This is a genomic window from Enterobacter sp. CPE_E863 (genome assembly GCF_046521465.1).
In the GTDB taxonomy this organism is placed as follows: domain Bacteria; phylum Pseudomonadota; class Gammaproteobacteria; order Enterobacterales; family Enterobacteriaceae; genus Enterobacter; species Enterobacter adelaidei.
Window position 1 is genome coordinate 166613 of record NZ_JBKFZX010000003.1, and the last position, 57183, is coordinate 223795.

At 53.6% G+C, this 57183-nt stretch carries 57 protein-coding genes (2 of these 57 only partly in view); 35 read left to right on the plus strand and 22 right to left on the minus strand.

Going from position 1 to position 57183, the window contains the following annotated elements:
- The 8 genes from phoB to ACLHV8_RS24940 form a co-directional block, all read left to right on the plus strand.
- Positions 1–249, plus strand: partial view of a phosphate response regulator transcription factor PhoB gene (gene phoB / locus ACLHV8_RS24905; protein WP_003859122.1) — the final stretch only. It extends 441 nt beyond the left edge of the window; the window shows 249 of its 690 coding nt (coding positions 442–690); its start codon lies off the left edge, out of view; the stop codon is at positions 247–249.
- Positions 250–270: 21 nt separating this feature from the next.
- On the plus strand, positions 271–1566 hold the full coding sequence (gene phoR, locus ACLHV8_RS24910; protein WP_208594379.1) for a phosphate regulon sensor histidine kinase PhoR: 1296 nt from the start codon (positions 271–273) through the stop codon (positions 1564–1566).
- Positions 1567–1975: 409 nt separating this feature from the next.
- Positions 1976–3295, plus strand: a complete 1320-nt coding sequence (gene brnQ, locus ACLHV8_RS24915; protein WP_008503262.1) for a branched-chain amino acid transporter carrier protein BrnQ — start codon at positions 1976–1978, stop codon at positions 3293–3295.
- Positions 3296–3376: 81 nt separating this feature from the next.
- The gene (proY, locus tag ACLHV8_RS24920) at positions 3377–4750 is read left to right on the plus strand and encodes a proline-specific permease ProY (RefSeq protein ID WP_028017673.1); all 1374 of its coding nucleotides are present in this window, start codon (positions 3377–3379) and stop codon (positions 4748–4750) included.
- Positions 4751–4881: 131 nt separating this feature from the next.
- Complete coding sequence (malZ, locus tag ACLHV8_RS24925; protein ID WP_208594378.1) at positions 4882–6699, plus strand: maltodextrin glucosidase; 1818 nt, start codon at positions 4882–4884, stop codon at positions 6697–6699.
- A gap of 200 nt (positions 6700–6899) precedes the next feature.
- Entirely contained in the window at positions 6900–7541 is a 642-nt protein-coding gene (locus ACLHV8_RS24930) for a hydrolase (protein ID WP_014069092.1), read from the plus strand.
- A 48-nt stretch (positions 7542–7589) separates the two neighbouring features.
- Entirely contained in the window at positions 7590–8135 is a 546-nt protein-coding gene (locus ACLHV8_RS24935; protein WP_208594377.1) for an antibiotic biosynthesis monooxygenase, read from the plus strand.
- A gap of 21 nt (positions 8136–8156) precedes the next feature.
- Entirely contained in the window at positions 8157–10025 is a 1869-nt protein-coding gene (locus ACLHV8_RS24940) for an amidohydrolase (RefSeq protein ID WP_208594376.1), read from the plus strand.
- Positions 10026–10070: 45 nt separating this feature from the next.
- On the opposite strand, the gene ACLHV8_RS24945 is transcribed toward ACLHV8_RS24940, so the two are convergent.
- Both ACLHV8_RS24945 and acpH read right to left on the minus strand, forming a co-directional pair.
- Positions 10071–10673, minus strand: coding sequence for a peroxiredoxin (locus ACLHV8_RS24945; protein WP_008503347.1), 603 nt, complete (start codon positions 10671–10673; stop codon positions 10071–10073).
- Between the two features lie 127 nt (positions 10674–10800).
- Entirely contained in the window at positions 10801–11382 is a 582-nt protein-coding gene (gene acpH / locus ACLHV8_RS24950; RefSeq protein ID WP_128348506.1) for an ACP phosphodiesterase, read from the minus strand.
- A 92-nt stretch (positions 11383–11474) separates the two neighbouring features.
- On the opposite strand from acpH, the gene queA reads away from it, so the two are divergent.
- From queA to ACLHV8_RS24985, 7 genes are all read left to right on the plus strand, one after another.
- Positions 11475–12545 carry a tRNA preQ1(34) S-adenosylmethionine ribosyltransferase-isomerase QueA gene (gene queA, locus ACLHV8_RS24955; RefSeq protein WP_208594375.1) on the plus strand — a complete coding sequence of 357 codons (1071 nt, stop codon included), beginning with the start codon at positions 11475–11477 and terminating at the stop codon, positions 12543–12545.
- A gap of 53 nt (positions 12546–12598) precedes the next feature.
- Complete coding sequence (tgt, locus tag ACLHV8_RS24960) at positions 12599–13726, plus strand: tRNA guanosine(34) transglycosylase Tgt (RefSeq protein WP_028017667.1); 1128 nt, start codon at positions 12599–12601, stop codon at positions 13724–13726.
- Positions 13727–13748: 22 nt separating this feature from the next.
- Positions 13749–14081, plus strand: a complete 333-nt coding sequence (gene yajC / locus ACLHV8_RS24965; RefSeq protein WP_000007630.1) for a preprotein translocase subunit YajC — start codon at positions 13749–13751, stop codon at positions 14079–14081.
- A gap of 27 nt (positions 14082–14108) precedes the next feature.
- A complete protein-coding gene (secD, locus tag ACLHV8_RS24970; RefSeq protein ID WP_072032696.1) occupies positions 14109–15956 on the plus strand; it encodes a protein translocase subunit SecD in 1848 nt (615 codons plus the stop codon).
- A 10-nt stretch (positions 15957–15966) separates the two neighbouring features.
- A complete protein-coding gene (secF, locus tag ACLHV8_RS24975) occupies positions 15967–16938 on the plus strand; it encodes a protein translocase subunit SecF (RefSeq protein ID WP_028017665.1) in 972 nt (323 codons plus the stop codon).
- Positions 16939–17078: 140 nt separating this feature from the next.
- Positions 17079–17444, plus strand: coding sequence for a VOC family protein (locus ACLHV8_RS24980; protein ID WP_108090709.1), 366 nt, complete (start codon positions 17079–17081; stop codon positions 17442–17444).
- 14 nt (positions 17445–17458) lie between these two features.
- Positions 17459–18139 (plus strand): helix-turn-helix transcriptional regulator, encoded by a 681-nt coding sequence (locus ACLHV8_RS24985; protein ID WP_208594374.1) that lies wholly within the window; start codon positions 17459–17461, stop codon positions 18137–18139.
- Between the two features lie 46 nt (positions 18140–18185).
- On the opposite strand, the gene ACLHV8_RS24990 is transcribed toward ACLHV8_RS24985, so the two are convergent.
- Together ACLHV8_RS24990 and ACLHV8_RS24995 are read right to left on the minus strand one after the other, a co-directional pair.
- Entirely contained in the window at positions 18186–19070 is an 885-nt protein-coding gene (locus ACLHV8_RS24990) for a nucleoside-specific channel-forming protein Tsx (RefSeq protein WP_028017662.1), read from the minus strand.
- A gap of 267 nt (positions 19071–19337) precedes the next feature.
- Complete coding sequence (locus ACLHV8_RS24995) at positions 19338–19877, minus strand: DUF3251 domain-containing protein (RefSeq protein ID WP_028017661.1); 540 nt, start codon at positions 19875–19877, stop codon at positions 19338–19340.
- 152 nt (positions 19878–20029) lie between these two features.
- Between ACLHV8_RS24995 and nrdR the strand changes: the two genes are divergently transcribed.
- The 5 genes from nrdR to thiL all read left to right on the plus strand — a co-directional run bounded on the left by nrdR (position 20030) and on the right by thiL (position 23635).
- Complete coding sequence (nrdR, locus tag ACLHV8_RS25000; RefSeq protein ID WP_008503337.1) at positions 20030–20479, plus strand: transcriptional regulator NrdR; 450 nt, start codon at positions 20030–20032, stop codon at positions 20477–20479.
- A 4-nt stretch (positions 20480–20483) separates the two neighbouring features.
- Positions 20484–21587, plus strand: coding sequence for a bifunctional diaminohydroxyphosphoribosylaminopyrimidine deaminase/5-amino-6-(5-phosphoribosylamino)uracil reductase RibD (gene ribD / locus ACLHV8_RS25005; RefSeq protein ID WP_108090708.1), 1104 nt, complete (start codon positions 20484–20486; stop codon positions 21585–21587).
- Between the two features lie 87 nt (positions 21588–21674).
- A complete protein-coding gene (gene ribE / locus ACLHV8_RS25010; protein ID WP_006176874.1) occupies positions 21675–22145 on the plus strand; it encodes a 6,7-dimethyl-8-ribityllumazine synthase in 471 nt (156 codons plus the stop codon).
- A 21-nt stretch (positions 22146–22166) separates the two neighbouring features.
- Entirely contained in the window at positions 22167–22586 is a 420-nt protein-coding gene (gene nusB, locus ACLHV8_RS25015) for a transcription antitermination factor NusB (RefSeq protein ID WP_006809908.1), read from the plus strand.
- A 77-nt stretch (positions 22587–22663) separates the two neighbouring features.
- The gene (gene thiL, locus ACLHV8_RS25020; protein WP_208594372.1) at positions 22664–23635 is read left to right on the plus strand and encodes a thiamine-phosphate kinase; all 972 of its coding nucleotides are present in this window, start codon (positions 22664–22666) and stop codon (positions 23633–23635) included.
- A gap of 263 nt (positions 23636–23898) precedes the next feature.
- Here thiL and ACLHV8_RS25025 read toward each other — a convergent pair whose 3' ends face one another.
- From ACLHV8_RS25025 to xseB, 5 genes are all read right to left on the minus strand, one after another.
- Positions 23899–24030 carry a hypothetical protein gene (locus tag ACLHV8_RS25025; RefSeq protein ID WP_255659901.1) on the minus strand — a complete coding sequence of 44 codons (132 nt, stop codon included), beginning with the start codon at positions 24028–24030 and terminating at the stop codon, positions 23899–23901.
- 89 nt (positions 24031–24119) lie between these two features.
- Positions 24120–25094 carry an aldo/keto reductase gene (locus ACLHV8_RS25030; RefSeq protein ID WP_208594371.1) on the minus strand — a complete coding sequence of 325 codons (975 nt, stop codon included), beginning with the start codon at positions 25092–25094 and terminating at the stop codon, positions 24120–24122.
- A gap of 64 nt (positions 25095–25158) precedes the next feature.
- Complete coding sequence (dxs, locus tag ACLHV8_RS25035; protein WP_208594370.1) at positions 25159–27021, minus strand: 1-deoxy-D-xylulose-5-phosphate synthase; 1863 nt, start codon at positions 27019–27021, stop codon at positions 25159–25161.
- Positions 27022–27045: 24 nt separating this feature from the next.
- Positions 27046–27945, minus strand: coding sequence for a (2E,6E)-farnesyl diphosphate synthase (gene ispA, locus ACLHV8_RS25040; protein ID WP_208594369.1), 900 nt, complete (start codon positions 27943–27945; stop codon positions 27046–27048).
- On the minus strand, positions 27946–28188 hold the full coding sequence (gene xseB, locus ACLHV8_RS25045; protein ID WP_008503331.1) for an exodeoxyribonuclease VII small subunit: 243 nt from the start codon (positions 28186–28188) through the stop codon (positions 27946–27948).
- A gap of 191 nt (positions 28189–28379) precedes the next feature.
- Here xseB and thiI point away from each other — a divergent pair, with 191 nt between their 5' ends.
- Complete coding sequence (gene thiI, locus ACLHV8_RS25050) at positions 28380–29828, plus strand: tRNA uracil 4-sulfurtransferase ThiI (RefSeq protein ID WP_108090703.1); 1449 nt, start codon at positions 28380–28382, stop codon at positions 29826–29828.
- 63 nt (positions 29829–29891) lie between these two features.
- Here thiI and yajL read toward each other — a convergent pair whose 3' ends face one another.
- Together yajL and panE are read right to left on the minus strand one after the other, a co-directional pair.
- Positions 29892–30482, minus strand: coding sequence for a protein deglycase YajL (gene yajL / locus ACLHV8_RS25055; RefSeq protein WP_208594368.1), 591 nt, complete (start codon positions 30480–30482; stop codon positions 29892–29894).
- Positions 30445–31356, minus strand: a complete 912-nt coding sequence (panE, locus tag ACLHV8_RS25060; protein ID WP_208594367.1) for a 2-dehydropantoate 2-reductase — start codon at positions 31354–31356, stop codon at positions 30445–30447. Before panE ends, yajL begins: the two co-directional genes overlap by 38 nt.
- A 121-nt stretch (positions 31357–31477) precedes the next feature.
- On the opposite strand from panE, the gene ACLHV8_RS25065 reads away from it, so the two are divergent.
- A complete protein-coding gene (locus ACLHV8_RS25065; protein WP_028017651.1) occupies positions 31478–31969 on the plus strand; it encodes a YajQ family cyclic di-GMP-binding protein in 492 nt (163 codons plus the stop codon).
- Between the two features lie 32 nt (positions 31970–32001).
- On the opposite strand, the gene ACLHV8_RS25070 is transcribed toward ACLHV8_RS25065, so the two are convergent.
- From ACLHV8_RS25070 to cyoA, 6 genes are all read right to left on the minus strand, one after another.
- Positions 32002–33363, minus strand: coding sequence for an MFS transporter (locus ACLHV8_RS25070; RefSeq protein WP_108090700.1), 1362 nt, complete (start codon positions 33361–33363; stop codon positions 32002–32004).
- 149 nt (positions 33364–33512) lie between these two features.
- On the minus strand, positions 33513–34400 hold the full coding sequence (cyoE, locus tag ACLHV8_RS25075) for a heme o synthase (RefSeq protein WP_028017649.1): 888 nt from the start codon (positions 34398–34400) through the stop codon (positions 33513–33515).
- Between the two features lie 11 nt (positions 34401–34411).
- A complete protein-coding gene (locus tag ACLHV8_RS25080; protein ID WP_028017648.1) occupies positions 34412–34738 on the minus strand; it encodes a cytochrome o ubiquinol oxidase subunit IV in 327 nt (108 codons plus the stop codon).
- Complete coding sequence (locus ACLHV8_RS25085) at positions 34738–35352, minus strand: cytochrome o ubiquinol oxidase subunit III (RefSeq protein ID WP_028017647.1); 615 nt, start codon at positions 35350–35352, stop codon at positions 34738–34740. The genes ACLHV8_RS25080 and ACLHV8_RS25085 overlap by 1 nt, the downstream gene beginning before the upstream one ends.
- Positions 35342–37333: a cytochrome o ubiquinol oxidase subunit I gene (gene cyoB / locus ACLHV8_RS25090; protein ID WP_028017646.1), complete on the minus strand. Its 1992-nt coding sequence runs from the start codon at positions 37331–37333 to the stop codon at positions 35342–35344. Before cyoB ends, ACLHV8_RS25085 begins: the two co-directional genes overlap by 11 nt.
- A 16-nt stretch (positions 37334–37349) precedes the next feature.
- Positions 37350–38297 (minus strand): cytochrome o ubiquinol oxidase subunit II, encoded by a 948-nt coding sequence (gene cyoA, locus ACLHV8_RS25095; RefSeq protein ID WP_049007496.1) that lies wholly within the window; start codon positions 38295–38297, stop codon positions 37350–37352.
- Between the two features lie 133 nt (positions 38298–38430).
- Between cyoA and ACLHV8_RS25100 the strand changes: the two genes are divergently transcribed.
- Complete coding sequence (locus tag ACLHV8_RS25100; RefSeq protein WP_410376787.1) at positions 38431–38730, plus strand: hypothetical protein; 300 nt, start codon at positions 38431–38433, stop codon at positions 38728–38730.
- 45 nt (positions 38731–38775) lie between these two features.
- Here the strand turns inward: ACLHV8_RS25100 and ampG are convergent, their stop codons facing one another.
- On the minus strand, positions 38776–40251 hold the full coding sequence (ampG, locus tag ACLHV8_RS25105) for a muropeptide MFS transporter AmpG (RefSeq protein WP_028017644.1): 1476 nt from the start codon (positions 40249–40251) through the stop codon (positions 38776–38778).
- Between the two features lie 45 nt (positions 40252–40296).
- Entirely contained in the window at positions 40297–40875 is a 579-nt protein-coding gene (locus ACLHV8_RS25110) for a lipoprotein (RefSeq protein ID WP_028017643.1), read from the minus strand.
- Positions 40876–41180: 305 nt separating this feature from the next.
- On the opposite strand from ACLHV8_RS25110, the gene bolA reads away from it, so the two are divergent.
- From bolA to ACLHV8_RS25155, 9 genes are all read left to right on the plus strand, one after another.
- On the plus strand, positions 41181–41498 hold the full coding sequence (bolA, locus tag ACLHV8_RS25115) for a transcriptional regulator BolA (protein ID WP_013095855.1): 318 nt from the start codon (positions 41181–41183) through the stop codon (positions 41496–41498).
- A 330-nt stretch (positions 41499–41828) separates the two neighbouring features.
- The gene (gene tig, locus ACLHV8_RS25120; protein WP_028017642.1) at positions 41829–43127 is read left to right on the plus strand and encodes a trigger factor; all 1299 of its coding nucleotides are present in this window, start codon (positions 41829–41831) and stop codon (positions 43125–43127) included.
- A gap of 260 nt (positions 43128–43387) precedes the next feature.
- A complete protein-coding gene (clpP, locus tag ACLHV8_RS25125; protein ID WP_020885210.1) occupies positions 43388–44011 on the plus strand; it encodes an ATP-dependent Clp endopeptidase proteolytic subunit ClpP in 624 nt (207 codons plus the stop codon).
- A gap of 127 nt (positions 44012–44138) precedes the next feature.
- Entirely contained in the window at positions 44139–45413 is a 1275-nt protein-coding gene (gene clpX / locus ACLHV8_RS25130) for an ATP-dependent protease ATP-binding subunit ClpX (RefSeq protein WP_028017641.1), read from the plus strand.
- Positions 45414–45596: 183 nt separating this feature from the next.
- Positions 45597–47951: an endopeptidase La gene (lon, locus tag ACLHV8_RS25135; protein WP_049007494.1), complete on the plus strand. Its 2355-nt coding sequence runs from the start codon at positions 45597–45599 to the stop codon at positions 47949–47951.
- Between the two features lie 210 nt (positions 47952–48161).
- Positions 48162–48434, plus strand: a complete 273-nt coding sequence (gene hupB, locus ACLHV8_RS25140) for a nucleoid-associated protein HU-beta (protein ID WP_002444653.1) — start codon at positions 48162–48164, stop codon at positions 48432–48434.
- 212 nt (positions 48435–48646) lie between these two features.
- Positions 48647–50518, plus strand: a complete 1872-nt coding sequence (gene ppiD, locus ACLHV8_RS25145; protein ID WP_049007493.1) for a peptidylprolyl isomerase — start codon at positions 48647–48649, stop codon at positions 50516–50518.
- A gap of 148 nt (positions 50519–50666) precedes the next feature.
- Positions 50667–51035: a helix-hairpin-helix domain-containing protein gene (locus ACLHV8_RS25150; protein WP_028017638.1), complete on the plus strand. Its 369-nt coding sequence runs from the start codon at positions 50667–50669 to the stop codon at positions 51033–51035.
- Positions 51036–51134: 99 nt separating this feature from the next.
- Positions 51135–51533 (plus strand): YbgC/FadM family acyl-CoA thioesterase, encoded by a 399-nt coding sequence (locus ACLHV8_RS25155; protein ID WP_028017637.1) that lies wholly within the window; start codon positions 51135–51137, stop codon positions 51531–51533.
- A 62-nt stretch (positions 51534–51595) separates the two neighbouring features.
- On the opposite strand, the gene queC is transcribed toward ACLHV8_RS25155, so the two are convergent.
- The gene (gene queC / locus ACLHV8_RS25160) at positions 51596–52291 is read right to left on the minus strand and encodes a 7-cyano-7-deazaguanine synthase QueC (RefSeq protein WP_129323825.1); all 696 of its coding nucleotides are present in this window, start codon (positions 52289–52291) and stop codon (positions 51596–51598) included.
- A 65-nt stretch (positions 52292–52356) separates the two neighbouring features.
- Positions 52357–54057, minus strand: coding sequence for an SgrR family transcriptional regulator (locus tag ACLHV8_RS25165; protein ID WP_208594365.1), 1701 nt, complete (start codon positions 54055–54057; stop codon positions 52357–52359).
- A gap of 101 nt (positions 54058–54158) precedes the next feature.
- Here ACLHV8_RS25165 and cof point away from each other — a divergent pair, with 101 nt between their 5' ends.
- Positions 54159–54977: an HMP-PP phosphatase gene (cof, locus tag ACLHV8_RS25170; RefSeq protein ID WP_049007489.1), complete on the plus strand. Its 819-nt coding sequence runs from the start codon at positions 54159–54161 to the stop codon at positions 54975–54977.
- 40 nt (positions 54978–55017) lie between these two features.
- Here the strand turns inward: cof and ACLHV8_RS25175 are convergent, their stop codons facing one another.
- A complete protein-coding gene (locus ACLHV8_RS25175) occupies positions 55018–56064 on the minus strand; it encodes a PLP-dependent cysteine synthase family protein (RefSeq protein WP_049007488.1) in 1047 nt (348 codons plus the stop codon).
- 115 nt (positions 56065–56179) lie between these two features.
- On the opposite strand from ACLHV8_RS25175, the gene ACLHV8_RS25180 reads away from it, so the two are divergent.
- Positions 56180–56638 (plus strand): Lrp/AsnC family transcriptional regulator, encoded by a 459-nt coding sequence (locus tag ACLHV8_RS25180; RefSeq protein ID WP_015571267.1) that lies wholly within the window; start codon positions 56180–56182, stop codon positions 56636–56638.
- Between the two features lie 30 nt (positions 56639–56668).
- Positions 56669–57183, plus strand: partial view of a SmdA family multidrug ABC transporter permease/ATP-binding protein gene (locus ACLHV8_RS25185; protein WP_028017632.1) — the beginning only. Its footprint extends 1258 nt past the window's final position; 515 of the gene's 1773 nt are visible here — the first part of the coding sequence; the start codon lies at positions 56669–56671; its stop codon lies beyond the right edge, outside the window.

The window sequence follows — 57183 nt, forward strand, 5'->3', positions numbered from 1 at the left end:
ACGGGCGAAAACCCGCTCGACATGGGGCCTACCGAATTTAAACTTCTGCACTTCTTTATGACTCATCCGGAACGCGTCTACAGCCGCGAACAGTTGCTGAATAACGTCTGGGGAACTAACGTGTATGTCGAAGACCGGACGGTTGACGTCCATATCCGCCGCCTGCGAAAAGCGCTGGAACTGAGCGGCCACGATCGCATGGTGCAGACGGTCCGCGGCACGGGTTATCGTTTTTCTACCCGTTTCTGAACAATGACAGGAGTGTGACGCGTGCTGGAACGTCTGTCATGGAAAAGGCTCGTCTTTGAACTGATCTTATGTTGTATTCCGGCCTTCATTCTGGGGGCCTTTCTTGGACATCTGCCGTGGTTTCTGCTGGCCTCGGTCACCGGGCTGCTGATCTGGCATTTCTGGAACCTGTTACGCCTCTCCTGGTGGCTATGGGTTGACCGAAGTATGACACCGCCGCCGGGAAGCGGCAGTTGGGAGCCGCTGCTTTACGGTTTGCATCAGATGCAGATGCGTAATAAAAAGCGCCGCCGCGAACTGGGAAGCCTGATCAAGCGTTTTCGCAGCGGGGCGGAGTCGCTACCGGATGCGGTCATTCTGACGACCGAAGAAGGGACAATCTTCTGGTGTAATGGTCTTGCGCAACAGTTGCTGGGGTTGCGCTGGCCGGATGATAATGGCCAGAATATCCTCAACCTTCTGCGTTATCCTGAGTTTGCGCAGTATCTAAAAAAGCGTGATTTTACCGGTCCGCATAATCTGAAACTCAATAATGGTCGCCATCTGGAAATCCGCGTGATGCCCTACAGCGATCGGCAGTGGCTGATGGTGGCGCGCGATGTCACCCAGATGCACCAGCTGGAAGGCGCGCGACGCAACTTCTTCGCGAACGTGAGCCACGAATTACGCACCCCGTTGACCGTACTGCAGGGTTACCTGGAGATGATGCAGGAGCAAACGCTTGAAGGTGCGCCACGTGAAAAAGCGCTGCACACCATGCGCGAGCAAACGCACCGTATGGAAGGTCTGGTGAAACAGCTGTTGACGCTCTCAAAGATCGAAGCGGCGCCAACGCTTGCGCTGAATGACACCATTGATGTCCCCATGATGCTGCGGGTGGTGGAGCGTGAAGCACAGACGTTAAGCCATAAGAAGCACCACCTGACTTTTGAGGTCGACAATACGCTGAAGGTTTTGGGCAGTGAAGATGAGTTGCGCAGCGCCATTTCCAACCTGGTGTATAACGCGGTGAATCATACACCGGAAGGGACGGAGATCGTGGTGCGATGGCAGCATACCCCTACGGGCGCTGAATTTAGCGTCGAGGATAATGGTCCGGGGATTGCTCCGGAGCACATCCCGCGTCTGACCGAACGCTTCTATCGCGTGGATAAGGCGCGATCGCGACAGACAGGGGGAAGCGGTCTGGGGCTGGCGATTGTAAAACATGCCGTCAATCACCATGAAAGCCGCCTCGATATTCAGAGTACCCAGGGTAAGGGAACCCGCTTTAGTTTCGTGATCCCGGAACGATTAATTGCCAAAAAGATCGCCTGATAACGGGTGTGTCATTTTACCTTTCCACGGGTCAGCGTTTGCTGGCCCGTTTGCTTTGCAGTCAAACGAAACGCGAATGAATTTTATACGGCTGACTGTTTTTTGTTCGCATGATTAGCCATGGGTTTTTCTGATAATTAGCGTATTGTGCTGGTATGTTTTTTCATGGTGGCATATTGTTCTGGTTTTGCGATCCCACCTTGCCTTTAAACGTTATAAGCGTTTAAATTGCGCCCCAGATACTGTCAGACCGACTGTATTTGCGTGGTAAATCGAAAAACTATTCTTCTCCACGCCAGGACGGGAGCATTTCCCGCTGAAATTGAGCAATTTTTCGGCTGTATCTTCCCACCAGGGAAATCGAAAAGCTCAATGTTTTCAACACCACATCCACAGGCAGTAAGGTTTTATGACCCATCACTTAAAATCGCGTGACATCATCGCGCTGGGCTTTATGACATTTGCGCTGTTCGTTGGCGCAGGCAACATCATTTTCCCTCCAATGGTTGGTTTACAGGCGGGTGAACACGTCTGGACTGCCGCATTTGGTTTCCTGATTACTGCTGTGGGTTTACCGGTACTGACCGTTATCGCCCTGGCGAAAGTGGGTGGCGGTGTTGATAGCCTCAGCACCCCGATCGGCAAAGTGGCGGGTGTTCTGCTGGCAACCGTCTGCTATCTGGCAGTGGGCCCACTGTTTGCGACCCCGCGCACGGCGACCGTTTCCTTCGAAGTGGGCATTGCTCCTCTGACCGGTGACGGCGCGATGCCGCTGTTTATCTACAGCCTGATCTACTTCGCGATTGTGATTCTGGTTTCTCTCTATCCGGGCAAGCTGCTGGATACCGTAGGTAACTTCCTGGCTCCGCTGAAAATTGTGGCGTTGATTGTGCTGGCGGTTGCGGCGATTGTCTGGCCGGCAGGTCCGATTAGCGACGCCATGGATGCCTACAAAAATGCCGCATTCTCCAACGGCTTTGTGAACGGCTACCTGACGATGGATACGCTGGGCGCAATGGTGTTTGGTATCGTCATCGTTAACGCCGCGCGTTCCCGTGGTGTGACCGAAGCACGTCTGCTGACCCGCTACACCATCTGGGCTGGCCTGATGGCCGGCGTGGGCCTGACGCTGCTCTATCTGGCGCTGTTCCGTCTGGGTTCCGATAGCGCCATGCTGGTTGATCAAAACGCGAATGGCGCGGCTATTCTGCATGCTTATGTTCAGCACACCTTCGGCGGTGCGGGCAGTATGCTGCTGGCAGCGCTCATCTTCCTGGCATGTCTGGTGACCGCCGTTGGCCTGACCTGCGCCTGTGCTGAGTTCTTTGCGCAGTATCTGCCGCTCTCTTACCGCACTCTGGTGTTTATTCTCGGCATTTTCTCCATGGCGGTGTCCAACCTCGGTCTGAGCCACCTGATTCAGGTCTCTATTCCGGTGCTGACGGCTATCTACCCGCCGTGTATCGTGCTGGTGGTACTGAGCTTTACTCGCCCGTGGTGGAATAACTCCTCACGAATTATTGCGCCAGCCATGTTTATCAGCCTGATTTTTGGTATCCTTGACGGGATTAAAGCATCAGCTTTCGCAGAAATTTTGCCAGCCTGGACACAGCGTCTGCCGCTGTCCGAACAAGGCCTGGCCTGGCTGATGCCTACCGTTGTTGCACTGGTTCTGGCGGTTATCTGGGATCGTGCTGCAGGGCGTCAGGTCGCATCGAACGCCCATTAATCAACGGCAACAAACTGTTTAACCACGGGGCTTAAGGCCCCGTGGTTTTTTGTTTTTTTCGTGTTGAATGGCAAGATTTAAATGGAAAGCACTAACAAACTTAAACGTGGACTCAGCACGCGCCACATCCGCTTTATGGCGCTGGGCTCCGCTATCGGTACCGGTCTTTTTTATGGCTCGGCAGATGCCATTAAAATGGCCGGTCCAAGCGTTCTGTTGGCCTACATCATCGGCGGTGTGGCGGCCTATATCATCATGCGTGCCCTCGGGGAGATGTCGGTTCACAATCCGTCAGCCAGTTCGTTCTCCCGTTACGCGCAGGAAAACTTAGGTCCGCTGGCCGGGTTTATTACCGGCTGGACCTATTGCTTTGAAATCCTGATTGTGGCGATTGCCGATGTGACCGCGTTTGGTATCTATATGGGGGTCTGGTTCCCGGCGGTACCGCACTGGATTTGGGTGCTGAGCGTGGTGCTGATCATCTGCGCGGTTAACCTGATGAGCGTGAAAGTCTTCGGTGAACTGGAGTTCTGGTTCTCTTTCTTTAAGGTCGCCACCATCATCATCATGATTGTCGCCGGTTTCGGGATCATCATCTGGGGGATTGGTAACGGCGGTCAGCCGACCGGTATCCATAACCTCTGGAGCAACGGCGGCTTCTTCAGTAATGGCTGGCTCGGCATGGTGATGTCGCTCCAGATGGTGATGTTTGCCTACGGCGGTATTGAGATTATCGGTATCACCGCCGGGGAAGCGAAAGACCCGGAGAAGTCGATTCCGCGCGCCATCAACTCGGTGCCGATGCGTATTCTGGTGTTCTATGTGGGTACGCTGTTCGTGATCATGTCCATCTACCCGTGGAACCAGGTGGGCACTAACGGTAGCCCGTTTGTACTGACTTTCCAGCATATGGGCATTGCGTTTGCTGCCAGTATTCTGAACTTTGTCGTGCTGACAGCGTCGCTTTCCGCGATCAACAGTGACGTCTTTGGCGTGGGGCGTATGCTGCACGGCATGGCGGAGCAGGGCAGTGCGCCAAAGGTATTTGCCAAAACTTCACGCCGCGGTACGCCGTGGGTCACCGTGGTGGTGATGACCGTCGCACTGCTGTTCTCGGTTTACCTGAATTACATCATGCCGGAAAACGTCTTCCTGGTGATTGCATCGCTGGCGACCTTCGCGACGGTGTGGGTGTGGATTATGATCCTGCTGTCACAGATTGCATTCCGCCGTCGTCTGTCTCCGGATGAGGTGAAAGCGCTGAAGTTCAAAGTGCCGGGCGGTGTGGCAACGACCGTGGTTGGCCTGCTCTTCCTGGTCTTTATCATCGCCCTGATTGGCTACCACCCGGATACCCGTATTTCCTTATACGTCGGCTTCGCGTGGATCGTCCTGCTACTGGTTGGCTGGATGTTTAAATGCCGCCGTGACCGTCAGCTGGCGGAAGCACAGTAATGTTAATGCCCGACGATGTCGGGCATTTTTTCTCCTCCCCCATCCTCCTCCCCCAATAAACCGCATCATGATGAGCTAACCTTAACCACCCTGTGGCAAGGTGACGTCAATTTCATCAAAGGGGATTCGTGATGTTAAACGCCTGGCACCTTCCGGTTGCCCCATTTGTTAAGCAAAACAAAGACAACCTTGTGATTACGCTCTGGCTGACGGGGGAAAATCAGCCTGAACGCGTGACGCTCCGCGCCGAAATTGATAACGAAGAGACCGCGCTGAAAATGCACAAACAGCGTAGCCAGCCGCAGCCGGGTATCACAGCCTGGCGGGCAAATATCGACTTGCGCAGCGGGCAGCCACGCCGGCGCTACAGTTTCAAACTGCTGTGGAACAACCGTCAGCTGTGGTTTACCCCGCAGGGGTTTAGCCGTTTCCCTCCGGCCCGTCTTGAGCAGTTTGCCGTTGATTACCCGGATAACGGACCGCAATGGGTTAACGATCAGGTCTTTTACCAGATTTTCCCGGACCGCTTTGCCCGCAGTGAAAAACGCACTGCTGACCAGGATAAGATCTATCACCACCATGCCGCGGGCCATGACATTATCCTGAAAGCGTGGGATGAACCACTAACCGCGCAGGCGGGCGGTTCGACGTTCTACGGCGGCGATCTCGACGGTATCAGCGAAAAGTTGCCGTACCTGAAAAAGCTCGGCGTGACGGCGCTGTATCTCAACCCGGTGTTTAAAGCTCCGAGCGTACACAAATACGATACCGAAGATTATCGCCACGTTGACGCGCAGTTTGGCGGCGATGAGGCGTTATTGCGCCTGCGGCAGAACACCAGAAATGAAGGCATGCGCCTGATTCTGGACGGTGTGTTTAACCACAGCGGAGATTCACACGCGTGGTTTGACCGTCATAATCAGTCGATGAGCGGAGCATGCCATAACCCGGATTCACCGCAGAGAAGCTGGTATAGCTTTAATGAGGAGGGACGAGCGCTGGACTGGCTGGGTTATCCGAGCCTGCCAAAGCTGGATTTCCAGTCTCCTTCTCTGATCGATGAAATCTACGGCGGTGAAGACAGCATTGTGCGCCACTGGCTGAAAGCACCGTGGAATATGGATGGCTGGCGCCTGGATGTGGTGCACATGCTGGGCGAAGCGGGCGGGGCGCGGAACAATATTCAACACGTCACGGGTATTACCCGCTCGGCAAAAGTGGCTCAGCCAGAGGCATTTGTATTTGGCGAACATTTTGGCGATGCGCGCCAGTGGCTGCAGGCCGATGCGGAAGATGCGGCGATGAACTATCGTGGCTTTACCTTCCCGCTGTGGGGATTCCTCGCGAATACCGATATCTCCTACGATCCGAATCACATTGATGCCGAAACCTGTATGGCGTGGATGGATAATTACCGCGCTGGTCTGTCGCATCAGCAGCAACTGAGAATGTTTAATCAGCTGGATAGCCACGATACGGCGCGCTTTAAATCCCTGCTTGGCAAGGATGTGGCGCGTCTGCCGCTGGCGGTCACCTGGCTCTTCACATGGCCAGGCGTACCCTGTATTTACTACGGTGATGAAGTAGGGTTGGACGGTAACAATGATCCCTTCTGCCGCAAAACCTTCCCGTGGCAGCCAGCGAAACAGGACAAGGTGCTGTTCAGCCTTTATCAGCGGTTGGCGAAGTTACGTAAACAGCACCAGGCATTACGCTATGGCGGATGCCAGGTGCTGTACGCCCACAACAACGTGGTGGTGTTTGTCCGTGTTTATAACCAGCAGCGCGTGCTGGTGGCGATTAACCGGGGTGAGGCCTGTGAAGTGGTGCTGGATGACTCCCCATTGCTGCACGTGAAGGCGTGGCAATGTAAGGAGGGTAAAGGGACTCTTCAGGAAGGCATACTCTCATTACCTGCAATTTCTGCTTCCATCTGGTTCGGTAATTAATCTCTGTCTGCAACCGGTACGGTGTACGGGTTGCAGAATATTTCCCTGTGTTGTTCGGTTTTATTCAACAGAGGGGACAAATATCTTTACTATTCGCTCAGTCAATTCTCGCTATACTCAATTTGCTTTATCAGTCAGGGCCCTTTCTCATATAGCACACCGAATGTTTACTTTTAACCCATTGTTTAAAAGGTACTTTTATGTCTATTCGTGAACTGATTGACCCATCCAATTCCGCACTGATTTTTATCGATCACCAACCGCAAATGTCCTTTGGTGTCGCTAATATTGACCGTCAATTGCTGAAGAATAATACGGTAGCACTGGCGAAAGCCGGCAAAATTTTTGATGTTCCTGTTATCTACACGTCGGTCGAAACGAAAAGCTTCAGCGGCTATATCTGGCCAGAATTGCTGGCGGTTCATCCGGATGTCAAACCCATTGAACGTACCTCGATGAACTCCTGGGAAGACGATGCGTTTGTTGCGGCAGTTAAAGCAACGGGCCGTAAGAAACTTATCATCTCAGCCCTGTGGACCGAGGTTTGCCTGACTTTCCCGGCGCTGATGGCGCTCGACGAAGGCTTCGAAGTGTACGTGGTAACCGATACGTCCGGCGGTACATCCGTTGATGCGCACGAACGAGCGATTGACCGTATGGTTCAGGCCGGGGCCGTACCGGTGACCTGGCAGCAGGTGCTGCTTGAGTACCAGCGCGACTGGTCACGCAAAGGCACTTACGACGCGGTAATGGACCTGGTTCGCGAGCACAGCGGGGCTTATGGCATGGGCGTTGATTATGCCTACACCCTCGTTCATGGCGCGCCAGAACGTAAAGCGTAAACCTTTCAGGGCGGGGTTCTCCCGCCCATCAATGACCAGGGAGCTTTTATGGCGCAAACATCACATGTGACGCTGGTGATTACTCACACGTTACTTCCGGGACAGGCTGAGCACTACGAACAGTGGCTTGGCAGGATCATGCCCGTCGCGGCGGAATTTCCCGGCCATCTGGGCGCGAATGTGATCCGCCCGTCCGAAGGGCAAAACCTGTGGACGGTGATCATCCGCTTCGACACGCTTGAACACCTCTATGAGTGGACTCAGTCCGATACCCGTAATGGCCTGGTGAAAGAGATTGAACCGCTGCTGGCGGAAGGCGACAAAACCGAAGTGCGTACGGAACCTGCGTTCTGGTTTACGCCACCGGAGACACACGTACGTAAGCCAAAACAGTGGAAACAGTTTCTGATCACGCTCCTGGTGATCTTTCCCAGCACCAATCTGGTACCACAAGTGACTGGCGCGCTGCTTCCTGGCCTGAAAGGCTCATTGCTGCTGCATTTGATTAACGATGCCTGTGTGGTCGCGCTGGTGGTCTGGCTGTGGATGCCCATCGTGACCCGTCTGTTTGCCGGATGGCTAAAAAAAGCCTGATTCGGCCGAAAGGAGTACGTTATGTCTCAAACTGCCACACTGATCTTAACTAAGGGTAAGATCCATACACTCGATCGTGAGAATCCGCTTACCGAGGCGGTAGCGATCGCCAACGGCAAGATCCTTGCTACGGGTAATCACGATCGCATCATGAGTTATGCGACGCAGGGAACGCAGATCGTCGATTTACAGGGAAGCACGGTAATCCCCGGCCTGAACGATTCTCACCTGCACCTGATCCGCGGCGGGCTCAATTACAACCTGGAGCTGCGCTGGGAAGGTGTTCCTTCACTGGCGGATGCGTTGCGCATGCTTAAAGTTCAGGCCGACCGCACGCCGTCACCACAGTGGGTGCGTGTTGTCGGCGGCTGGAGCGAGTTTCAGTTTGCTGAACGTCGAATGCCGACCATCGAAGAACTCAATGAGGCGGCACCGGACACCCCGGTATTTGTGCTGCATCTCTACGATCGCGCGTTGCTCAACCGTGCGGCGTTGAAAGCTGTCGGGTATACCAAAGAGACCCCGAACCCGCCGGGCGGCGAGATTGTGCGCGATAACAACGGTAACCCGACCGGGATGCTGATCGCCAAACCTAATGCGATGATCCTCTACGCCACCCTGGCGAAAGGGCCGAAACTGCCCATTGAGCAGCAGGTGAACTCTACGCGCCAGTTTATGCGCGAGCTGAACCGCCTGGGGTTGACCAGCGCAATTGATGCAGGGGGCGGTTTCCAGAACTACCCGGAAGATTACGAGGTCATTGCTGAGCTGCACGCCAAAGCGCAGATGACTGTGCGCATTGCTTACAACCTCTTTACCCAGCGCCCGAAACAGGAACTGGACGATTTTGAGCGCTGGACCGATATGCTCAAACCGGGTCAGGGAACGGATTTCTATCGCGCGAACGGAGCCGGTGAGATGCTGGTCTTCTCGGCGGCGGATTTCGAGGATTTCCTTCAGCCGCGTCCGGATCTGCCGGAAGGAATGGAAGACGAACTGGAGCGTGTGGTGCGTCATCTGGTGGAAAACCGCTGGCCGTTCCGCCTGCACGCGACTTACGACGAATCCATCAGTCGGATGCTGGATGTGTTCGAGAAAGTGAACCGCGATATCCCGTTCAACGGGCTGCACTGGTTCTTCGACCATGCAGAAACCATTACCGAGCGAAATATTGAACGCGTTAAGGCGTTGGGCGGTGGGATTGCGGTCCAGCACCGCATGGCATTCCAGGGCGAGTACTTTGTCGACCGCTATGGCAAAGAGGCGGTGAAGCATACGCCGCCGGTAGCGAAAATGCTGGAACTGGATGTGCCGGTGGGGTTAGGAACGGACGCGACCCGCGTGGCGAGCTATAACCCTTGGACGGCGCTCTACTGGCTGGTATCCGGGCGTACCGTGGGTGGGCTCGCGATGTATGACGACAATAACCGTCTGCCGCGTGACGTTGCCCTTGAGCTGTGGACGGCAGGCAGTGCGTGGTTTTCCAGCGAGCAGGGTAAAAAAGGTCGCCTGGTCGAAGGGCAACTGGCGGACCTGGTGGTGCTGTCGAAAGACTACTTCAGCGTGCCGGAAGAGGAGATCAAAGGTATTGAATCGGTACTGACCGTGGTGGATGGCAAGGTGGTGTATGCCGCCGGACATTTCAGCCCACTGTCGCCACCGCCAATTCCGGTTGTGCCAGAGTGGTCGCCGGTGGTGAAGGTACCCGGACATTATCGCTCCGCACCGCCAGCCGCCAGTAAAGTGGGCGCGGTGGTACAGATGCACCAGTGCATCGGGAGTTGTGGCGTGCATGGGCACGCGCACGGTATCGCGCGCCATTCGGATATTCCTGTCTCCGATGAACAGGCATTCTGGGGCGTGTTAGGGTGTTCGTGCTTCGCGTTCTAAAACAAAAGGCCCGCATAAGCGGGCCTTTTTCGTAAACCGTGCCGATTACAGGCTGGATACGTTCTCAGACAGGTATTTCGCTACGCCGTCTGGAGAGGCAGCCATACCTTCTTTACCTTTTTCCCACTGAGCCGGGCATACTTCACCGTGCTCTTCGTGGAACTGCAGCGCGTCAACCATACGCAGCATTTCGTCGATGTTACGACCCAGTGGCAGATCGTTCACAACCTGGTGACGCACGATGCCGTTTGCGTCGATCAGGAAAGAACCACGCAGTGCAACGCCAGCGTCCGGATGTTCGATACCGTAAGCCTGCTGGATTTCGCGTTTGATGTCCGCAACCATTGCGTATTTCACCGCACCGATGCCGCCTTTGTCGACAGGGGTGTTACGCCATGCGTTGTGTACAAATTCAGAGTCGAAGGAGACGCCAACAACTTCTACGCCACGCTTCTGGAATTCTTCGTAACGTTTGTCGAACGCGATCAGCTCAGATGGGCAAACGAAAGTGAAGTCCATTGGCCAGAAGAACAGAACGGTCGCTTTACCGTTGGTGTGCTGTTTGAAGTTGAAGTTTTCAACGATTTCACCGTTGCCCAGAACTGCTGCAGCTGTAAAATCCGGAGCCGGACGAGTTACCAGAACCATATGATTCTCCTGTAGATACTAAGGTTATTTGGAACGCAACGCGAGCCAGTATAGAGAGTGTTCCAGGATAAGACAAAGAGGTGGTGACAATCGTTCCGCCAGCTTTTACCTATCAATGCGAATTCTGTCAGAGCTGTTTGCTTTTCGCCTGCGCCATCATGCGCGGATAGAATTGCCAGAATCGGGTCTCCAGCGCATCGTAATGTTCATCCAGGTCATACCAGGAGTCGCGCAGCGCATCCAGGCGCGGTCGGCGACTGGCCATCCCATTTAACACATTCTGAATGAAATCCATCTCGCGATAGCGCTCCAGCCAGCGTTCTGACCACAGGTAGTTATTCAGATTCACAAAGCGCGGCGGCGAGTCGGGCAAAATGATTGACACCTGCTGGTGGGCATAGCGCACAAAATCCGTTAATGGCAACTCCGGCGAGAGTTGTGCCCAGTGGCGCGACAGGAAATGATCCCACATCACATCAAGCGTGATCGGCGCTACCCGGCGCGTTTCGGGGCGAAACCACGCTTTGGCTTCCGTCACTTCCGGCAAGTTATCTGTCAGCACGTCGATACGGCGATGCATAAAAATACCGTCAACGATCTCAGGGGAATAGTTCTCAGCGGGGTTACCGCGTACGAAATCGGCCAGCAAATTACCGGAAAGGGAGCTGTCAGCGAGGTGCGCGAGATGCAGGTGAGCGAGAAAATTCATGCGTTTTATTTGTCCGGGGGTGGCTAGTTGTTGCAGCAAAAGGGTGTGAGCACTAGACTATGCCGCCTGTTTTTAAGTCACGAGTATACGTCATGCGCGTCGCCGATTTCTCCTTTGAACTACCTGAATCCCTGATTGCTCACTATCCAATGCCTGAGCGCAGTAGCTGTCGTTTGCTGTCACTGGATGGGCCAACGGGCGAGCTGACGCACGGTACTTTCACCGATTTGCTCGACAAGCTCAACCCTGGCGATCTGCTGGTCTTTAACAATACCCGCGTGATCCCAGCGCGCCTGTTCGGCCGTAAAGCCAGCGGCGGCAAGATTGAAGTGCTGGTCGAACGTATGCTCGATGATAAACGTATTCTGGCACATATTCGCGCCTCTAAAGCACCCAAACCGGGTGCAGAACTGCTGCTCGGTGATGACGAGAGCATCAAAGCGACCATGACCGCGCGCCACGATGCGCTGTTCGAGGTGGAATTCGATGACGAGCGTTCTGTGCTCGACATTCTGAATGCTATCGGCCACATGCCGTTGCCGCCGTACATTGAGCGTCCGGACGAAGAGGCCGACCGCGAGCTGTACCAGACTGTCTATAGCCAGAAACCTGGCGCAGTCGCCGCGCCGACCGCGGGTCTGCACTTTGATGAACCGCTGCTGGAAAAACTGCGTGCAAAAGGCGTTGAGATGGCGTTCGTGACGCTGCACGTTGGCGCGGGTACCTTCCAGCCGGTGCGCGTGGACAGCATCGAAGATCACATCATGCACTCCGAGTATGCCGAAGTAACGCAGGACGTAGTGGATGCTGTTCTGGCGGCGAAAGGCCGGGGGAGCCGCGTGATTGCCGTCGGCACTACCTCTGTGCGTTCGCTTGAGAGCGCCGCACAGGCCGCGAAGAACGATCTTATCGAACCGTTCTTTGGCGATACGCAGATCTTCATCTACCCAGGTTATCAGTACAAAGTCATTGATGCGCTGGTGACCAACTTCCATCTGCCTGAATCCACGCTGATTATGCTGGTGTCCGCGTTTGCGGGTTATCAGCATACGATGAATGCCTACAAGTCTGCGGTAGAACAAAAATATCGCTTTTTTAGCTACGGGGACGCGATGTTTATCACGTACAATCCGCAGGCTTTGAATGAGCGTGTCGGGGAATAAGTCCGCGGCACCGTTTTACAACGTTGGACTGTTTTTCTGACGTCGGAGAAAAAATGAAATTTGAACTCGATACCACCGATGGCCGCGCGCGTCGCGGTCGCCTGGTGTTTGATCGCGGTGTGGTGGAAACCCCCGCGTTTATGCCTGTGGGCACCTACGGCACCGTAAAAGGGATGACGCCGGAAGAAGTGGAAGCCACTGGCGCACAGATTATCCTCGGCAACACCTTCCACCTGTGGCTGCGTCCGGGTCAGGAGATCATGAAGCTCCACGGTGACCTGCACGACTTCATGCAGTGGAAAGGCCCAATCCTGACCGACTCCGGCGGTTTCCAGGTCTTCAGCCTGGGTGATATTCGCAAGATCACTGAGCAGGGCGTACACTTCCGTAACCCGATCAACGGCGATCCTATTTTCCTCGATCCAGAAAAATCGATGGAGATTCAGTACGATCTCGGTTCTGACATCGTCATGATCTTCGACGAATGTACACCGTATCCGGCCGACTGGGATTACGCTAAACGTTCTATGGAGATGTCTTTGCGTTGGGCGAAGCGTAGCCGCGATCGTTTTGACTCCCTGGAGAACAAAAATGCGCTGTTCGGCATTATTCAGGGCAGTGTTTACGAAGATTTACGTGATATCTCCGTTAAAGGTCTGGTAGAGATAGGTTTTGATGGCTACGCTGTCGGCGGTTTGGCTGTGGGTGAGCCGAAGGAAGACATGCATCGCATTCTGGAACATGTCTGCCCGCAAATCCCGGCAGATAAACCCCGTTACCTGATGGGTGTGGGTAAACCAGAAGATCTGGTTGAAGGTGTACGTCGCGGCATTGATATGTTCGACTGCGTGATGCCAACCCGTAACGCGCGTAATGGTCATCTGTTTGTTACCGATGGCGTGGTGAAAATCCGTAACGCGAAGCATAAGAGTGACACCAGTCCGCTCGATGCCGAGTGCGATTGCTATACCTGTCGCAATTATTCTCGCGCGTATCTGCATCATCTCGATCGTTGCAATGAGATTTTGGGTGCGCGTCTCAATACCATTCATAACCTTCGCTATTATCAGCGCTTAATGGCTGGTTTACGCAAGGCTATCGAAGAGGGTAAATTAGAGAGCTTCGTGACCGATTTCTACCAACGTCAGGGTCGAACCGTTCCACCTTTGAACGTTGATTAATTTTAATAATGAGGGAATTTGAATGAGCTTTTTTATTTCTGATGCGGTAGCGGCAACAGGTGCTCCGGCGCAGGGCAGCCCGATGTCTCTGATTCTGATGCTGGTTGTGTTCGGTCTGATCTTCTACTTCATGATCCTGCGCCCACAGCAAAAGCGTACCAAAGAGCACAAAAAGCTGATGGACTCCATCGCGAAAGGCGATGAAGTGCTGACCAACGGTGGTCTGGTTGGTCGCGTAACCAAAGTGGCTGAAAGCGGCTACATTGCTATCGCGCTGAACGACACCACTGAAGTGGTTATCAAACGTGACTTCGTAGCTGCCGTTCTGCCGAAAGGCACTATGAAGGCGCTGTAATCCCAACTTTTCCCAAAGGGAACTGCCGTGTTAAACCGTTATCCTTTGTGGAAGTACATCATGCTGGTCGTCGTGATTCTCGTCGGCCTGCTGTACGCGCTTCCCAACCTGTATGGTGAGGATCCGGCTGTTCAAATCACTGGCGCGCGCGGTGTCGCCGCCAGTGAGCAAACGCTGATCCAGGTCCAGAAAACGTTACAAGAAGAAAAAATTACCGCTAAGTCTGTGGCTCTGGAAGAGGGTGCAATTCTTGCTCGCTTCGACACCACCGACACGCAGCTCCGCGCCCGTGAAGCGCTGATGGGCGTGCTGGGTGATAAATATGTCGTGGCGCTTAACCTTGCTCCTGCAACCCCTCGTTGGCTGGCTGCACTGAACGCAGAGCCAATGAAACTCGGTCTTGACCTGCGTGGTGGCGTTCACTTCCTGATGGAAGTGGATATGGATACCGCGCTGGGCAAACTGCAGGAACAGAATATCGACAGCCTGCGTAGCGATCTGCGTGAAAAAGGCATCGCGTACACTACCGTACGTAAAGAAGATAACTACGGTATGAGCATCACGTTCCGCGACAGCGCGGCGCGCGATCAGGCTGTAACTTATCTGTCTCAGCGTCACCGCGATCTGGTGATCACCTCTTCAGGCAGCAACCAGCTGCGCGCGGTGATGACCGATGCGCGTCTGAGTGAAGCGCGTGAATACGCCGTTCAGCAGAACATTAACATTCTGCGTAACCGTGTAAACCAACTGGGTGTGGCTGAGCCTCTGGTACAGCGCCAGGGTGCTGACCGTATCGTGGTCGAACTGCCAGGTATCCAGGATACCGCACGTGCGAAAGAGATTCTGGGTGCGACCGCAACGCTCGAATTCCGTCTGGTTAACTCCAACGTTGATCAGTCCGCTGCCGCAGCAGGCCGTATTCCGGGTGACTCCGAAGTGAAACAGACCCGCGAAGGTCAGCCTGTTGTGCTGTACAAACGCGTGATCCTGACCGGTGACCACATCACTGACTCCACTTCCAGCCAGGACGAATACAACCAGCCGCAGGTTAACATCTCGCTGGATAGCGCGGGTGGTAACATCATGTCTAACTTCACCAAGGACAACATCGGTAAACCGATGGCGACCCTGTTCGTGGAGTACAAAGACAGCGGTAAGAAAGATGCCAATGGCCGTGCAGTGCTGGTGAAAGAGGAAGAGGTGATTAACATCGCCAATATCCAGTCTCGTCTGGGTAACAGCTTCCGTATTACCGGTATCAGCAACCCGAACGAAGCGCGTCAGCTCTCTCTGCTGCTGCGTGCCGGTGCGCTGATTGCACCAATTCAGATTGTTGAAGAACGTACCATTGGTCCTACTCTGGGTATGCAAAACATCCAGCAGGGTCTGGAAGCGTGTCTGGCCGGTCTGGTGGTCTCTATCCTGTTCATGATCTTCTTCTATAAGAAGTTTGGTCTTATTGCGACGTCCGCGCTGCTGGCTAACCTGGTGCTGATCATCGGCATCATGTCCCTGCTGCCGGGTGCGACGCTGACCATGCCGGGTATTGCGGGTATCGTTCTGACCCTTGCGGTGGCGGTCGACGCCAACGTACTGATCAACGAACGTATCAAAGAAGAGTTGAGCAACGGTCGCTCTGTGCAGCAGGCGATTGAAGAAGGCTATAAAGGCGCGTTCAGCTCCATCTTCGATGCGAACGTAACAACACTGATTAAGGTTCTTATCCTGTATGCAGTGGGTACTGGCGCGATCAAAGGCTTTGCGATTACTACCGGTATCGGTGTTGCAACGTCGATGTTTACCGCTATTGTCGGCACCCGTGCCATCGTGAACCTGCTGTACGGCGGCAAGCGCGTCAAAAAGCTGTCTATCTGAGGAGTGCGTTGTGGCACAGGAATATACTGTTGAACAATTAAACCACGGCCGTAAAGTCTGGGACTTTATGCGCTGGGACTACTGGGCCTTCGGCATTTCAGGTTTTCTGCTGATTCTGTCCATCGTTATTATGGGTGTGAAAGGCTTTAACTGGGGTCTCGATTTTACCGGCGGTACGGTAATTGAAATTTCCCTGGAAAAACCGATTGATATGGACCAGATGCGCGAATCGCTGCAGAAAGCGGGCTTTGAAGAGCCGCTGCTGCAAAACTTCGGCAGCAGCCGCGATATCATGGTGCGTATGCCTCCGGTACACGATGCCAACGGCAGCCAGGAGCTGGGCAGCAAGGTTGTTAGCGTGATTAACGAAACAACCAGCCAGAATGCGACGGTTAAGCGTATTGAGTTTGTCGGCCCAAGCGTGGGTGCAGACCTTGCCCAAACCGGTGCAATGGCGCTGATGGTGGCGCTGATCTCCATCCTGATTTACGTTGGTTTCCGCTTCGAGTGGCGACTGGCGGCAGGTGTGGTTATCGCGCTGGCGCACGACGTGGTGATCACCATGGGCGTACTGTCTTTGTTCCACATTGAGATTGACCTGACGATCGTGGCATCGCTGATGTCCGTTATCGGTTACTCACTGAACGACAGTATCGTGGTATCTGACCGTATTCGTGAAAACTTCCGTAAGATCCGTCGCGGTACGCCGTACGAAATCTTTAACGTGTCGTTGACCCAGACGCTGCACCGTACCTTGATCACATCCGGTACAACCTTGATGGTTATCCTGATGCTGTATCTCTTCGGTGGTCCGGTGCTGGAAGGCTTCTCGCTGACCATGCTTATCGGTGTGACTATCGGTACGGCGTCTTCTATTTACGTCGCATCCGCACTGGCACTGAAACTCGGCATGAAGCGCGAGCATTTGCTCCAGCAGAAAGTCGAGAAAGAAGGGGCGGATCAGCCGTCAATTCTGCCGTAAGACGTTTATCGCGTTATCGAAATCCCGGTCTGTTGACCGGGATTTTTTTTATCTGCTCCTGACAAACACTCCTGACAGTATGCTGTCAGGAGCCCTGTCGTAGACTCTTGTCGAACCCAAACAAACAGTCAGGAGGATGTATGAAAAGTGTAATTAACTGGTTTGAAATCCCGGTCACGGATATGGATCGCGCGATTACTTTTTATGAGCCAGTGATGCAGGTTTCGTTAAAACGCGAGAAAATGGACTGCGCTGAGCTGGCCGTTTTCCCGCATGAGGATCCGGGTACCGGCGGAGCGCTGGCAAAATTTGAGGGCATTGTGCCGTCTCACGAAGGCGCTATTATCTACCTGCATACTGACAATCTGCCTGCTACGCTCGATCGTATCGTTACCGCAGGCGGTGAGTGTGTATTCGGCCCACTGGAATTACCTCGTGGCATTGGCACTATCGCATTGTTTACCGACAGTGAAGGTAATCGCGTCGGTCTCCATCAACCTGCCTGAGAGTTAACGAAAATATGACCCGACGCGCTGACCGTTTGTTTCAGATTGTGCAGATCCTGCGGGGCAGGCGTCTGACAACGGCAGCGCATCTGGCGGACAGGCTTGGCGTGTCTGAGCGGACGGTCTACCGCGATATCCGCGACTTGTCACTTTCCGGCGTGCCGGTGGAGGGCGAGGCGGGAAGCGGCTATCGGCTGATGTCGGGTTTTGATTTACCGCCGCTGATGCTGACAAACAAGGAGTCAGAGGCGCTGATGGTGGCGATTCGCCTGCTCAAAACCTGGGGAGGAGACTCGCTGTCGCGCGAACTGGAGTCGGCTCAGGAGAAGGTGTTAGCGATTCTGCCTGAGGAGAGTCGTCGAAAGGCGGAGCAGACGCGGATCTACGCCCCGGATTTTTGCATGCAAAGCCACTCCCGTAGCGATTTTGACATGATTCATCAGGCAATTTCCGCCCAGCGCGTGCTGGCGCTGCATTACCGTGATGAAGCCGGACAGCTCTCACAGCGTGAGGTTCAGCCGTTGGGATTGTTCTTCTGGGGGGAGCGCTGGCTGCTGGCGGCCTGGTGTGAACGGCGCGATGACTACCGCTGTTTCCGGCTCGACAGGTGTCTTAACATTGTGCAGACGGAGCGGCGGTTTAGCGAGAGTGCAGACAGGTCTCTGGCGGATTTTTTGCGGAAGGTTAAGCAGTAAAAAGCCAGCTCGTGAGCTGGCTTTTTGTCCGGCGGCTACCACAAGATTAGAAGTTGTAACCCACGACCAGGTAACCACCCCAACCGGTAGAACGAACGCTGAAGTCACCCTTACCGAAGTTCAGGCTGGCATCGTCGTTCCACTGGCCACCGTTGTGCCAGTAACGAGCAACAACGGAGTAGTGCCAGTGATCGTAGTTCAGAGCCAGGATGTGGCTGGAAGCGATAGAGTTGCTGGTACGAGCATGCTTCCCGTTGTTGTCATAGAAGTTATCGTCACCCAGATCTGAACCCCAGTCAAAGTTAGTGAAACCGATGTAGCTCAGATTACCGCCCCACAGCTGCGTCAGCGGTACAAAGTATTTCACTTTGAAACGGTATCCATCCCACTCGTTTTCGTTGGACGCACCGTAGTTCTGCCACTGGTATTTCGCGTAAATGTTCATGGACAGGCTCATCGGCAGACCCGTGTCGATGTCGGTACCCAGACCCATATACCAGGTGCTTTGTTCCTGAGAATCGTTGCGACCCATGTCATAGATGTAGTTGTTCGCGATGTACCACTCTTTGAACGGACCGAAGCTCAGATCGGTGCCGGTCAGTTTGTCGATGGAGAAGCGCGGTTCGATTTCCATGAACAGCGGGGAACCGTTGTTCCAGATACCTTTCGCATCGGTATTACCACCGAAGAACACCGGCAGATCCACGTAACCGTAGAAATCAAACCAGTCTTTCTTGGCGAATGCTTCGTACTCCAGGTAGGTATCGTTGCGGATCTGTGGTCCGAAACGGGTGTGGTAGCTGCCGACGACGTTAACGCTCTGGTGCCACCAGTCGGAGAGATATTGTGGTTTATCGTTTTCCGCTGCGTTAACAGTGAAAGAGGAGGAAAGTGCCAGCACGGTGCCGGCTGCAAGTAATGTTTTTTTCATAATCATGCCACTGATTGAAATTCCCTTCCGGGAGTGAAAAATGCGCGAATTGCGTTTCTAAATATTTCGTGTTTCTGCGGTGCCTATTATAGGAATCCCTGCTCACAAAAATATGTGTTGTTTCACATATCTCTCACACGCGTAATCGATTGCGTTCACGTTTGCGTACTTTAAACGGCCGGGATTGTAGCGACAATCATTAATGTTGCCAATCCATACGAAATGTAAATGTTAGCGGAGTGACATTGCACTCCGCTGCAGGAGGGGTTATTGCGCGGCGGGCTGGATATCGTGGATGCGGATAAAACCTAACTGATCTGGCGTGAGTCCACTCAGCTGAAGCGGGATATCAACATCGCTGGGCGCCAGTATACTCGCGGGGGCGGTGAATAGTTGGTTCTTCACATTCACTTCCTGGTAGCTCTCGGTAGTGCCCTGGATCTGGCCCCACTCGACGGTGCCAGTGAAGGCCGGAAGGGGATCGTTGGATTCACCCTGGATGCGTAATGTTGCGCGAGTACCATCTGCATTCGCCGCAACGTTCACCAGTGACATTTTCAGCGTGCCAATCTGGCTGTTGAGTCGCGCAGGCGTATTGGCACCAGGCAGCAGATACACCCCGCTGCTGGATTTTGCGTTCAGCGCGTTTTGTTGGGTGATCTTCACCGTTTCTTTATTCAGCTTATCCATTGCCGTATTGAGCGTATTGACGCTTTGTTTCATCTGGCGAACTTCGGTTTGCTGTGCACAGGCGCTAAGGGTGAAGAGGCTCCCCACCAGCAAAATCTTCAGGTAACGTCTTGTCATTGCGTTTATTTCCTTGAAATAACTGATCCTCATTATGGTAGCCAGCATCCACCTGTCAGACATAGATCCTTTGTCTCAAAAAGCTCTTCCTTTGTTGTCAGGCCAGATCAGGGTAAAATGAAAATCAGTTAACCGGATAACAGGGATACCGTATGCATTGCCCATTCTGCTCCGCTGTGGATACCAAAGTCATCGACTCTCGTCTTGTGGGCGAAGGGTCATCCGTACGCCGTCGTCGGCAATGTCTGGTGTGCAACGAGCGTTTCACGACCTTTGAGGTTGCTGAGCTGGTAATGCCGCGCGTGGTAAAAAGCAACGACGTGCGCGAGCCGTTTAACGAAGAGAAACTGCGCAGCGGAATGCTGAAGGCCCTGGAAAAACGTCCCGTCAGCGCGGATGACGTTGAAATGGCGTTAAACCACATTAAATCTTATCTTCGTGGTCTGGGTGAGCGTGAAGTGCCAAGCAAGATGATTGGCAACCTGGTGATGGAGCAGTTGAAAAAGCTCGATAAGGTCGCCTATATCCGCTTCGCTTCGGTCTACCGCAGTTTCGAAGATATCAAAGAGTTTGGCGAAGAGATCGCCCGCTTACAGGATTAAGCTCATGCAGGATGAGATTTACATGGCGCGAGCCATGAAGCTGGCGCAGCGCGGGCGTTTTACCACCCATCCCAACCCGAATGTCGGGTGCGTTATCGTCAAAGATGGCGAGATTGTGGGCGAAGGTTTTCACTATCGCGCGGGCGAGCCGCATGCTGAGGTGCACGCGTTGCGCATGGCCGGTGAGAAGGCGCGCGGTGCTACGGCCTACGTCACGCTGGAGCCCTGCAGCCATCATGGCCGTACGCCACCGTGCTGTGAAGCACTGATTGCGGCGGGTGTTTCACGCGTCGTCGCGTCAATGCAGGACCCGAACCCGCAGGTCGCCGGCCGCGGTTTGTATCGTCTGCAGCAGGAAGGGATTGACGTCAGCCATGGGCTGATGATGCAAGACGCGGAAGCGATCAATAAAGGCTTCCTCAAGCGCATGCGCACCGGGTTCCCGTATATCCAACTTAAGCTGGGCGCCTCTCTGGACGGTCGCACGGCAATGGCGAACGGTGAGAGCCAGTGGATCACCTCTCCGCAGGCAAGGCGCGATGTGCAACGTCTGCGTGCGCAAAGCCATGCTATCCTCACCAGCAGTGAAACCGTTCTGGCTGACGATCCCGCCATGACCGTGCGCTGGAACGAACTGAATGCCGATACCCAGGCGCTTTACCCGCAGGAGAACCTGCGTCAGCCGCTGCGTATTGTCATAGATAGCCAGAACCGCGTCACACCTGAACACCGCATTGTGCAGCAGCCCGGTGAAACCTGGATTGCGCGCACTAAAGAAGATTCACGTGACTGGCCGGAAGGCGTGCGCAGCATCATGGTGCCGGAGCATAACGGGCATCTGGATCTCGTGGTGTTAATGATGTTACTTGGCAAACAACAGGTAAACAGCATCTGGGTAGAAGCGGGGCCAACGCTCGCCGGTGCGCTCTTACAGGCTGGGCTGGTGGATGAGCTGATTGTTTATGTTGCGCCTAAACTGTTGGGTAGCGACGCGCGTGGCCTGTTTGTGCTGCCCGGCCTTGAAAAGCTGGCCGATGCACCACAACTCAAATTTAGCGAGATTCGTCCGGTGGGTCCGGATGTCTGCCTCCATTTAACGACAGCGTAATTGCTCCTGAAATAGGGAAGCAGTACGCAAAGTATTATGATAAAATCCGCCCCCCTGCGGGGCCAAATGAACCCGTAAAGGAAGAGTATGAACATTATTGAAGCTGCTGTAGCTACCCCGGACGCTCGCGTCGCCATCACCATTGCGCGTTTCAACAACTTCATCAACGACAGCCTGCTGGAAGGTGCCATTGACGCCCTGAAACGTATCGGCCAGGTTAAAGATGACAACATTACCGTTGTTTGGGTTCCAGGTGCTTACGAACTGCCACTGGCAGCAGGCGCGCTGGCAAAAACCGGTAAATACGACGCGGTGATTGCTCTGGGTACCGTTATTCGTGGCGGCACTGCGCACTTCGAATACGTTGCGGGCGGTGCAAGCAATGGTCTGGCTCACGTTGCGCAGGATGCTGAAATTCCTGTCGCGTTCGGCGTGCTGACCACCGAAAGTATTGAACAAGCCATCGAACGTGCTGGCACTAAAGCCGGTAACAAAGGCGCAGAAGCTGCACTGACCGCGCTTGAAATGATCAATGTATTGAAAGCCATCAAGGCCTGATTTTTTTGTAAGGGGAATTCCGTGAAACCTGCTGCTCGTCGCCGCGCCCGTGAATGTGCCGTCCAGGCACTTTACTCCTGGCAGTTGTCCCAGAACGACATCGCTGATGTTGAATACCAGTTCCTGTCAGAACAGGACGTAAAAGACGTCGATGTTCTGTACTTCCGTGAACTGCTGTCGGGAGTGGCGACTAATAGCGCGTATCTCGATGGTCTGATGAAGCCCTACCTGTCCCGTCTGCTCGAAGAGCTGGGTCAGGTTGAAAAAGCAGTGTTGCGCATTGCGCTGTTTGAGCTGTCTAAACGTGATGATGTGCCGTATAAAGTGGCCATCAACGAAGCGATCGAACTGGCGAAAACCTTCGGCGCTGAAGACAGCCACAAGTTTGTAAACGGCGTACTTGATAAAGCAGCACCTGCGATCCGTCCCCACAAAAAGTGATCCGCAAACCGGAGTTCTGCATTGCCTGATGGGCAGTGCGGCTCCGGTTTTTTCTTTTATTTGCTGAGGCATAACGTATGGCATGCGGCGAATTCTCCCTGATTGCCCGTTATTTCGACCGTGTCAGAACCTCTCGTCTTGATGTTGAAACCGGCATTGGCGATGACTGCGCACTTCTCAATATTCCCGAAAAACAGACGCTGGCAATCAGCACCGACACCTTAGTGTGCGGACGTCATTTTTTACCGGATATCGATCCTGCCGATCTGGCGTATAAAGCGCTGGCCGTCAACGTGAGCGATCTGGCGGCAATGGGCGCCGATCCCGCGTGGCTGACGCTGGCTCTGACGCTGCCAGAGATAGATGAAGTCTGGCTTGAAGCCTTTAGCGATGCGTTGTTTGAGCAGCTCAACTATTACGATATGCAGTTGATTGGCGGTGATACCACTGCCGGGCCGCTGTCGATGACGCTGGCAATCCACGGCTATGTGCCGCTCGGTCGCGCGCTGAAACGATCGGGTGCAAAACCCGGTGACTGGATCTACGTGACCGGTACGCCTGGCGAGAGTGCCGCAGGGCTGGCGATCCTCCAGGACCGCTTAACCGTGAAGGATGCTGACGACGCGGCATATCTGGTGAAACGCCATTTGCGGCCAACACCGCGTATTCTGCACGGTCAGGCGCTGCGCGAGCGGGCAAGTTCGGCTATCGATCTCTCTGACGGGCTGATCTCAGATCTCGGTCATATTCTGAAGGCCAGCGGCGTGGGTGCGCGTGTTGACCTGGATCTCTTCCCGCTGTCAGAGCCACTGCTTCGCCATGTGGATCCTGAGCAGGCGCTGCGCTGGGCGCTCTCCGGTGGAGAAGATTACGAGCTGTGCTTCACGGTGCCTGAGCTCAACCGTGGAACGCTGGACGTGGCGTTAGCGCATCTCGGCGCGAAATTTACCTGCATCGGGCAGATCATGCCGGAGAGCGAAGGGCTGAAGTTTGTGAGAGACGGTACGCCCATTACGCTGGACTGGAAAGGATACGATCACTTCGCGTAAGTTTGCTTTTTTCCCTTCTCCCACCGGGCTGAGGGATCCCCACAAAATAATACCAGCACGGACGACCCCCCTCTCCCTTGAGGGAGAGGGCTGGGGTGAGGGGGAGCATACGGCTCTGGTGGTCATTCCGTTCACTTTATGTTCATTGCTACTCTGTAACAGCATGACCTGTGAACGTGCCAGGGCGGCTCAATCGCCGCCACCCTGGCGACCCGGGCTCCCGGCGGTAAATCGCCGCTTCGCGGTACCCTCAGCTTATTCCTTCAGGCTATCGGGTCGGGCATGAGCCTGCATCCCTGCAGGCCACGCCCTCTCGGCGCATCCCTGCGCCTCGCCCCGGCCTTACGGAAACGCTTCGGCGATTTACAGCCGGACCAGACATCGCTGTAAGCCATTAATTTTCCTGAAGCAATATTCATCGCTTCCGGTTAAAAAAAATTACTGGGGATTCCTCACCCCACCGGGAGAGGGTCAGGGTGAGGGCTTACTTAAACCCCACCATCGGATGCTGTTGATATGGCGTCTCCAGCTCGGCAATCTGCTCCGGCGTCAGCGTGATGTCCACCGCATTCAGCAGTTCATCAAGCTGTTCTTCCCGCGATGTTCCAATAATCGGTGCCGTAACCCCGCGTTTACCCAGCAGCCACGCCAGCGCCACCTGGGCCCGGGTTGCACCGGTTTCGTCAGCAATCCCGGCTAAACGTTCTGCAATCAACGCATCGCTGGCCTCTGTTCCTTCATACAGATTTTTTCCCACTTCATCCGATACCAGGCGGGCCGTGGATTCCCCCCACGGACGGGTCAGACGACCGCGCGCCAGCGGGCTCCACGGGATCACCGCCACGCCCTCCTGATGGCACAGCGGCAGCATCTCACGTTCTTCTTCGCGATAGATCAGATTGTAGTGATCCTGCATGGTGACGAAGCGCGCCCAGCCATGCTGTGCCTGGAGATCGAGCGCCTGTGCAAACTGCGACGCGTGCATTGATGAGGCGCCGATGTAGCGCGCTTTACCCGCTTTCACCACGTCGTTGAGTGCTTCAAGCGTCTCCTCGATCGGCGTGTTGTAATCCCAGCGGTGAATTTGCAGCAGATCGACATAATCCATGTTCAGGCGTCTAAGACTGTCATCAATAGAACGCAGGATCTGCGTGCGAGAAAGGCCCTGAGCCAGATCGCCAACCGGGTAATACACCTTGGTGGCGACCACAATTTCTTCCCGACGGGCAAAATCACGCAGGGCACGGCCGACAATCTCCTCACTGCTGCCGTTGGAGTAGCTGTTAGCGGTGTCAAAGAAGTTAATGCCCCCTTCGATGGCGTGTTTGATGATAGGGCGGCTACTCTCTTCCGGCAGCGTCCAGGCATGATTACCCCGGTCAGGCTCGCCAAAGGTCATGCACCCCAGGCAAAGTCGGGAAACCTTAAGGTCTGTTTTTCCTAATGTTGTGTATTGCATGGTTCCACTCCTGCTGTTTTAAACAATACGTTTAAGCATAGCAGGAGCAGAACAGGGGGAGGGATCAGCCCAGCCAGGAGCGGATTTTTGCTTCGATACCTGCGGCATCCAGGCCAATCGCCGTGCGGGCTTCGTCCTGAGTACCTTGCGGAATGAAGTGATCCGGCAGACCGAGGTTCAGTACCGGAACGGCTCTACGATTCGCCATCAGCACCTCGTTCACGCCGCTGCCCGCGCCGCCCATGATGGCATTTTCTTCCAGCGTCACCAGCACGTCATGGGTTTCTGCCATGTTCAGGATCAGGGATTCATCGAGCGGTTTCACAAAGCGCATATCCACCAGAGTGGCATTCAGCGTTTCAGCCACTTTCGCGGCCTCTGGCATCAATGTGCCGAAGTTCAGGATCGCCACTTTGTCACCGCGACGCTTCACCAGACCTTTACCTATCGCCAGCTTCTCCAGCGGTTGCAGCTCAACGCCTACCGCATTACCGCGTGGGTAGCGAACCGCGCTTGGGCCGTCCTGATAGTGGTAGCCGGTAAACAGCATCTGACGACATTCGTTCTCGTCGGATGGCGTCATGATGACCATATCCGGGATACAGCGCAGGAACGACAGGTCAAAAGCCCCCTGGTGTGTCTGTCCGTCCGCACCGACGATGCCCGCACGATCGATAGCAAACAGCACAGGCAGCTTCTGAATGGCAACGTCATGGATCACCTGATCGTAAGCGCGCTGCAGGAAGGTGGAGTAGATCGCGACAACCGGTTTGTAGCCGCCAATCGCCAGGCCCGCTGCAAACGTCACCGCGTGCTGCTCGGCAATGGCAACGTCAAAATACTGGTCAGGGTATTTTCTGGAGAACTCCACCATGCCGGAGCCTTCACGCATGGCCGGGGTGATCGCCATCAGCTTGTTGTCTTTTGCCGCGGTTTCGCACAGCCAGTCGCCGAAGATTTTTGAATAGCTCGGCATGCCGCCGCTGCTTTTTGGCAGACAGCCGCTGGACGGGTCGAATTTCGGTACCGCGTGGAAGGTGATCGGATCTTTTTCCGCTGGCTCGTAGCCACGCCCTTTTTTGGTCATGATGTGCAGGAACTGCGGGCCTTTAAGATCCCGCATGTTCTTGAGCGTCGACACCAGCCCCAGCACGTCGTGTCCGTCAACCGGGCCAATATAGTTAAAGCCCAGCTCTTCAAACAGGGTACCCGGTACAACCATGCCTTTGATGTGTTCTTCGGTACGCTTGAGCAGCTCTTTGATCGGCGGTACGCCGGAGAAGACTTTTTTCCCGCCTTCACGCAGCGAGGAGTAAAGCTTACCCGAGAGCAACTGGGCCAGATGGTTGTTCAACGCGCCGACGTTCTCAGAAATCGACATTTCGTTATCGTTAAGAATAACCAGCATGTCCGGCTTGATATCACCCGCGTGGTTCATGGCCTCAAAGGCCATACCGGCAGTGATGGCCCCGTCGCCAATCACGCAGACGGTGCGGCGCTGCTTGTTCTCTTTTTCGGCAGCGACGGCAATCCCGATACCCGCGGAAATTGAAGTGGAGGAGTGGCCGACGCTCAGCACGTCATACTCGCTTTCACCGCGCCACGGGAATGGATGCAGGCCGCCTTTCTGACGAATGGTGCCAATTTTATCGCGACGCCCGGTCAGAATTTTGTGCGGATAGGCCTGGTGACCCACGTCCCAGATGAGCTGATCGAACGGCGTGTTATAGACATAGTGCAGCGCCACGGTCAGCTCTACCGTGCCAAGCCCGGAGGCGAAATGACCGCTGGAGCGGCTTACGCTGTCGAGCAGGTAACGACGCAGCTCGTCGCACAGCTTCGGCAGGCTCTCTTTCGGCAACAGACGTAACTCCTGGGTGGAGTCAACTAACGCCAGTGTCGGGTATTTGGCAATATCAAAACTCATCAAAGGCTCATCGAGATAGTGTGTTTATTTATCACGCTGGATTATATAGTCCGCTAGCGCTTCCAGTGCCGAAGTATCCAGTGATTGCGCGGCCAGTTGATTCAGCGACTGGCGGGCATCCTCTATCAGATCCCGGGCTTTACGTTGGGCTTGCTCAAGACCCAGCAGGGCGGGGTAGGTACTTTTGCCAAGCTGCTGGTCCGCACCCTGACGTTTACCCAATGTTGCAGTATCGCCCACCACATCCAGAATGTCATCCTGAACCTGGAATGCCAGACCGATACTTTCTGCGTATCTGTCCAGAATCGGCAGGGCTTTGCGCCCTTGCTCACCCGCGCTCAGCGCGCCCAGGCGAACGGCGGAACGAATCAATGCCCCGGTTTTATGGCGATGAATACGCTCCAGTTGTTCCAGATTAACCTGACGTCCTTCGGCGTCCAGATCCAGTGCCTGCCCCCCGCACATACCGGCCACGCCGCTGGCCATGGCCAGTTCGGAGATCATTGCCAGGCGGTCGCGATCGGCCACTTCAGCCATCGGTGCATCGCTCAGAATCGAAAATGCCAGCGTTTGCAGGGCATCTCCCGCCAGAATAGCATTTGCTTCGCCAAACCTGATATGGCAGGTAGGCTGACCCCGACGTAAGTCGTCATCGTCCATTGCCGGTAAATCATCGTGGATCAGTGAGTAGGCATGGATACACTCAACGGCAGCTGCCGGGGCGTCCAGCGTGTTTTCGCTGATACCAAACATATTGCCTGTGGCATAGACCAGGAATGGGCGCAGGCGCTTTCCTCCCAAGAGTGCGCCATAGTGCATGGCTTCAACCAGTGGAGTGTTCTGAAAAGGCTGTGGCTCGATAAAACGGCGCAGCGCATCGTTGGCACGCGCGACGCATGCCTGAAGCTCGTTGGCAAAATCCATTTACTCGGCGTCCGGTGTAAAAGGCGTGGTTTTCGCGTCTTCGCTGTCGGAAAGCAGGATCTGCACGCGCTGCTCGGCCTGCTGCAGTTTGACCTGCCCCTGACGTGCCAGCTGCACGCCACGCTCGAATTCGTTGAGTGCCTCTTCCAGCGGGAGATCGCCGCTCTCAAGACGGGTAACGATTTGCTCCAGTTCACTCAGCGCAGTTTCGAAACTGGCCGGTGCGTCGTTCTTCTTCGGCATAGTGAATTGACTCTTATATTCTCAGCCCCGACATGGTAACGGACTCAGGGCAATTATCAAATAACGCGCAATGTGCACAGGAGCGGCGCGATGGTGGTATACTTGCGCGCCTGGAAGCAGCCTTCGGTTATAGGGGCTGCTGTATTTTTCCATTACAAGCCTTATAAGCTTGCCTAAGAAACATTGCCGCCATGAAGTTTATCATTAAATTGTTCCCTGAAATCACCATCAAAAGCCAATCTGTGCGTTTGCGCTTTATTAAAATTCTCACCGGGAACATTCGTAACGTATTAAAGCACTACGACGAAACCCTCGCCGTGGTGCGCCACTGGGACCACGTTGAAGTCCGCGCGAAAGACGAAAACAAGCGTCAGGATATCCGCGACGCGCTGACCCGTATTCCGGGCATCCACCATATTCTGGAAGTGGAAGATGTTCCTTTCACCTCTCTGCATGACATCTTCGAAAAAGCGCTGGTGCAGTACCGCGACCAGATCGAAGGCAAAACCTTTTGCGTGCGCGTGAAGCGTCGCGGCAAGCACGAATTCAGCTCCATTGAAGTGGAACGTTACGTTGGCGGCGGTCTGAATCAGCACGTCGAGTCTGCGCGCGTGCGTCTGACCAACCCGGACGTAACCGTTAACCTGGAGATCGAAAACGATCGTCTGCTGCTGGTGAAAGGTCGTTACGAAGGTATCGGCGGTTTCCCAATTGGTACTCAGGAAGATGTGCTGTCTCTGATCTCGGGTGGCTTCGATTCCGGCGTCTCCAGCTATATGCTGATGCGTCGCGGCTGCCGCGTGCACTACTGCTTCTTCAACCTGGGCGGCGCGGCGCATGAAATCGGCGTTCGTCAGGTTGCGCATTATCTGTGGAACCGCTTCGGCAGTTCCCACCGCGTGCGTTTCGTGGCGATCAACTTTGAGCCGGTCGTGGGTGAAATCCTCGAGAAAGTCGACGACGGCCAGATGGGCGTGGTGCTGAAGCGTATGATGGTGCGTGCAGCATCCAAAGTGGCTGAGCGCTACGGCGTGCAGGCGCTGGTTACCGGTGAGGCGCTTGGCCAGGTCTCCAGCCAGACGCTGACCAACTTGCGTCTGATCGACAACGTGTCAGATACGCTGATCCTGCGTCCGCTGATTTCCCACGATAAAGAGCACATCATCGATCTGGCGCGCGAAATCGGTACTGAAGATTTTGCCCGTACCATGCCGGAATACTGCGGCGTGATCTCAAAAAGCCCAACGGTGAAAGCGGTTAAGGCGAAGATCGAAGCGGAAGAAGAGAACTTCGATTTTAGCATCCTGGAAAAAGTGGTGGCGGAAGCGTCCAACATTGATATCCGCGAGATTGCCCAGCAGACCGAGCAGGAAGTCGTAGAAGTTGAAACCGTGAGCGGTTTCGGCGCTAACGATGCAATTCTGGATATTCGCTCCATTGATGAGCAGGATGACAAGCCGCTGCAGGTTGAAGGCGTCGAAGTGGTTTCTCTGCCGTTCTACAAGCTGAGCACCAAATTTGGCGACCTCGACCAGAGCAAAACCTATCTGCTGTGGTGTGAGCGTGGGGTGATGAGCCGTCTGCAGGCGCTGTATCTGCTCGAGCAGGGCTTTGCGAATGTGAAGGTGTATCGCCCGTAGTTTATTGCAGGGCGGGGGCGACCTGTTGCCTCCGCCCCTCTCCCACAGGGTGAGGGAGAACTCCTATTCGTAATAATTATAAATCCCCGCCGGTATCACCAGCGATGACGCCACTTCGTACGCTTTCTCGCGTCCGACCAGCAGGTCAATAATCTTTAAGCCAAAATCAATCGCGGTGCCGGGCCCCTGGCTGGTGAGCAGGTTGACGCGCGGATCCCAGACGACGCGTTTATCCACCCAATGTGCTTCCGGGATCGTATCCTTAAGACCCGGGAAACCGGTCATGTTGCCGATGGGGAAGATATCGTGCGGAATCAGAACCGTTCCGGCGGCGGCACAGATTGCCGCGACGATACGGCCGGATAAATGAAACTGGCGCACGGTTTCGACCAGCAGCGGGCTGTCGCGAAAACACTCTGCGCCCTTCAGGCCACCAGGCAGGACGATGATGTCGTATTCCCCGTCGGCCACCTGCACCAGCGGGGCATCCGCGAGGATTTTTACCCCGCGTGAGCAGGTGATTGCCAGATTACCGTCGCTGGCGACGCTGGCGGTTGTCACCTTAATACCGCCGCGCACCATCAAATCAATGGTGGTGACCGCTTCTGTCTCTTCGCTACCAGGAGCGAGGCAGACCAGTGCCGACGCGCTCATATTCACTCTCCTTACGTTTAACCAGGTCATACAGACGGGCGTTTTCCGGCACCGCAATACCGTGTGCGCGGGCGCGTTTTAGCAGATAGCCGGTAATGTAGTCGATTTCAGTGTGGCGTAATGCCCGAACATCCTGCAACATCGAGGAGATATTTTCTGCAGTACTATCAATAACCTGTTCGACATAATAGCGTAAATCCTCTGCCGAGGTATGCAAGCCTTCCCGCTCAATGACCTCCGCGACTTCCGCACATAGGACGGCGACGTCTTGCGGATGGTTTTTTAGCTCGCCGTTAGGGCAATCCCACAGCGCCGTGAGCGGGTTAATCACGCAGTTTACGGCCAGCTTGCGCCACAGCTGAGGACGGATATTGTTATGCCAGGCCACGTCCGGCAATACCTTCTGCAGTACGTCTGCCAGATAACCGAAGTCGCCATCCTGTGCCCTGGCAGGGCCGATATGCGTCACCCCACTGGCGACATGTACGATGATATTACCGTCGCGACGTGCAGCGTGCGTGGTCGTCGCCATCAGCAGCGGCTGCGGGATGCTTTTGAGCTCATCAAGCGTCCCCATGCCGTTATGCAGCAGCAGAACAGGGGATGTGGGGGGGAGTTGAGCGGCCAGTGCTTTTACGGCGTCTGAAACCTGCCATGCCTTGAGCGTCACCAGTAAAAGGTCGCTTTGCGCCAGGAAGTCAGGATCGTTCGCGGTGAGAGATTCATTAAAGATGCTTCCGTCTTCACTAATCAGATTTACACTGCAATAGGGCTGGGGCACGCGCAGCCAGCCCTGAACCTCATGTCCGTGCTTGCACAGCGCGGTCAGCCACAGCTGACCAAGCGCTCCGCATCCGAGCACTGTAATTTTCATTGTTCCTCCTCACCTGCAACTGCGCCAGGTGTTACAGCTTAATTATACAGCTAAGCTTCTGTTGAGTTATGCCTCGTAGCGGGTATTATGCAACGCAACAAAAGTGAAGGGAGAAGAAAAGATGCCATCTTTCGATATTGTTTCCGAAGTTGATATCCAGGAAGTTCGCAACGGCGTAGAGAACGCAACCCGCGAAGTTGAGTCACGTTTCGATTTTCGTGGCGTTGAAGCAACGTTTGAGCTGAACGATGCAAATAAGACCATTAAGGTGCTGAGCGAGTCTGATTTCCAGGTAAATCAGCTGCTCGACATTCTGCGTGCCAAGCTGTTAAAGCGCGGCATTGAAGGAACATCTCTGGATGTGCCGGAAGAGTTTGTGCACAGCGGTAAAAACTGGTTTGTCGAAGCCAAACTGAAGCAGGGCATTGAGAGCGCGGTGCAGAAGAAGATCGTTAAGCTCATCAAAGACAGTAAGCTGAAGGTGCAGGCGCAGATCCAGGGCGAAGAAATTCGTGTAACCGGCAAATCACGTGATGATTTGCAGTCCGTAATGGCGCTGGTGCGTGGCGGCGATCTGGGGCAACCGTTCCAGTTTAAAAACTTCCGCGATTAAGACGAAAATGCCCGGTCAGACCGGGCATTTTTTCAGGCTTTGAGTGCCTGCTCGACTTCAAAGCGGTTAGTTACCTTACTGTCTATTTTGACATAGGCACTACGCTCTTCCGGGGCGATCAGCACTTCACTTACCCCCTCCGTGGTTTCAAGACGCTGTTTTAGCGCGTCGTTGATCTCAACATCATCAGGGATTTCTACTCGCAGACTGCTGACGTAGCGCGGCTCTTTCATAGTGCTGGCGACCAGCAGCCAGACAGTGGCCAGCAGCGCGCCTGCAAGGAATACGGTTTGTGAGTCAAACAGACCATCCACCCAGCCGCCAAGCGAACCGCCAATTGCCACGCCGATAAACTGGCTGGTGGAGTAAATACCCATCGCCGTGCCTTTGTAACCCGCAGGCGATTCTTTACTGATAAGCGACGGCAGCAACGCTTCCATCAGGTTAAACGCCAGGAAGAAGAGTTGCACACCCGCTACCAGTTCCCAGAAGTGCGGGCCGGAGCCCCAGAGTACAATCTCGGCAATCAGCAGTACCGCCACGCAGCCCACGAAGACGCGCTTCATCTTGCGCTTCACTTCGGCGTAGATGATGAACGGTACGACGGAGACAAACGAAATCAGCATCGTGACCAGATAGATTTTCCAGTGCTCAGCGGCCGGGAAGCCCGCCGCGGCAAGCTGGCCTGGCAGGGCGACAAAGGTCGACATCAGCAGGATATGCAGGCACATAATGCCAAAATTGAGCTTGAGCAGGCGAGGCTCGACAATCACTTTGCTGAAGCAGCCTTTTACCATTCCAGATTCACGGTTGAGAACGTGGTTTTTGCTGTCTGGCACCACCCATAGTGTTAAGGCGATACCGATTGTCGCCAGCACGGCAATCATCCAGAACAGGGCGTGCAGGCCGAGTGCATGGGTAATAATGGGGCCGAGCACCATCGCAATCGCAAAGGTGACGCCAAAGCTTACGCCGATAAACGCCATGGCCTTGGTGCGGTTTTGCTCGCGAGTTAAATCTGACAACAGTGCCATCACCGCAGCAGCTATCGCACCGGAACCCTGCAAGGCCCGGCCAAGAATAATGCCCCATATTGAGTGGGAGAGGGCGGCAATGACGCTCCCGAGAACAAAAATAAGCAGACCACCGACAATCAGCGGTTTTCGTCCAACCCGATCAGAGAGCAGCCCAAACGGGATCTGGAATACCGCCTGCGCCAGTCCGTAGATACCGATTGCAAGTCCAATCAGCGCCTCGCTGGCTCCCTGCAGCGCCATACCGTACGTGGTCAGAACAGGCAGGACCATAAACATGCCAAGCATCCGTAGCGAGAAGACAGTCCCTAAGCCCCAGGTCGCGCGTAGCTCGCCTGGCGTCATTTTATAATCGTTCATTACCACCTCAGTTCAAAAGCAGGCCATAGTGTAGTGCGGGGAAGGAGCGGGGTAAATAAAGGGTTATTTAACAAATATTACATGCGTTATTAATAGATTCAGTGAATAAAAAAGGGTGCCGAAGCACCCCTTTATTCACCTGTTGTGGCTTACCAGACGTAAGTCAGCAGGTTGTGTGATTCAGGCACCATGAAGTCTACGGACATCATCACGGACAGCGAGGTGATGGCCACAATCGAGAACACAAACAGTTTGCGCGCCCAGACTTTGTCATCTTCCACTTTGTAACCGCGCAGCGCCATACCGAGCCACCAGACGCTCACTGCGGCCGCTACTGCCAGATATTTGTATCCAGCGTATCCGCCCAGAGAGAGCATCAGCGTCGCCACGGCAAAGGCGATGATGTACAGCGTGATGTGGTTCTTGGCAACGGAAATGCCTTTCACGACCGGCAGAACTGGGATGTTCGCTGCCTGATAATCCTTAAAGCGGAAAATCGCGATGGCATAGGAGTGCGGCATCTGCCACAGGCTAAAGATAGCCAGCAGGATAGCTGCACCGCTGTCGAACTCGTTCGTGACCGCGCAGTAGCCAATCACCGGCGGCGCAGCGCCGGAGAGAGAACCAATCAGCGTGCCGTAGACGGAGTGGCGTTTCATATACAGGCTGTAGACGCCCACATATACCACGAACCCCATCACCCCCAGCCAGCAGGCCAGTGGGTTAGCACCAAACCACAGCAGCATAAAGCCAGCAATACCCAGCAAGGTGGCGTACACCAGCGAGACGGAAGGGGCGATCAGGCCTTTCACCAGCACCCGATTTTTGGTCCTTTCCATCTTCTTGTCGATATCCATGTCGATGTAGTTGTTAAATACACAACCGGACGCAACAACCAGTGACACACCGACCAGCGTGTAGATAAAGAGGGTGTAATCAATGCTACCTTTAGAGGCCAGCAGGAACCCTCCGATCACGGAGATCAGGTTGCCAAAGATGATGCCTGGTTTCGTTACTTGCAGGTATTGCTTAAACATACTCGCCGCTCTTAGTGAACCATCATGTTGTAGTTGAGGTTCCACATAATCCAGATGGAACCGACTACCAGGATAGCGATGATAATCACGGTAAAGACGAAGGCCGTCATGTTCCAGCCTTCATCGGACTTGGTGTTCATGTGCAGGAAGCAAACCAGATGCACCAGAATCTGAACCACTGCGGTAACCAGGACGGTGCCCAGAATCGCCGCGTGAGAAGCAGAACCGCTCATCACCATCCAGAACGGGATCACCGTCAGGATGATCGACAGGATAAAACCTGTCATGTAGGTTTTTACGCTACCGTGGGAAGCGCCATGATCGGTTGAATGACTCATTACATCGCCCCCATCAGATAGACAACAGAGAACACACAGATCCATACCACGTCCAGGAAGTGCCAGAACAGGCTCAGGCACATGATACGGGTACGGTTAGTGCTGGTCAGGCCGCGACGGGATACCTGGAACATCAGTACCGCCATCCAGATCAGGCCTGAGGTTACGTGCAGACCGTGAGTACCGACCAGCGCGAAGAACGCGGACAGGAAGCCACTACGATCAGGCCCGAAACCTTCCATAATCAGGTGATGGAATTCATAGATTTCCATCCCGATAAATCCAGCACCAAACAACCAGGTCAACGCCAGCCAGGAGACAACCTGGCTCTTGTTGTTTTTATACATGGCGATAGCCGCCATGCCGTAGGTGATAGAGCTGAATAACAGCAGTGCGGTTTCAACCAGAACGAACGGCAGTTCAAAGATGTCCTTGCCAGTCGGGCCGCCCGCTGTGCCGTTCACGAGAACGGCATAGGTCGCGAACAGACAGCAGAACAGAATGCAGTCGCTCATCAGGTAGATCCAGAAACCGAAGACTTTGGTCGGTCCTGTATCGTGGTGCGCATGTTCATGCGCGTGGGCAGTTGAGTGCGCCAGAGTATCAGTTGCCATTTTTCAGCCCCGCTTTAGAAATCTCGTCGAAATGCTGGTTTTCCAGTTTTTCGACTTCACGGACTGGTACGTAGTAGTCCACGTCCTCGTCAAAGCTCTTCACAATCCAGCTAATGATGACGCCAGCGAAGCTCGCAATCGCCAACCACCAGATGTGCCAGATCATTGCGAAACCAAACACCGTTGCGAAAGCGGCAATCACAATGCCCGCGCCGCTGTTTTTCGGCATATGGATCTCTTCGTAATGAGCAGGTTGCTTGTACGCTTCACCTTTTTCTTTCATTTCCCAGAATGCGTCACGTTCGTGAACGTGTGGCACGATGGCAAAGTTATAGAACGGAGGTGGAGAAGAGGTCGCCCACTCCAGCGTACGGCCACCCCATGGGTCACCGGTCAGGTCACGGTTCTGATCGCGGTCGCGAATAGAAACGTAGAACTGAATCAGCTGGCATGCGATACCCAGTGCAATCAGCGCCGCACCACAGGCTGCAACAACCAGCATTGGGTGGAACTGAGGGTCAATCTGCTGGCTCAGGCGACGGGTCATACCCATGAAGCCCAGCACATACAGCGGCATGAACGCTACGAAGAAGCCGATGATCCACAGCCAGAACGCACGTTTGCCCCAGGTCTCGTTCAGCGTGAAGCCGAACGCTTTTGGCCACCAGTAAGTGACGCCAGCGAAGCAACCGAAGACCACACCACCGATAATAACGTTATGGAAGTGCGCAATCAGGAACAGGCTGTTGTGCAGTACGAAGTCAGCACCCGGTACCGCCAGCAGTACGCCGGTCATCCCGCCCACGGAGAAGGTCACGATGAAGCCGATGGTCCACAGCATTGCTGAGTGGAACACGATGCGGCCCTGGTACATGGTGAACAGCCAGTTGAAGATCTTCACCCCGGTCGGGATGGCGATAATCATGGTGGTGATACCGAAGAAGGCGTTTACGTTCGCGCCTGCACCCATGGTGAAGAAGTGGTGCAGCCAAACGATGAACGACAGCACGGTAATACACACGGTTGCCCACACCAGAGAGGTGTAACCAAACAGGCGCTTACGTGAGAAGGTCGCTGCGATTTCGGAGAACACACCGAAGACAGGCAGAACCAGAATGTACACTTCCGGGTGACCCCAGGCCCAAATCAGGTTGATGTACATCATCATGTTGCCACCCATATCGTTGGTAAAGAAATGGGTGCCCAGGTAGCGGTCCAGGGTCAGCAGCGCGACGGTGACGGTCAGAATTGGGAAGGAGGCAATAATCAGGATGTTGGCGCACAGAGATGCCCAGGTAAATACTGGCATCTTGAACATCGTCATGCCAGGGGCACGCATCTTGATAATAGTCACGAAGAAGTTAATACCGGTCAGGGTTGTACCGATACCGGAGAGCTGAATTGCCCAAATCCAGTAGTCGACACCTACGCCAGGACTGTATTCAATTCCCGAAAGCGGTGGATAAGCCAGCCAGCCGGTCTGAGCAAACTCGCCCACGCCCAGTGACAGGTTAACCAGGATTACGCCAACAACCGTGAACCAGAAGCTCAGGTTGTTCAGGAACGGGAATGCAACGTCGCGCGCGCCGATTTGCAGCGGAACGACAACGTTCATCAGACCGATAACCAGCGGCATCGCCACGAAGAAGATCATGATAACGCCGTGGGCGGTAAAGATCTGATCGTAGTGGTGAGGTGGCAGGAAGCCAGCTTCACCCGCAGAGGCAAGCACCTGCTGGCTACGCATCATGATCGCATCCGCAAAGCCACGAATTAACATGACGATACCGACGATGCAGTACATGATACCGAGTTTTTTGTGGTCAACCGAAGTCAACCACTCATTCCACAGGTAGCTCCACTTACCGAAGTAAGTGATTAAGGCCAGTAAAGCCGCACCACCAATGATAATTGCAGCCACCGTAACCACGATAATGGGTTCATGGTATGGCACTGCATCCAGTGTCAATTTTCCGAACATTTTCTTCCTCGGCCCCTTAGTGAGCGGTTTCCGCGTGGCTCATGTCCATGCCTTCCATACCTTCATGCGCGCTGTGCTCGCCTTCTGGCTGGGACATGTTCATGCTCTTACCGTGATCCATAAATTTGCCAATAACGTCTTTGAACAAATCAGGTTTCACGTTAGAGAAGTACTCCACCTTGTTGTATTCGCTAGGTGCAGCCACTTTATCGAACGCCGCCATGTCAGACATGGTGTTTTGAGACTGTTTCGCTTTTTCAACCCACTGGTCGAAAGCGGCACGGTCTGGCGTCGCAATAGCTTTGAACTTCATACCTGAGAAGCCCGGACCGCTATAGCTGGCGGAGATACCATCATAGGTGCCTGCTTCATTGGCAATCAGGTGCAGGTTAGTCTGCATACCGGCCATCGCGTAAATCTGGCTACCCAGACGCGGGATGAAGAAGGAGTTCATTACGGAGTTGGAGGTCACTTTGAACTGAACCGGAGTGTTCGCCGGGAAGGCGATTTCATTCACGGTAGCAATGCCCTGTTCCGGATAGATGAAGAACCATTTCCAGTCCATGGAGACCACTTCGATGGTAATCGGTTTTTCATCATGAACCAGCGGCTTGCTAGGTTCGAGGGAGTGAGTGGTTTTCCAGGTCAGCACGGCAAGGAACAGGATGATCAGAATAGGCACTGTCCAGACCACAGCTTCCACTTTATTGGAGTGTGACCAGTTAGGACTATACTTCGCATCTTTATTGCTCGCACGATACTTCCAGGCGAAACCAACAGCCATCAAAACGGCAGGAATAACCACAATCAACATCAGGCCAAAAGCCGTCAATATCAGTGAACGTTGTTCCAGTCCAATCTGCCCTTTGGGGTCTAGTAGTGCAGAATCGCAGCCACTGAGTAATACAGTGCCCGCGAATAATGACAACCATCCCAAACTTTTATTGTATTTCCCGAGTCTCATTTAACGACCTCAATTCCACGGAGTCTGGTGGCGTTTAAAGTGTGCGGGCATTTTACGGGAAGGTTACATTACTGTAAACATCATTAGGACTGTGTCAGGAAGGTGTTACCGGGTTCTGCCGCACGTGTCACAAGTGTTGCAAATTATGTCGGTTTTTATGACCGAAGCCGCATGGCAAGGGCTTTATAACGAAAGGACCCCCAAGCATACCCTAAAAGGGGCAATTGGTATAACCATTGTTGAAAATAAACAAAAAATTAACAATTTATTATCAATAAAGAGACATATAAAAAACGAAAAATCAAACTATCTGATGCTGAATCGGTTAATGAAAAATAGTGTTTTGGAACAGGCTCCAATAATTTCCAAATTTTATCCCGCACAAAACAACAATTATTTTTTTCAGCGGTTGGCGGCTATTTCACCGTTATAATTTCGTTTAGTGATTACAACGGGAAATAACCTTTCGCATTTCTCTTCAGGTCATCTGCGTTTTACGCAGAGCCATGAAATCGAGCAGACCCCCGATCAGGATCCCGGCGACAGCCAGTAGGGCTCCGGCATCCAGCAGAAGGGTTACAAGGGGAAGTGCCATAGAGGTGCTGGCATTAATAATGAGCACTACAAGCCAGAGCACCAGCGCGAAGCAACCCGCCATTAACAGACGTAACGCGAAACGGTAAGCGCGGTGATATTCAGTGCGCGGCATAAAGTGTTCCGTCCGTTGGGTGTATTCCAGCGTCTGGCGACAGACCAGCAACAATAAAATACCCGGTACGGCAGCCACCACGGAGAAGAGATAAAACGTTGGCCAACCGTGGGCTTCTACAAACCAGCCGGCAATTGGCCCAACGTACACGCGGCCAACGGCAGAGAGCGCCGAGAGCAGTGCGAACTGCGTGGCGGAAAATGACTTGTTGCACAGGGTCATCAGCAGGGCGACAAATGCCGCGGTCCCCATACCGCCGCAGAGATTTTCAAAGAACACCGCTGCGGCCATGCTGATCATATGTTTGTCGGTAATTGACAACAGCCAGTAGCCTGCGTTGGATGCGCCTTGCAGGATGCCAAAGATCAGCAGCGCACGGAACAGCGTCAGGCGTTGCATCAACACGCCGCCATAAAGTGCCCCGACAATGGTCGCAAACAGCCCCAGCGTTTTATTCACCACGCCCACTTCACCCGCATCAAAACCCACACCACGAATGAGGAAGGTGGTGGTCAGGCTCATCGCAAAGGCATCGCCCAGTTTATAGAGGACGATAAGCAACAGGATCAGCCAGGCGTTGTTGCGGCCAAAGAAATCGCGTAATGGTTCGGCGACGGCCTGTTCCAGAGAGCGGGGAACCGGGATGACATCACTCGGTTCGGGGGCGAACAGGGTGGCAATAATACACGGGATCAGCAGGGCGGCCATCAGCCAGTACATGCCTTGCCAACCAAGGTAGCGGTCGGCCAGCCACAATGCCAGCCCACCGGAAACCAGCATGCCAAGGCGATAGCCCAGCACGCTGATGGCCGCACCAGCTCCACGTTCTTCAGCAGGCAACACGTCCGTCTTCCAGGCATCAAACACAATATCCTGGGACGCGGAACAGAAGGCGATCACCACCGCAAGGGCGGCCATCCAGCGAAGTTGAGTTGACGGTTCCAGGAAGCCCATGGCGGCAATGGCCAGCAGCAACAGCACCTGCGTCATAACCAGCCAGCCGCGACGGCGGCCGAGAAACGGTGGGGTGTAGCGATCCATCACCGGCGACCACAGGAACTTAAAGACATAAGCCTGGCCGACGAGTGAGAAGAAGCCAATAGTTTTGAGATCGATATTCTCGACGGTCATCCATGCCTGCAAGGTGCCTGAAGTGAGCGCGAGAGGTAAACCGGAGGCAAAGCCAAGGATCAGCAGAATCGCTGATTTCGGTTGCTGGAAAATGCGTAAGTAATGACTGGACATGTTCTTAAAAACTGACCCGGCTAAAAACCGGGTCAGTCAGCAGGATTAACGCGCGTTCTGCTTGATGAAGTCGTGAATGCTGGTGTCCTGCGCCATGTCGGAAATGGTATCCGTCAGCACGCTGTTAACCGCATCAGCAATATTTTTATTCGATGCCTGGAACGCGCCTTCTACAGAGTAGCTCGCGCGATAGTTCTTGGTCATCTTGTTGCCATTCTTCGCGGTGGCAATGATGGCGATATCCGCTTTGGTGGCGATGTTGTAGCGAACGTTACCCTGAGAAACATCAGCATAAAGGTTGTTCACGATGATCTGCAGATCTACCGCACCGCTTGGGCCAACCATATAGCCACGAGAAGTCATCTGTTTTTCCAGCACTTCCTGCAGCAGGAAGCGCAGGTCGCGGGATGCAGTCAGCGTTACCTGCTGGTTATCGCGGGTCACTTTTGCCAGCGCTTGATCCTGACGCTGATCGGCACCGTTAATACTCACGGTAACACCCATCAGGCTTGGGTCCTGCTGAGGCAGGGTAATTTTTGGTGAGACATCGATGGTGGTAGGCGGAGTCGCACAGCCTGCCAGCATAAAAAGGGCTACCAACGGAAAGAAGAGTTTTTTTAACATTTTCAGGTTCTCAACGAATCGTAAGCATATAGAGAGAAAAATTGCCGCCATCATAACATCGCCAACGGTCAGGGGAAGTGGTCAACGCATGTAAATTCATCGCCTTGTCTGAAAACTGACCTTTGCACCCTTTTTCACCTCGTGTGAATGACAAAAGGTATGAGCCACACAGTTAACTTCATTCGTTTGAATGAGAAAATCAGACGAAAGCTAAATATTTGTTGTCAAGGTGTAATGGAAACGGTAAAAGCGGCTAACATTTAAAGGGATGGGTGACATCCTGGCGTTGTCGGAGGAGTAATTTCATGATGATACGTGAGCAGATAGAAGATAAATTAAGGGCAGCGTTCAACCCTGTGTTCCTCGAAGTCGTCGACGAAAGCTATCGTCATAACGTGCCGGCAGGTTCTGAAAGCCACTTTAAAGTGGTTCTGGTTAGCGATCGCTTCACGGGAGAACGTTTCCTGAACCGACACCGCTTGATCTACAGCACCTTGACGGAAGAACTCTCCACAACCGTACATGCGCTGGCATTGCATACCTACACCATTAAGGAATGGGAAGGTTTGCAGGATACGGTTTTCGCATCGCCGCCTTGCCGCGGTGCTGGCACCATCGCCTGATAAATCGGATTTGCAACGGCTGGAGTTTTTCCAGTATGTTGCTTAAAGATTTCCTCAAAACGGCCTCCGGGCCGTTTTGTTTTGTCTGAGTTTTGAGCGGATGGTGCGATTTTAAGGCTAAAAATAGCCTTAAAGTGTGAAAAAAGCCGCAGCAACATGCCCCAACCGTTCTCGACTCACCTAAGTGATGCCGCTATAATGCCGCGTCTTATTGAATGTCTTCGGGATGATTCTGGCGACAGGGAATGTGAATCTGCACTAAGAGAGCATCCCGGTATAACAGACAGATTCAGAGTTGACCGAGCACTGTGATTTTTTTGAGGTAACAAGATGCAAGTTTCAGTTGAAACCACTCAAGGCCTTGGCCGCCGTGTAACGATTACTATCGCTGCTGACAGCATCGAAACTGCTGTGAAAAGCGAGCTGGTCAACGTAGCAAAAAAAGTACGTATTGACGGCTTCCGTAAGGGCAAAGTACCAATGAATGTTGTTGCTCAGCGTTATGGCGCTTCCGTGCGTCAGGATGTGCTGGGTGAACTGATGAGCCGTAACTTTATTGATGCGATCATCAAAGAAAAAATCAATCCGGCCGGCGCGCCAAACTACGTTCCAGGCGAATACAAACTGGGCGAAGACTTCACCTACTCCGTAGAGTTCGAAGTGTATCCGGAAGTTGAGCTGAAAGGTCTGGAATCAATCGAAGTTGAAAAACCGATTGTGTCCGTGACTGACGAAGACGTTGACGGCATGCTGGACACCCTGCGTAAGCAGCAGGCGAACTGGAAAGAGAAAGAAGGCGCTGTTGACGCGGAAGACCGTGTGACCATCGACTTCACCGGTTCTGTAGACGGCGAAGAGTTCGAAGGCGGTAAAGCGTCTGATTTCGTACTGGCAATGGGTCAGGGTCGTATGATCCCAGGCTTCGAAGACGGTATCAAAGGCCACAAAGCTGGCGAAGAGTTCACTATTGATGTGACCTTCCCTGAAGAGTACCACGCTGAAAACCTGAAAGGTAAAGCGGCCAAGTTCGTTATCAATCTGAAGAAAGTTGAAGAGCGCGAACTGCCAGAACTGACTGAAGAATTCATCAAACGTTTCGGCGTGGAAGATGGTTCTGTAGCGGGTCTGCGTACAGAAGTGCGTAAAAACATGGAGCGCGAGCTGAACGGCGCTGTGCGTAACCGTGTGAAATCTCAGGCGATCGAAGGTCTGGTGAAAGCGAACGACATCGACGTTCCAGCTGCCCTGATCGACAGCGAAATCGACGTGCTGCGCCGTCAGGCTGCACAGCGTTTCGGTGGCAACCAGCAGCAAGCAATGGAACTGCCGCGTGAGCTGTTCGAAGAGCAAGCTAAACGCCGCGTTGTTGTTGGCCTGCTGTTGGGCGAAGTGATTCGTACCCACGAGCTGAAAGCTGACGAAGAGCGTGTGAAAGGCCTGATCGAAGAGATGGCGTCTGCATACGAAGATCCATCAGAAGTTATCGAGTTCTACGGTAAAAACAAAGAGCTGATGGACAACATGCGCAATGTCGCACTGGAAGAGCAGGCTGTTGAAGCGGTACTGGCGAAAGCTAAAGTGTCCGAAAAAGCGACCTCTTTCAACGAACTGATGAACCAGCAGGCGTAATTTCGCCCCAAAGGTTTAAAGTTTGAACAGAAAACCCGTTGCCTTGTGGCAGCGGGTTTTTTTTATCACACCAATAGCCCAGGAAGAGTGCTAAAACGCCCTTTCAGTGTTAGCGTAACAACAAAAGGTTGTTATGCTTGAAATAGGGCACAGTGAACCCCATAAGTGTGTAATCACGATGAATGAGACTGGCTGATAATCCGTCCGTAAGGTTACAATCAGTACAGCAGGTGTTTTCAATTTTGATCCAGGAGACGGAAATGTCATACAGTGGCGAACGAGATAACTTTGCACCCCATATGGCGCTGGTGCCAATGGTTATTGAACAGACCTCACGTGGTGAGCGTTCTTTTGATATCTATTCCCGTCTGCTCAAGGAACGCGTTATCTTTCTGACCGGTCAGGTGGAAGACCACATGGCTAACCTGATCGTGGCGCAGATGCTGTTTCTGGAAGCGGAAAACCCGGAAAAAGACATTTACCTGTACATTAACTCCCCGGGTGGCGTGATTACGGCAGGTATGTCCATTTATGACACCATGCAATTCATCAAGCCGGATGTAAGCACTATCTGTATGGGTCAGGCTGCATCTATGGGCGCGTTCCTGTTAACAGCAGGGGCTAAAGGCAAGCGTTTCTGCTTACCTAATTCCCGCGTGATGATTCACCAGCCGCTGGGTGGTTACCAGGGGCAGGCGACGGATATTGAAATCCACGCCCGTGAAATTCTGAAAGTAAAAGCGCGCATGAATGAACTCATGGCGCAGCATACAGGTCAATCGCTTGAGCAGATCGAGCGCGATACCGAGCGCGATCGCTTCCTCTCTGCTTCAGAGGCAGTTGAGTACGGCTTAGTCGACTCCGTATTGACCCATCGTAATTGATGCCCGCGACGCAAGTGTGCCGCTATACTAAAGTAGGGCGGCACTCTGCCTGAGAGCAGCTTGCGTCTTAGAATGGCATTTGCGTCGTCATGTGCGGCACAAAGAACTTAAAAAGAGGTTTGGACTCATGACAGATAAACGCAAAGATGGTTCGGGCAAACTGCTGTACTGCTCTTTTTGCGGCAAAAGCCAGCATGAAGTGCGTAAACTGATTGCCGGGCCGTCCGTGTATATCTGCGACGAATGTGTCGATTTATGTAACGACATCATTCGCGAAGAGATTAAAGAAGTTGCGCCACACCGTGAGCGTAGCGCGCTGCCAACTCCGCATGAAATTCGTCATCACCTTGACGATTATGTCATCGGTCAGGAGCAGGCTAAGAAAGTACTGGCGGTAGCGGTATATAACCACTACAAACGTCTGCGTAACGGTGATACCAGCAATGGCGTAGAACTGGGTAAAAGTAACATTTTGCTGATCGGCCCAACCGGTTCCGGTAAAACGTTGCTGGCTGAAACTCTGGCGCGTCTGCTGGATGTTCCGTTCACCATGGCGGATGCCACCACTCTGACCGAAGCGGGTTATGTGGGTGAAGATGTAGAAAACATCATCCAGAAACTGCTGCAGAAGTGCGATTACGACGTACAGAAAGCCCAGCGCGGGATTGTTTACATCGATGAGATCGACAAGATTTCTCGTAAATCCGACAACCCGTCGATCACCCGTGATGTGTCGGGTGAAGGCGTACAGCAGGCACTGCTGAAGCTGATCGAAGGGACTGTTGCCGCTGTTCCGCCACAGGGAGGTCGTAAACATCCGCAGCAGGAGTTCCTGCAGGTTGATACCTCCAAGATCCTGTTCATCTGTGGTGGTGCGTTTGCGGGTCTGGATAAAGTTATCTCCCACCGTGTTGAAACCGGCTCCGGCATTGGTTTTGGCGCGACGGTGAAATCGACGTCAGAAAAACCGAACGAAGGCGAACTGCTATCTCAGGTTGAACCAGAAGATCTGATCAAATTCGGTCTGATTCCTGAATTCATTGGTCGTCTGCCGGTTGTGGCCACGCTGAATGAGCTGAGTGAAGAGGCGCTGATCCAGATCCTGAAAGAGCCGAAAAATGCGCTGACTAAACAGTATCAGGCGCTTTTCAATCTGGAAGGTGTTGATCTGGAGTTCCGTGACGAAGCGCTGGATGCGATTGCTAAAAAAGCGATGATTCGTAAAACCGGTGCGCGTGGTCTGCGTTCTATCGTAGAAGCGGCGCTGCTGGATACCATGTACGATCTGCCATCGATGGAAGATGTCGAAAAAGTGGTTATCGACGAGTCCGTCATTAGCGGTCAAACCAAACCGTTACTGATTTACGGCAAACCGGAAGCGCAGCAGGCGTCTGGCGAATAATTCACCAAAACATACAAGCAGTTAATCAAAAAGGGGGGATTTTATCTCCCCTTTACTTTTTCCGTAATCATGGCGTTGAATGTGTGGGAAACATCCCCATATACTGGATACATGTTAATGGTTGTGTGAAGTACTGTTACATGACCAGCTTACCTGGCGGACACTAAACTAAGAGAGAGCTCTATGAATCCTGAGCGTTCTGAACGCATTGAAATCCCCGTATTGCCGTTGCGCGATGTGGTGGTTTATCCGCACATGGTCATACCCTTATTTGTAGGGCGGGAAAAATCTATCCGTTGCCTCGAATCCGCCATGGATCATGATAAAAAAATCATGCTGGTGGCGCAGAAGGAAGCATCAACGGATGAGCCGGGTGTAAACGATCTTTTCACCGTCGGGACCGTGGCCTCTATTTTGCAGATGCTGAAGCTGCCTGACGGCACCGTCAAGGTGCTGGTTGAAGGCCTGCAGCGTGCGCGTATTACCACTCTGTCTGACAATGGCGAACATTTCTCTGCGAAGGCAGAGTACCTTGATTCGCCTCAGCTTGATGAACGCGAGCAGGAAGTGCTTGTACGCACCGCGATCAGCCAGTTTGAAGGCTATATCAAGCTGAACAAGAAAATCCCACCAGAAGTGCTGACGTCGCTGAACAGCATCGACGATCCTGCCCGTCTGGCGGACACCATCGCTGCACATATGCCGCTGAAGCTGGCTGACAAACAGTCCGTGCTGGAAATGTCCGACGTTAACGAGCGTCTGGAATATCTGATGGCGATGATGGAGTCTGAAATCGATCTGCTGCAGGTTGAGAAGCGTATTCGCAACCGCGTGAAAAAGCAGATGGAGAAATCTCAGCGTGAGTACTATCTGAATGAGCAAATGAAAGCTATTCAGAAAGAGCTGGGCGAGATGGACGATGCGCCGGACGAAAACGAAGCGTTGAAGCGCAAGATCGACGCGGCGAAGATGCCAAAAGAGGCAAAAGAGAAAGCGGAAGCGGAACTGCAGAAGCTGAAAATGATGTCTCCAATGTCGGCTGAAGCGACAGTTGTACGCGGCTACATTGAGTGGATGGTGCAGGTTCCGTGGAACGCCCGCAGCAAGGTCAAAAAAGACCTGCGTCAGGCCCAGGAAATCCTCGATACCGACCACTACGGCCTGGAACGCGTGAAAGACCGTATTCTTGAGTACCTCGCGGTACAAAGCCGTGTAAACAAAATCAAAGGCCCAATTTTGTGCCTGGTAGGACCTCCTGGTGTGGGTAAAACCTCTCTGGGTCAGTCCATCGCCAAGGCGACCGGGCGTAAGTACATCCGTATGGCGCTGGGTGGTGTACGCGATGAAGCGGAAATCCGCGGTCACCGTCGTACCTACATCGGTTCTATGCCGGGTAAACTGATCCAGAAAATGGCGAAAGTGGGCGTTAAAAACCCGCTGTTCCTGCTCGATGAGATCGACAAAATGTCATCGGACATGCGTGGCGATCCTGCGTCTGCGCTGCTGGAAGTGCTTGATCCAGAACAGAACGTGGCGTTTAGCGATCATTACCTGGAAGTGGACTACGACCTGAGCGATGTGATGTTCGTGGCGACCTCCAACTCCATGAACATTCCGGCCCCGCTGCTGGATCGTATGGAAGTGATCCGTCTCTCCGGCTATACCGAAGATGAGAAGCTGAACATCGCTAAGCAGCACCTGCTGCCGAAACAGATTGAGCGTAACGCGCTGAAAGCCAACGAGCTGACCGTAGAGGACAGCGCGATTATTGGCATCATCCGCTACTACACCCGTGAAGCGGGCGTGCGTAGCCTTGAGCGTGAAATCTCTAAACTGTGCCGTAAAGCGGTGAAACAGCTGCTGCTGGATAAGAGCCTGAAACACATTGTGATTAACGGCGACAATCTGCATGCCTATCTCGGCGTTCAGCGTTTTGACTATGGTCGCGCGGACAACGAAAACCGCGTGGGTCAGGTGACGGGTCTGGCATGGACGGAAGTGGGTGGCGATCTGCTGACCATCGAAACCGCCTGTGTACCGGGTAAAGGTAAGCTGACCTACACCGGCTCTCTGGGTGAAGTGATGCAGGAATCCATTCAGGCTGCATTGACCGTGGTACGTGCGCGCGCGGAAAAACTGGGTATCAACCCGGATTTCTACGAAAAACGCGACATCCACGTGCACGTTCCTGAAGGCGCGACGCCGAAAGATGGCCCAAGCGCGGGTATTGCCATGTGTACCGCTCTGGTTTCCTGCCTGACGGGGAACCCGGTGCGTGCCGATGTGGCGATGACGGGGGAAATAACCCTGCGTGGACAGGTACTGCCAATCGGTGGATTAAAAGAAAAACTGCTGGCTGCACATCGTGGTGGGATCAAAACGGTATTGATTCCTTACGAGAATAAACGCGATCTGGAAGAGATTCCGGACAACGTAATTGCCGATCTGCAGATCCATCCGGTTAAACGCATTGAGGAAGTTCTTAGTCTCGCACTGCAGAATGAACCCTCCGGAATGCAGGTTGTAACCGCAAAATAGTGACCTCGCGCAAAGAGCGTCAATAAAAACAAGGCTGGTAAGTCATTTCGCACTTGCCAGCCTTTTTTTGTATAGCTAATTTAGATTGCTGATTAGGTCAGCCATCAACAACGGGTGTTGTAAGGTCATGGCAGGCCTGATATAACTGCTGCGCGGTCGCGTTGTGAAGGATTCAGGCGCGATATAAATTATAAAGAGAGGAAGAGAACAGTGAATAAATCTCAACTGATTGACAAAATTGCTGCTGGTGCTGATATTTCTAAGGCTGCAGCTGGACGTGCGTTAGATGCATTAATTGCTTCTGTTACTGAATCTCTGCAGGCTGGGGACGACGTTGCACTGGTAGGCTTCGGTACTTTTGCTGTTAAAGAGCGTGCTGCCCGTACTGGCCGCAACCCTCAGACCGGTAAAGAGATCACCATTGCTGCTGCTAAAGTGCCGGGTTTCCGTGCAGGTAAAGCGCTGAAAGACGCAGTAAACTGATTGCTTTCCCGATTCAGGGAAGCTGAATAGTACAAGGGCGCATCATTTGATGTGCCTTTTTTGTTTGTCCAGACCTGATTTGTGCGAGTTTATGCGAGTTGTGGGCTGACAATCGCCCCGTTTTCTTGTCACAATACGCCTTCACGCGCGACGGGCAGGATTTTCCGTCAGCGTCAGGTAACCAGTCACCTACAGCGGAGTGTTGTTACACCATGATGGACAGCTTACGCACGGCTGCTAACAGTCTCGTGCTCAAGATTATTTTCGGTATCATTATCGTGTCGTTCATATTGACCGGCGTGAGCAGTTACCTTATTGGCGGTGGCGCAAACTATGCCGCAAAAGTGAATGGCCAGGAAATCAGCCGTGGTCAGTTCGAGAATGCTTTTGCCGGTGAACGTAACCGTATGCAGCAACAGCTGGGCGACCAATTCTCTGAACTGGCGGCGAACGAAGGGTATATGAAGACCCTGCGCCAACAGACACTGAACCGTCTTATCGACGAAGCGCTGCTGGATCAGTATGCAAAAAAACTGGGTTTGGGCATCAGTGATGAGCAGGTGAAAAAAGCCATCTTCTCTACACAAGCCTTCCAGTCTAACGGCAAATTCGACAACGCACGTTACAACAGCATCGTCAACCAGATGGGGATGACGGCCGATCAGTACGCTCAGGCGCTGCGTAACCAGCTAACCACCCAGCAGCTCATCAATGCCGTCGTGGGTACCGATTTCATGCTCAAAGGTGAAACGGATGAACTGGCAGCATTAGTGTCGCAGCAGCGCGTTGTACGTGAAGCGACCATTGATGTGAATGCCCTGGCCGCGAAACAGCAGGTGAGCGACGCTGACGTTAATGCCTGGTACGAGCAGAATAAGAATTCCTTTATTTCTCCGGAGCAGTTCCGTGTGAGCTACATCAAGCTGGATGCTGCAGCGTTGCAGGAAACTGCGTCAGATGCGGAAATCCAGTCTTATTACGATCAGCATCAGGATCAGTTCACTCAGCCGCAGCGTAACCGCTACAGCGTGATCCAGACTAAAACGGAAGCAGATGCTAAGGCGGTTCTGGACGAACTGAGCAAAGGTGCTGATTTCGCCACCGTCGCGAAAGCGAAATCCACCGATATTATCTCCGCGAAAAACGGCGGTGATATGGGCTGGCTGGAAGATGCAACGACCCCTGATGAGTTGAAAAATGCCGGTCTGAAAGACAAAGGCCAGCTCTCTGGCGTAATCAAGTCTTCCGTTGGTTTCCTGGTCGCGCGTCTGGACGATATTATCCCTGCGAAAACCAAACCACTGACTGAGGTTCGCGATGATATCGCGGCGAAAGTGAAGCAAGAGAAAGCGCTGGATGCCTACTACGCGCTGCAGCAGAAAGTGAGCGATGCCGCCAGCAACGACAACGAGTCTCTGGCTGGTGCAGAGCAGGCGGCTGGTGTGAAAGCGGTTGAGACGGGCTGGTTTGGACGTGACAACCTGCCGGAAGAGCTGAACTTCAAACCGGTTTCTGATGCCATCTTCAACGGTGGTCTGGTGGGCGAGAATGGCACCCCTGGCAGTAACTCTGACATCATTACCGTTGACGGCGATCGTGCATTCGTTCTGCGTGTCAGCGAGCACAAACCAGAAGCGATTAAACCGTTGACGGAAGTGAAGGATCAGATTGTCGCCCAGGTTAAGCACAACAAAGCGGAACAGCAGGCGAAACTGGATGCTGAGAAGATTCTGGTTGATCTGAAAGCAGGCAAACAGGACGCGCTGAAAGCCGCTGGCCTGAGCTTCGGTGAGGCGAAAACGTTGAGCCGTACCGGTCAGGATCCAATCAGCCAGGCTGCGTTTGGTCTCTCCCTGCCAGCAAAAGACAAACCGAGCTTCGGTACCACAACGGATATGCAGGGCAATGTGGTTCTGCTGGCGCTGGATGAAGTGAAAGCCGGCACGATGCCAGAAGCGCAGAAGAAAGCGATGGTTCAGGGGATTACTCAGAACAACGCCCAGATTGCTTTCGAGGCGATGATGAGCAACCTGCGTAAAGAAGCCAAGATTAAGCTGGGCGATGTGATGACTCAGCAGCAATAATTACGTAACTGCTCGCAGATTTTCGTAACGCTCTGCAAAAACTAAAGGCCGCTTTCGCGGCCTTTTCCATTTCTGTTATCTGTCGTTTGTGCCTGTTTTCCGGGGCGGCTATCGTGGTGTGGCTGTCAACAAACAAGGAGATAACAGCATGAAATGTGGAATCAAAGTACTGCTCATTACACTGGCTATTGCCACCACCGGGATGAGCGCTGGCGCGCTGGCTGCAAAAGCACAGGTCGTACAAAGTCAGGCAGAGACACCAGCACAAACGAATGCTCCCGCCAAAACAACAGGGAGTAACAAAGCGGCTGACAATGATGGCTCGCGAGTCAGCATCAATTCAGCATCAGCAGAGGATATCGCTCGCGTGATGAATGGGGTAGGGCTGAAAAAGGCGCAGGCCATTGTCAGCTACCGCGAAGAGTATGGCCCCTTTAAAACGGTCGACGACCTGAAGCAGGTCCCGGGGATGGGTAGCTCACTGGTTGAGCGCAATCTCTCACACCTGACGTTGTAAATAAGCAATTTCTTGCACTGCTGCAAAAATTTGCCAGGATAATGAGGTCATACCAGTTGTGACCTCTAATCCTATAACAACACTAAAGGCTATTGCGCTATGCAGACAAAAATCAAAGTTCGCGGTTTCCATCTTGATGTATACCAGCATGTCAATAACGCCCGCTATCTTGAGTTTCTTGAGGAGGCTCGCTGGGACGGTCTGGAAAACAGCGAAAGTTTTCAATGGCTGACTGCGCATAACATCGCGTTCGTGGTCGTCAATATTAATATTAACTACCGCCGTCCTGCCGTACTGGGGGATGTGCTGACTGTCACCAGCCAGGTACAGCAGCTAAATGGGAAGAGTGGCGTGTTAAGTCAGGTAGTGACGCTGGATCCCGAAGGACAGGTGGTGGCTGATGCTCTCATTACCTTTGTCTGTATTGATCTTAAAACCCAGAAAGCGCTGCCGCTGGAAGGAGAGTTGCGTGAAAAGCTGGAGCAGATGATCGTGTAGGGTTTTTTTCCAGTTCACCTGTGCTGTCGACGCTCATTCGTCGACAGCACGGTGAAGTAACTCTATTTCAGTCCGGTTTTTTTCTGCATCGCGGCCATTACGCCGGCCTTATCGGCCAGGTAGTGATTAAGCCCGTTAGCGCGCAGGTTGCAGGCAGCGCACTGACCGCAACCATCGCCTTTGATACCGTTATAGCAGGTGAGGGTTTCACTGCGAACCAGGTCCAGTTTGCCCCAGTAGTCCGCCAGTGCCCAGGTCTCTGCTTTATTCAGCCACATCAGTGGTGTTTCAAAGCGCGTCTCTTTCGCCATCCCAAGATTGACCGCGTGGTTTAGTGCCTTCACGAACTCGTCACGGCAGTCCGGGTAGCCAGAGAAGTCGGTCTCACATACGCCGGTGATCACCGCTTCGGCTTGCACCTGGTAAGCATAAATCGCCGTCAGGGTCAGAAAAAGAATATTACGGCCAGGAACAAAGGTATTTGGGATACCGCTGGCGTCAGGTACATAGTCAGGTACAGGAATACTGTCGCGTGTGAGGCTACTGACGGCGAGTTCATTTAACAGCGTAACGTCCAGCACCTTGTGCGCGCGTGCGCCCAGTTTCAGAGCCAGTTCACGCGCAACGTCGATTTCAGCGCGATGGCGTTGACCGTAATCGAAAGTGACACAGTGAACTTCATCATACTGATGAAGGGCCTGAACCAGGCAGGTAGTAGAATCTTGTCCTCCGCTGAACACGACGACGGCACGTTTCATAAATCATCTCGATAGTTACGATAAAACGTTATGTTACCGCCTGACCACGACGGCGACCAGCTTCTTCACGATTTGGGGGCGGGCAGCCAGGCTTCGGTAAAATCAAACCAGCCGCGAGTGTTGAGCCGAATACCGTTGACCCCTGGCGGGGCGCTGATCTGGTATTGATAGTTGAACAGTGGCGTTAGTACAGCTTTTTCCATGAGCTGTGAGAAAATGGCTTTGAGCCCGGCATGTCTGGCCTGTTCGTCGGTCTGGGTCTGTACGGCGTCCAGAGTGGCCTGCAGATGGGCAAATTGCGGCGCGTTCAGCAGGTGTGCCCATAAGACGTCACAGCGCAGCCATTGTTCAAGCGTATATTCCGGCGCTTCGCCAATCAGTCTGTCCCCCATCATGATGTCAGCATCAGCAAGATTTTGGCATCCGTCCCAGGTTTTCGCATCGTAAAAGATGACCGTAAGCTCACAGCCCTGTTGCGCAAGATACAGTTTTAGTTGGCTTGCCATCGTATGTAACTCGACGGGCAAATGGTAAGCCAGTATTAATTTTTCCGGCAGAGGTACATTCGTTAATTCAGGCCACTTTGGGATCGTCCAGCCGGGGAGTAACTCCTCTGTCGGGGTAATCAACCCTTCATCCAGTGGAAGCGTATGCAGAAGCGTTGAGAGATGGATGATATTGATGAGCCGCCGAGCCTGCATTTCACTCAGGCGCGGGCTTTGCTTCAGGGTGAGATAACAAAAACCCAGACTGGTGCTGTTAGTGACCAGACGCAGGCGCTCCAGTTCATCCGGCTCGCCAATGGCGATCTGCACCGGATGGCGACAGCTGGTACCTAACCCATAGTCAAACAGCGACGGTGTTATCCAGTATTCGATAGCTTTAAGCAATGGATGGCTGAGATGGTACTGTTCGTGGCTTTCAAGGCGCACCAGGTCGGGGTCGTACACGCTGAGTCTGAAGGGGCCGCTACCCGTCATCGGCTGGTCGGGATGCGCAAGCCGGCTACAGTAGGTTGTCAACCGGTGCGCCAGCCAGAAGTCCGGTTGATGCAGGATAAAGGTCAGGCACTGGGGATGGGTGACTTCAATATGTAAGACGCTCTGGAACAACTTACGCAAGGAAGGCAGGGCAAGCAGTGCCATCAGGCTTTGTTGAAGCTGCATGGTTTCGACCTTATCACCGTTATGCCAGTGTAGCGTTGAGCGAATATAAAAATGCCAGCGCAAACCGTCCTCTGACACTTCCCAGTGATGGGCAAGATCGCCAGCTGGTTCACTGCTGTTGCCGTGAAAGCGTGTTAACCCGGAAAAAACCTGTCCTGCCAGGTGCTGTTCTGCCCGGCCGGGTAAAAAACCCGGATGAAGGGGATCCAGTGAGCGGTAATAGGGAATGCGCAGCGTCGGCGTATCGTTTTGCCACTGTCCGCCTAAGAACGGATGCAGCAATGAACGTAACTCTTGTGGCGCAAGCTGGGCCAGCTCAAGCGCATTGTGCTGCTGTCCATGCTTCAGAGCCTCTTCCATCATCGCATTGCGCAGTGACTCCGGGGTGACATGGAACGTCAGTTCACCGCGCTTTCCGCGACCAGACTGCGCACGCCAGGTAAGCCATCCCGCGTCATGAGCCTGACGCAGCAGCGTTCGAACATGTCTTTCACTACAGAAACAGCGGGTGGCCAGTTCGCTGATGGTGACGTGTTGTGTCGCGCCAGCGGAAGGCTGCCACAAACGGTGATACTGGTTGAGTCGGTTGAGCTGGCGCATGAGAAACCCGGAACAATATTTGTCATCTATTCACTATTACTTCCGTATATCTCACGTAATACTGAAGCACAAGTTAACCGCATCACACTTCAGGGGTAATCATGGCTCGGCTCGCTGCATTTGATATGGACGGTACGCTGTTAATGCCGGATCACCGTTTAGGGGAGAAAACCCTGAATACGCTGAAGCGTCTGCACGAGTGTGATGTCACTCTGACGTTTGCCACCGGTCGCCATGTGCTGGAGATGCGCCATTTACTGGGGGCGTTTTCCCTGGACGCTTTTCTGATCACGGGCAACGGGACGCGCATTCATTCCGTGGAAGGGGACGTTCTGCACCGTCAGGATCTTAACCCGGAAGTGGCGGATATCGTGCTACACAGTACCTGGGATACGCAGGCCAGCCTCCATGTTTTTAACGATAACGGCTGGTTTACCGGGCGTGAAATACCGGAGCTGTTGCATGCGCATGTCTACAGCGGTTTTAAATATCAGCTTATCGATCTGCGTCGGATCCCTGCCCATGCGGTGACCAAAATCTGTTTTTGTGGCGATCATGACGATCTCTGTCGCTTGCGCATTCAGTTAAATGAGTCTCTGGGAGACAAGGCGCACCTGACCTTCTCGGCGGTGGATTGCCTGGAAGTGCTCCCCGTTGGCTGTAACAAAGGTTCTGCCCTGGCGGTACTGAGTGACCACCTGGGCTTCACACTGCAGGATTGTATGGCGTTTGGCGATGCCATGAATGACCGCGAGATGCTGGGCAGCGTAGGTCGCGGTTTGATAATGGGGAATGCGATGCCGCAGCTAATTGCAGAACTTCCTCATCTGCCTGTTATCGGGCATTGCGGTAACGAAGCGGTGTCCCATTTTTTGACGCATTGGCTGGACAACAACAACCTCCCATATTCCCCCGAATAGTGAGACCCTTCCAGCAAGCCAGACTTCGGTCTGGCTTTTTTTATTTCACCAGCTGTGCAATTTGCGCTTTCCAGGGCTCAATATCGCCGATATTTGCCTGCACCCATTGCGCATTGTAATAGGTCTCAAGGTAGCGCTCGCCGCTGTCGCAGAGCAGGGTGACGATGGATCCTGTTCGACCCTCTTCACGCATGCGTACCGCTAGCTGCAGGGCTCCCCACATATTGGTCCCGGTAGAAGCGCCGACTTTGCGGCCAAGCTGGGTCTCCAGCCAGTGCGCGGTGGCGACACTTGCGGCATCCGGCACGCGCAACATCTCATCCACCACATCCGGGATGAACGACGGTTCCACGCGTGGGCGGCCAATCCCTTCAATTTTACTGCCCACCGGGCTGCGCAGGCCGATATCGCGGTTCTGCCAGTAGTCGAGGAACACGGAGTTTTGCGGATCAACCACCATTAGTTGGGTGTCGTAGCCCTGGCAGCGGATATAACGCCCGATGGTGGCGGAGGTGCCGCCCGTCCCGGCGCTCATCACAATGTATGAGGGAACGGGATGCGGCTCGTGGGACATCTGACGGAAAATACTGTCGGCGATATTGTTATTACCGCGCCAGTCGGTGGCTCGTTCCGCAAAGGTGAACTGATCCATGTAGTGGCCGTTCAGCTCGCGTGCCAGCATTTCAGATGCCGCGTAGATTTCACAGGCGCTTTCCACAAAGTGGCATCGTCCGCCGTAGAATTCGATCTGTTCAATTTTACGTTTCGCCGTGCAGGAAGGCATCACGGCGATGAAGGGTAAACCCAGCAGGCGGGCAAAATAGGCTTCAGACACCGCCGTTGAACCGGATGAGGATTCAATGATGGTGGTACCTTCTTTAATCCAGCCGTTACATAAACCGTATAAAAACAGTGAACGCGCCAGGCGATGCTTCAGGCTACCGGTAGGATGGGTGCTTTCATCTTTCAGATAGAGCTGAATACCGTCAAATCCCGGCAGGGAAAGTCGAATCAGGTGCGTATCCGCCGAGCGCTGATAGTCGGCATTGATTTCGCTGATGGCATGTTTAACCCAGGAGCTATTCATCGTAGTTATCCGTTTGTCATTTTGTGCCCAGCATAGCGAAAAGCACAGAAAAAATTGTTGCTATCTGGCCTTTAAAATAGAATGAAGGGAGAAAAATTTTCTCTGTGAGGTGGGTATGCTAGATAAAATTGACCGCAAGCTTCTTTCACTGCTGCAAAGTGACTGTACCCTCTCTTTGCAGGCGCTGGCAGATGCCGTTAATCTGACCACCACACCGTGCTGGAAGCGCCTCAAGAAGCTTGAAGATGACGGCATTCTTCTGGGACGCGTCGCGTTATTAGATCCCGAAAAACTGGGGCTTGGGTTAACGGCATTTGTGCTGATTAAAACCCAGCATCACAGCAGCGAGTGGTATTGCCGTTTTGTCACTCAGGTTTCTGACATGCCTGAGGTGCTCGGTTTCTGGCGTATGGCCGGAGAGTACGATTACCTGATGCGCGTTCAGGTAGCTGACATGAAGCGCTATGACGATTTTTACAAACGACTGGTGAACAGCGTGCCGGGCTTGTCGGACGTCACCTCGAGCTTCGCCATGGAACAGATTAAATACACCACAGCACTACCTATTGAATAACTTCGTAAAATACCTTCAGGAACAAACCGCGTGCGATTATTTGCCCAATTAAGCTGGTACTTTCGTCGGGAGTGGCAACGCTACCTCGGTGCAGTAGCCCTGCTTATTATCATTGCCATTCTGCAGCTGATCCCGCCGAAGGTGGTGGGCTACGTCGTGGATGGCGTCACCGAACAGCATTACACCACCGCACGGGTGTTGATGTGGGTTGGCACGCTTGTGCTGACGGCCGTCATTGTCTATCTGCTGCGCTACGTCTGGCGCGTGCTCCTTTTTGGCGCTTCCTATCAGCTGGCCGTTGAGCTGCGTGAAGATTTTTACCGCCAGCTGAGCCGACAACACCCAGAGTTTTATCTGCGACATCGCACCGGGGATCTCATCGCACGCGCGACAAACGACGTCGATCGTGTGGTGTTCGCCGCAGGAGAAGGGGTGTTAACGCTGGTGGATTCTCTGGTCATGGGGTGCGCGGTCCTGATTGTGATGTCGACCCAGATCAGCTGGCAGCTCACCCTGCTGGCATTGTTGCCGATGCCGCTGATGGC

What these genes read in the sequence shown, in the direction of transcription:
- ACLHV8_RS24985 (WP_208594374.1), top strand. Translation starts at nt 17,459, where the DNA reads ATGACCCGACGCGCTGACCGTTTGTTTCAGATTGTGCAGATCCTGCGG.
- xseB (WP_008503331.1), bottom strand. Translation starts at nt 28,188, where the DNA reads ATGCCGAAGAAGAACGACGCACCGGCCAGTTTCGAAACTGCGCTGAGT.
- queC (WP_129323825.1), bottom strand. Translation starts at nt 52,291, where the DNA reads ATGAAACGTGCCGTCGTCGTGTTCAGCGGAGGACAAGATTCTACTACC.
- ACLHV8_RS25030 (WP_208594371.1), bottom strand. Translation starts at nt 25,094, where the DNA reads ATGCAATACACAACATTAGGAAAAACAGACCTTAAGGTTTCCCGACTT.
- queA (WP_208594375.1), top strand. Translation starts at nt 11,475, where the DNA reads ATGCGCGTCGCCGATTTCTCCTTTGAACTACCTGAATCCCTGATTGCT.
- ACLHV8_RS25155 (WP_028017637.1), top strand. Translation starts at nt 51,135, where the DNA reads ATGCAGACAAAAATCAAAGTTCGCGGTTTCCATCTTGATGTATACCAG.
- thiI (WP_108090703.1), top strand. Translation starts at nt 28,380, where the DNA reads ATGAAGTTTATCATTAAATTGTTCCCTGAAATCACCATCAAAAGCCAA.
- ACLHV8_RS25180 (WP_015571267.1), top strand. Translation starts at nt 56,180, where the DNA reads ATGCTAGATAAAATTGACCGCAAGCTTCTTTCACTGCTGCAAAGTGAC.
- malZ (WP_208594378.1), top strand. Translation starts at nt 4,882, where the DNA reads ATGTTAAACGCCTGGCACCTTCCGGTTGCCCCATTTGTTAAGCAAAAC.
- acpH (WP_128348506.1), bottom strand. Translation starts at nt 11,382, where the DNA reads ATGAATTTTCTCGCTCACCTGCATCTCGCGCACCTCGCTGACAGCTCC.
- tgt (WP_028017667.1), top strand. Translation starts at nt 12,599, where the DNA reads ATGAAATTTGAACTCGATACCACCGATGGCCGCGCGCGTCGCGGTCGC.
- ACLHV8_RS24980 (WP_108090709.1), top strand. Translation starts at nt 17,079, where the DNA reads ATGAAAAGTGTAATTAACTGGTTTGAAATCCCGGTCACGGATATGGAT.
- clpP (WP_020885210.1), top strand. Translation starts at nt 43,388, where the DNA reads ATGTCATACAGTGGCGAACGAGATAACTTTGCACCCCATATGGCGCTG.
- thiL (WP_208594372.1), top strand. Translation starts at nt 22,664, where the DNA reads ATGGCATGCGGCGAATTCTCCCTGATTGCCCGTTATTTCGACCGTGTC.
- ribE (WP_006176874.1), top strand. Translation starts at nt 21,675, where the DNA reads ATGAACATTATTGAAGCTGCTGTAGCTACCCCGGACGCTCGCGTCGCC.
- ACLHV8_RS25025 (WP_255659901.1), bottom strand. Translation starts at nt 24,030, where the DNA reads ATGGCTTACAGCGATGTCTGGTCCGGCTGTAAATCGCCGAAGCGTTTC.
- cyoE (WP_028017649.1), bottom strand. Translation starts at nt 34,400, where the DNA reads ATGTTTAAGCAATACCTGCAAGTAACGAAACCAGGCATCATCTTTGGC.
- yajC (WP_000007630.1), top strand. Translation starts at nt 13,749, where the DNA reads ATGAGCTTTTTTATTTCTGATGCGGTAGCGGCAACAGGTGCTCCGGCG.
- ACLHV8_RS25085 (WP_028017647.1), bottom strand. Translation starts at nt 35,352, where the DNA reads ATGGCAACTGATACTCTGGCGCACTCAACTGCCCACGCGCATGAACAT.
- ACLHV8_RS24990 (WP_028017662.1), bottom strand. Translation starts at nt 19,070, where the DNA reads ATGAAAAAAACATTACTTGCAGCCGGCACCGTGCTGGCACTTTCCTCC.
- proY (WP_028017673.1), top strand. Translation starts at nt 3,377, where the DNA reads ATGGAAAGCACTAACAAACTTAAACGTGGACTCAGCACGCGCCACATC.
- brnQ (WP_008503262.1), top strand. Translation starts at nt 1,976, where the DNA reads ATGACCCATCACTTAAAATCGCGTGACATCATCGCGCTGGGCTTTATG.
- ACLHV8_RS25065 (WP_028017651.1), top strand. Translation starts at nt 31,478, where the DNA reads ATGCCATCTTTCGATATTGTTTCCGAAGTTGATATCCAGGAAGTTCGC.
- ACLHV8_RS25110 (WP_028017643.1), bottom strand. Translation starts at nt 40,875, where the DNA reads ATGTTAAAAAAACTCTTCTTTCCGTTGGTAGCCCTTTTTATGCTGGCA.
- ppiD (WP_049007493.1), top strand. Translation starts at nt 48,647, where the DNA reads ATGATGGACAGCTTACGCACGGCTGCTAACAGTCTCGTGCTCAAGATT.
- bolA (WP_013095855.1), top strand. Translation starts at nt 41,181, where the DNA reads ATGATGATACGTGAGCAGATAGAAGATAAATTAAGGGCAGCGTTCAAC.
- ACLHV8_RS24945 (WP_008503347.1), bottom strand. Translation starts at nt 10,673, where the DNA reads ATGGTTCTGGTAACTCGTCCGGCTCCGGATTTTACAGCTGCAGCAGTT.
- ACLHV8_RS25175 (WP_049007488.1), bottom strand. Translation starts at nt 56,064, where the DNA reads ATGAATAGCTCCTGGGTTAAACATGCCATCAGCGAAATCAATGCCGAC.
- ACLHV8_RS25165 (WP_208594365.1), bottom strand. Translation starts at nt 54,057, where the DNA reads ATGCGCCAGCTCAACCGACTCAACCAGTATCACCGTTTGTGGCAGCCT.
- cyoA (WP_049007496.1), bottom strand. Translation starts at nt 38,297, where the DNA reads ATGAGACTCGGGAAATACAATAAAAGTTTGGGATGGTTGTCATTATTC.
- cof (WP_049007489.1), top strand. Translation starts at nt 54,159, where the DNA reads ATGGCTCGGCTCGCTGCATTTGATATGGACGGTACGCTGTTAATGCCG.
- lon (WP_049007494.1), top strand. Translation starts at nt 45,597, where the DNA reads ATGAATCCTGAGCGTTCTGAACGCATTGAAATCCCCGTATTGCCGTTG.
- ACLHV8_RS24930 (WP_014069092.1), top strand. Translation starts at nt 6,900, where the DNA reads ATGTCTATTCGTGAACTGATTGACCCATCCAATTCCGCACTGATTTTT.
- tig (WP_028017642.1), top strand. Translation starts at nt 41,829, where the DNA reads ATGCAAGTTTCAGTTGAAACCACTCAAGGCCTTGGCCGCCGTGTAACG.
- ACLHV8_RS25150 (WP_028017638.1), top strand. Translation starts at nt 50,667, where the DNA reads ATGAAATGTGGAATCAAAGTACTGCTCATTACACTGGCTATTGCCACC.
- clpX (WP_028017641.1), top strand. Translation starts at nt 44,139, where the DNA reads ATGACAGATAAACGCAAAGATGGTTCGGGCAAACTGCTGTACTGCTCT.
- cyoB (WP_028017646.1), bottom strand. Translation starts at nt 37,333, where the DNA reads ATGTTCGGAAAATTGACACTGGATGCAGTGCCATACCATGAACCCATT.
- nrdR (WP_008503337.1), top strand. Translation starts at nt 20,030, where the DNA reads ATGCATTGCCCATTCTGCTCCGCTGTGGATACCAAAGTCATCGACTCT.
- ampG (WP_028017644.1), bottom strand. Translation starts at nt 40,251, where the DNA reads ATGTCCAGTCATTACTTACGCATTTTCCAGCAACCGAAATCAGCGATT.
- dxs (WP_208594370.1), bottom strand. Translation starts at nt 27,021, where the DNA reads ATGAGTTTTGATATTGCCAAATACCCGACACTGGCGTTAGTTGACTCC.
- ispA (WP_208594369.1), bottom strand. Translation starts at nt 27,945, where the DNA reads ATGGATTTTGCCAACGAGCTTCAGGCATGCGTCGCGCGTGCCAACGAT.
- yajL (WP_208594368.1), bottom strand. Translation starts at nt 30,482, where the DNA reads ATGAGCGCGTCGGCACTGGTCTGCCTCGCTCCTGGTAGCGAAGAGACA.
- ribD (WP_108090708.1), top strand. Translation starts at nt 20,484, where the DNA reads ATGCAGGATGAGATTTACATGGCGCGAGCCATGAAGCTGGCGCAGCGC.
- ACLHV8_RS24995 (WP_028017661.1), bottom strand. Translation starts at nt 19,877, where the DNA reads ATGACAAGACGTTACCTGAAGATTTTGCTGGTGGGGAGCCTCTTCACC.
- ACLHV8_RS25080 (WP_028017648.1), bottom strand. Translation starts at nt 34,738, where the DNA reads ATGAGTCATTCAACCGATCATGGCGCTTCCCACGGTAGCGTAAAAACC.
- ACLHV8_RS24940 (WP_208594376.1), top strand. Translation starts at nt 8,157, where the DNA reads ATGTCTCAAACTGCCACACTGATCTTAACTAAGGGTAAGATCCATACA.
- panE (WP_208594367.1), bottom strand. Translation starts at nt 31,356, where the DNA reads ATGAAAATTACAGTGCTCGGATGCGGAGCGCTTGGTCAGCTGTGGCTG.
- ACLHV8_RS25070 (WP_108090700.1), bottom strand. Translation starts at nt 33,363, where the DNA reads ATGAACGATTATAAAATGACGCCAGGCGAGCTACGCGCGACCTGGGGC.
- ACLHV8_RS24935 (WP_208594377.1), top strand. Translation starts at nt 7,590, where the DNA reads ATGGCGCAAACATCACATGTGACGCTGGTGATTACTCACACGTTACTT.